The following is a 40,951-nucleotide window of genomic DNA, read 5'->3' as shown; positions in this document are numbered from 1 at the left end:
TACGGCTCACCAACTGGCCCGGTTGATCTACGCCATGCTGACCAAGGGACAGCCTTACGTGGCGCAGGATATGGATGAGTACGAGGCTAAAAGCCGTGATCGTCAGCTTAGAGCTTTGCAGCGCAAGACTACAAAGCTGGGTGTCCGATTGGTTGCGGCTTAAAAAAGCTTAAAGAACAAGGGGATGGATTTTGTTTGATGAGAGCTTGCTCCCGTTCGGCTGCGAAACAGTCGCAAACCATATGAGGAGGCTGCCGGGCCTGCGAGCGTCTCTTAATCACTATCGTAACTAGTATCGCTATGCCAATCGTCACCGTAGGCAGTTCTTAGACGTTCCTTTTGCTCCTGTCTAATCCGTTGCTGTTCGCGCTCAAGTCGCTTGAACTGCCTACGATCGAAGGCATCGGAATATTGTTTCTGAAGATAGCTTCGTCCCGGTTCCAGATCGTCTGTTGGAATTGAATGCGTTATTGAGAGGTGTTCTTTATTGTTGTTGATCTGAGAGGGGAGAAAACCCTGCTTTTTTCCTAAAGATATTGCTCGTAACGAACTCAGGTAGTCGGCTGTTGTTAGCTGGAGATTGTTTTCTATTACGGGTAAAGGTGTCACGTTTCTAGTTACTTTTGAACGCATCGTTTGGGATGACAATGTTAGCGCCACGAGATCGTCACCTTCCAGAAAACCAACTATTTTTCTGAGTGGAACGTCAGGCATTTTTTCTAAGGTGGCAGTTGTTGCTTGTTGCCATGTTTTTATAACGTTTATTTTAGTGATCAGGGTTTTAACCGCGGAGTAAAAAGAAAGATGGCCGTTTGGGTCATTTTTATTTACAGGATCACCGTCAAAAGCCGTATAAGCATTTATACCTCCCTTGCCGAAGGGGCTCCAACTATCGGGGCTGTTGAAACGCATCAATATAGGGTTGAACGCTCGATAGCCATTACCTAATAAATAATGCCCGGTCACTGGATCCGGCCGTTCACCCTTGAACCCGAGCATCTTCATCAGACGCCTTTCCAACGAAAGGTAGCCATAGGGCGTATAGGCAAGTGACTGAAACGAACCCGCATCGATAGTATTAAATAGTGATCGTTGCTCATCGGTGGTCAATAATCGGGTGTTGATGCTTTGGCCTTCGCGCTGAAGCATCGCCAGCAGGCGGTTGCCGTGCTGGAAAATGCTGGCGTGCCCGGTTGTTTTAGTTTCAGTAGTTAGTTTGTTTTTCTGATAAAAGCGTAGAGTGCCAGTGTCTTCATAAGACTCGCATTTCACTAACCTATCCAAAGGGTCGTAATGATATCGGCATAAAACGTTTGTATGAGGTGGGGTAGGCATTGGCCGTCTACTCAAGGATGAAATCAGTTCTAGCGTCTGCGTTTTTTAACGATTGGCTACTATCAGAACTGTTAGTGATTCAGACGAAGCCAAGCGGGCTACTCGATTTCGTTGTGTTCAGCGGGTATTCAGTAAACCCAAACCTCCACCCGCCGATTCTTGACTCGGCCTTCATCCTCGCTGTTGGCCGCCACCGGCATCAATGCACCGAACCCTCGTACCTCTCGCAGTGCCACACCGTATTTGACCAGTTCACGCCGCACCGCCATGGCCCGCAGTTTGGACAGAAGGTCGGCCCGCGCCGGGTCGTCCTTGGCGTCGCCAAACCCCACCAGCGTCACGCGTCGATCGGTTTTGCCATGCTGCTTTATATAGTCGAGCACGCGGCCCAGGTCTTGATGGGCCTTGTTGTCCAGGCTGGCGCTGCCTTCTTCGAAGCGGAAGTTCACGCTCAAGCGTTGGGCGTGGCGGCTCAGGGCCTGGTAACCCTCGGGCATCAAGGTATTCGGCGTGACGGCCATGGCCTGGACGGTCTGGGCGATGAACCCATTGGCCGCGACGATGGTCTGGCCCTGCTCGCTTTGGGTGAACGCCACCAGTGCCTCGGCCCACGGGTTGGTTGCCAGAGGGGGCAAATAAAAGAACAGGCGCCGGGACAAGGGGTAATCCTCGGTGGCGATCAGGTTGTTCAACGGCAACATGGGTTGCGAATCTCCGTCGACAATCGCCAGTGCCTTGGCTTGGCGCACATAGGGCAAACCGATGAAACCGATGCCCTGCGGGTCCTGGCTGACAGCGTCGGACAACTGTTCGCTGGATTCGAAGCGCCGGGCTGAAGGATTCAGCCGTTTTCCCTGTCGGCCGAGGACCAGTTCCTTGAAGGTATCGTAGGTGCCGGACTGTTCATCCCGGGCATACAGATGAATCGGCCCACCGACGCCGCCCACGGCTTCCCAGGTTTTCGCCTCGCCACTGAATATCCGCGCCAGTTGTACGGTATCGAGCTGACGCAGTGGGTTGTGTGGATGGAGGATGATCGCCAGGCCATCAATGGCGATGACCTGCTCGGCGGTGGGATTTTTCAGGTCGCCCAGGGACGACAGTTCCTTCAGCTCGCTGTCCTTGATCGGTCGCGAAGAGGCGGCCAGGTCGGCGTTGCTCAGCTTGAGGGCGGCGAAACCGGTGCTGGAGCCGTGAGCCGCGATGTCCACTTCTACCCGCCGGCCGTCGACGGTCTGGCCGACGATGCGCTGCTCGTTGTCGCGACCGGTGATTTCGCTGCTGACCCTGAGCAGCCCCTGATCCTCCATCAAGCCCCTGACCAGGGCCGGACCGAGCGCCGCACCGATGGTGTTGGAGCCTTGGAGGCGCAGGGCCGGGCCCTGTTCGGGAATGGGCAAATTACCGGCCGATGCCATGAACGGCAGCCAGAGGCCGATGAGAAAAACAACGCGCAGCCGCATGCCGGCACCTTCTGAACCCGAGGAAGTGCCGGAAGATTAAGTCAGTCAGGTTACTGAAAGGTGACAGGGTTGCTACCTGTCAGCCCGACTCACCGCAAATCTTCCGCTGGGGGTATGTGGATACCTAGGATTTAGCTCAACTGCAACCAGATCGGTGCATGGTCCGACGGTTTTTCCATGCCCCGCAGTTCGTAGTCCACGCCAGCGTCCTTGACCCGTGGCAGCAGGCCATGGGAGGTGAGGATCAGGTCGATGCGCAGGCCGCGCTTGGGTTCATCCTCGAAACCACGGCTGCGGTAGTCGAACCAGCTGAAGCGGTCGGTGACGTCCGGGTTCAGGTGACGGAAGCTGTCCACCAGGCCCCAGTTCTTCAGGCGCGCCATCCATTCGCGTTCTTCCGGCAGGAAGCTGCATTTGCCGGTTTTCAGCCAGCGCTTCATGTTGTCCGGGCCGATGCCGATGTCGCTGTCTTCCGGGGAGATATTCACGTCGCCCATCACCACCACCGGCTGGTCGTTGCTGAAGCGGCTTTCCAGCAGTTGCTGCAAATCGCTGTAGAAACGCTCCTTGGCCGGGAATTTGGTTGGATGGTCGCGGCTTTCACCTTGTGGGAAATAACCGTTCATGATGGTCACCGGCACGCCGTTGGCATCGGCGAAGGTGCCCCAGATGAAGCGCCGCTGGGCGTCCTCTTCGTCGCCCTCGAAACCTTTGTGCAGGCTCAGCGGTGCCTGGCGCGAGAGCAGGGCGACACCGTAGTGGCCTTTCTGTCCATGGTAGTGCACGTGATAACCCAGGGCCTGCACCTCGGCCAGGGGGAATTGTTCATCGTGGACCTTGGTTTCTTGCAACCCGATCACATCCGGCTGGTGCTTCTCGATCAGCGCCGCCAACTGATGGGGGCGAGCGCGCAGCCCGTTGATGTTGAAGGAGACGATCTTCATGGTCGGCTGTCCTGGCAAAACTGCGATGCTATCTGACATGTGGGAAGGGGGCCAGCGTGGCAGTAGGACAAATGCGCTGCTAATGTCCTGTGGCGAGGGGATTTCCCCGTTCGGCTTTGTAGGAGCTGGCGAAGCCTGCGATCTTTTGATCTTTCGCTGATTCAAGCGCCCGTGGAAAGATCGCAGCCTCGTTGCACTCGGCAGCTCCTACAGGGCTCATTGCCAAGCCTCGCCCCCAGGAGATCCAACGCCATGCCTGAAACCGCCACCGCTACCGTCATCGCCGATATCCATATGCTCGACAGTGGTTATTCCCGTGAAGCCCGTTCGTTGCTGTACCAGGCCTATCGCCACGAGTCGACTTTCAGCTACCTGTTCGAATCCGAGCGTCCCGGTTATGAACAGCGGGTACGAGCCACGGTGCGTGAGCTGGTCAAGCAGCATTTTCTCCAGGATTTGCCGGCCATCGGTTTGCTGGTCAATGATCGCCTGATCGGCATCGCCCTGATCGCCCCGCCGCAGCGGCGCCTGGGCATCACCGAAAGCTGGGCCTGGCGCCTGCGCATGGTCTTGAGCACTGGTTTTCGTTGCACCCGGCGCTACCTGGAGTACCACGCGGCGGTGCTGGCCTGCCTGCCGTCGGATGCTGTCCATGTATTGCCGCTGCTGGGAGTGCACCCACAGTTTCAGGGCAAGCATTTCGGCGAACAGTTGCTTGGGGCGGTGCATAACTGGTGTGCGGTGGACGAGCATTCCCAGGGCGTGGTACTGGACACTGGCAACCCGCGTTATCTTGAGTTTTATAAACGCCAGGGTTACGAGGAAATCGGTGAAGTGGCGGTAGGACCGATCCGCGAGCATGTGTTCTTCCACGCCAACCCGCAGGTTCTGCAAAGCACAACGGCATAGTCGGACGAACTTTTGCGAAATGCCCGGCTCTATCAAGCACCTACGCTCGTGATAGCATCCGCGCCATGAACCTCCCAGGAAGAATGACCAGTGGCGCGCTCCTGCTGTCCCTCAGCTGCGCGGCACTGGCAAACAGCGAATTGGAAGTACGGGTCAAGCCGTCCAACGATGAACTCAAGGCCAACGTAGAAGGTTATATCGGCGGCGTGGGTGATCGTGACGAGGATGCCTTGCTGCGTTTCAGCCGTGGCGCCGAGGAGCAGGCGCGCAAGGCCGCCCAGGCGCTGGGCTACTACCAGCCGCAGATCGACAGTGAGGTCAAGGGCGGCAAGGACCCACGCCTGGTGCTGACCATCGACCCCGGCGAACCTGTGCATTTGCGCAACGTCACCGTGCGCATCGATGGCGCGGCGGCGTCGCTCAAAGCCTTTCGCGTACCCAGCAACGCCGCCCTCAAGCCCGGCGCGGTGCTCAACCATGGCCGTTACGAAGACGCCAAGCGAATCATCCAGAACCAGGCCTCGCGCTATGGTTTTTTCAGCGGGCGCTTCACTCGACAGAAACTCTTGGTGGACCCCCAGGCGGGTATCGCCGATATCGAGCTGATTTACGACAGCGGTCCGCGCTATGCCTTGGGCCCGGTGAGTTTTGAGGGCGACACGCCGTTCGACGAAGAGTTGCTGCAGCGCATGGTGCCGTTCAAGGCCGGCACGGCGTACGACTCCGAGCTCATCGCAGAGCTCAACCAGGCCCTGCAATCGAGCGGTTATTTCGAAGGCGTGCGCGTGGATGCCGCGCCCACCGCTGCCACCGATAACGTGATCCCGGTGGCGGTCAAGCTCGACACGCGCAAGCCGCGCACCATGGGCCTGGGCCTGGGGTTTTCCACCGACGTCGGGCCCAGGGCCAAAGCCAACTGGACGCGCCACTGGGTCAACCCCCAGGGCCACAGCTATGGCTGGGAAGCAGAAGTGTCGGCGCCCCGGCAGAACGTCGGCCTGTGGTACGACGTGCCCCTGGACCCGCCGCTGACCGACAAGATGCGCTACGCCGGCGGTTATCAATATGAAGAACTGGCCGGCACTGACAGCCTCAGCAAACTGCTCACCCTAGGGCCGGAATGGCACAGCAAGTTGCCCAGCGGCTGGCAGCGGGTGGTGACGCTTAAATGGCAGCACGAGGAGTACCGTCTCGGCGACGATGCGGGCCTGAGCACGCTGCTGATGCCGGGCGTGAGTTATTCCTACCTGCGCAGCGACAACCGCATCGATCCGCACAACGGCTACCGTTTGCAGTTCGACACCAAGGTCGCCAAGGAGGGGCTGGGCTCGGACAACAATCTTTTATACGGCACCGCCATGGTCAAGGGCCTGACCACGGTGTTCGACAAGCATCGCTTGCTGGCGCGGGCGCAGATCGGCGGCAGCGCCACCAATGGCTACAAATCCATCCCGCCGTCCCTGCGCTTTTTTGCCGGTGGCGACCAGAGCGTGCGCGGTTACGACTACCAGAGCCTGTCGCCGGAAAACGCCGAGGGCGACCGTATCGGTGGTCGTTACATGGTCGCCGGCAGCCTCGAGTATCAATATTCAATCGCGGAAAAATGGCGGGTGGCGACGTTCATCGACCAGGGCAACTCGTTTAACAGCCTCGAACTGCCGAGCCTCAAGACTGGCGTGGGCCTCGGTGTGCGCTGGGTTTCGCCGGTGGGCCCGATCCGCCTCGACCTGGCCCATGCGATGGACGACGACGGCGGCATCCGATTGCACTTTTCCATGGGGCCTGAGCTGTGACGCGTGGTTTGAAGGTAACGCTGCTGGCGCTCGCCGGGGTGCTGGTGGCGCTCGTGCTGGCCTTGAGTGTCGTGCTGGGCAGCGCATTTGGCAGCCGCTGGGCCCTCGGCCTGGTGCCGGGGCTGACCGTGGAGAATTTCCAGGGCCGGCTGGGCGGGCAGTGGACCGCCGATCACGTACTGTGGCAGCAGGACGCCAGTCGGGTGGCGGTGGATCGGCTGATATTCGCCTGGTCGCCGCTGTGCCTGGCACGCATGACCCTGTGCATCGAACAGCTCAAGGCTGACCAGGTAGCCTTGCAATTGCCAGCCTCTGCCGATGAGCCGAGCAGCGGCCCGATCAGCTTGCCGGACCTGGATTTGCCACTCGCCATCGAACTGGGCGATGTGCAGGTCGGCAGCCTGTCGTTCAACGGCAGCGAGCAGCTCAAGGGCCTGCAATTGGTTGCCCATTGGACCGCCGAGGGCATGCAGATCGATTCGGTGCATTTGCAGCGCGACGAGCTGAGCCTGAAACTCTCCGGCCTGCTCAAGCCGGGCGGCGATTGGCCGTTGAACGCGCAGGGCCGGTTGACCTTGCCGGCACCGGGCGCCACGCCCTGGGCCCTGGACCTGAAAGTCGACGGCAACCTGCTCAAGACCCTCAACCTCAAGGCCGACAGCAGCGGTTACCTGCAAGGCCAGTTGAGCGGAGAACTGCAACCGTTGGCGGACAACCTGCCCGCCAAGGTGCGCATCACCGCCGACGGCTTCAAGGCCAGTGCCGATCTGCCAGACACGTTGTTGCTCAATCAACTGGAATTGACCGGCGAAGGCGATCTGAAAAACGGCTATCAACTGCTCGGCAGGGCGACGCTGCCCGCCGAAAAAGGGCCAGTGGCGTTGTTGCTGCAAGGCACGGTGGACGCCAATGGCGCGCAGATCGCTGGCCTGGATCTTGATGCCGGCGATCAGCAAAGCCTGAAGCTCAGCGGGCAAATGGACTGGCGCGAAGGCCTGCGCGCCGAGGCGAACGTCGCCTGGCTGGATTTCCCCTGGCATCGCCTCTATCCGCTGATCGACGAGCCACAGGTGACGCTGCGCAGCTTCGACGGCGAAGTCTCTTATACCGATGGCCAATACCTGGGCAACTTCCAGGCTGCGCTGGACGGACCCGCCGGAGCCTTCAGCCTGGGCAGCCCGTTCAGCGGCGACCTGACGCAAATCCATTTGCCGCAGCTCAAGCTCGTGGCGGGGCAGGGCAAGGCCGAAGGGCACTTGAACCTGCAATTTGCCGATGGCATTGCCTGGGACACGGCGCTGCACCTGTCGGCCATCAACCCGGCGTACTGGCTTGGCGAACTGCCCGGAACCCTGGCCGGGCCGTTGCGCAGCAAAGGAATGATGAAGAACGAGCGCCTCGATCTCGACGCGGAGCTGGACCTCAAGGGCAAACTGCGTGGCCAGCCAGCGGTGTTCCAGGCCAAGGCCAGCGGCGCAGGCGAGCAGTGGAGGCTCAGCGCGCTGGATATTCGCCTGGGGGATAACCGCATCAACGGCAGTGCCAGCCTGCAAGAGAAACTGACCGGCCAGATCGACATCAAGCTCTCACGCCTGGCTCAGCTCTGGCCGCAATTGCGCGGCCAAGTCGTCGGCCGTGTCGACGTGGCCGGTACGCTCAAGTCTCCCCAAGGCAAGCTCGGCCTGCAAGGCACGCAACTGGCCTTCCAGGACAACCGCCTGCAAAGTCTGAACCTGGACGCGACTCTCGACAGCGCCCAGCGCGGCAAGCTTGACCTCAAGGCCAGCGGCATCCGCGTCGGCGAAACGTCACTGGGTGTGCTGACGGTCAGCGGACAGGGCGATATCAAACAGCAGAAGCTCAACCTGGACCTGCAAGGGCCGCAGCTCGACGCAACCCTGGCCCTCGCTGGCGCGCTCGACCAGGGCAATTGGCGCGGGCGCCTGGCCAGCGGCAACGTGCAGGCCGGCGGTCTAGCCTGGCGCCTGCAAGCCCCGGCGAAGCTGGAGCGCCTGGCCGATGGCACGCTCAACGTCGGTGCTCATTGCTGGCGTTCCCTTGATGCCAGCCTGTGCGGTGAAGACCAGCGGCTGATGCCGGCGCCGAAGCTGCGCTATCACCTCAAGCAATTCCCTATCGAAAGCCTGGCCCAGTGGATGCCCAGGGATTTTGCCTGGCAGGGCCGACTCAACGCGGACCTGCAACTGGACCTGCCGGCCAGCGGCCCGAATGGCCGGATCCGGGTGGACGCCAGCGACGGTACTTTACGGATTCGGGACAAGGAGGGCGATAAGGCGCAATGGCTGGATTTCCCCTACCAGACCCTGACGCTCAACAGTCGCCTGACCCCCAAGCGCATCAATACCGACCTGAACTTCGTCGGCGACCGGCTCGGCGAACTGATGCTGCAGGCGCAGATCAACCCGCTGCTGGCCAGTAAACCCTTGAGCGGTTCATTCCGCCTGAGCGGCCTGGACCTGTCCGTGGCCCGACCCTTTGTGCCGATGGTGGAGACCCTCACCGGTCACCTGAACGGCAGCGGGACCTTGTCCGGTGGTTTGCTCGCGCCTCAGGTCAACGGCAACCTGGTGCTCAGCGACGGCGAAGTCTCCGGGCCGGAGCTGCCGGTCAGCCTTGAAGCCTTGCAGGTGCGGGCGATGATTGCCGGCGAAACGATACGGCTCGACGGCGACTGGAAAAGTGGCAAGAGCGGGCAGGGCCGCTTGAGTGGCACGGTCGGTTGGGGTGAGACCTTGACCCTGAACCTGGCGCTCAAGGGCTCCCAACTGCCGGTCACTGTCGAGCCTTACGCGGTGCTCGACGTGGCGCCGGACCTCAACATCACGATGCACGGTGAGCAGCTTTCCATTGCCGGCAAGGTCCTGGTGCCTAAAGGTGAAATCACCATCCGCGAACTGCCGCCGTCCACGGTCAAGGTCTCGGATGACGCGGTGATCGTCGGCCAGCAGACCGAAGAGGGTAAGGCGCCGCTGGCCATGGCAATGGACATCGACGTGATCGTCGGCCAGGAAAAACTCGCGTTCTCGGGTTTCGGCCTGACGGCCAACGTGCAGGGCCAGGTTCACATCGGCGACAACATGGACACCCGCGGCGAGCTCTGGCTCAACGACGGCCGTTATCGGGCCTACGGGCAACGGCTGACGGTGCGGCGGGCGCGGCTGCTGTTCGCCGGGCCCATCGACCAGCCCTACCTGGACATCGAGGCGATCCGCCGGACCGACGACGTGATCGCCGGTATCCGCCTGAGCGGCAGCGCCGAGCAGCCGACCACGAAAATTTTCTCGGAACCGGCCATGAGTCAGGAGCAGGCGTTGTCCTATCTGGTGCTGGGCCGGCCACTGAGCACTACCGGCGAGGACAACAACATGCTCGCCCAGGCGGCATTGGGCTTGGGTTTGATGGGCAGCTCGGGCGTGACCACCAGCCTGGCCAATAACCTGGGGATCGAGGATTTCCAGCTCGACACCCAGGGCAGCGGCAATGCCACCAGCGTGGTCGCCAGCGGCAACCTGTCGGAAAAACTCAGCCTGCGCTATGGCGTTGGCGTGTTCGAACCGGCCAACACCATCGCCCTGCGCTACAAGCTCAGCAAGAGGGTCTACCTCGAAGCCGCGAGCGGCGTCGCCAGCTCGTTGGATATCTTCTACAAGCGCGATTTTTAACCTTCCCCCAAATCCCCTGTGGGAGCGAGCAAGCTCGGCTCCCACAGGTTCTTCAGGTTGCCTATAAATCGCGGCGCAATGCAGATCCCATTGCGGGAGCGAGCTCCCACATTTGTCCCTCAGGTTTATCTGCGCTTCGGTTGCTTTTACATAGCAAGCTACCTATATGGTTGACATTTGCTGCCTAAGCAGTAATATCTCGACATACATTCACTGCCTAGGCAGCAAACGGTGGTCAGATGAAGCATTTCACCCCAGACAACTTTCACAATTGCCATCTCGGCATGCTGCTCGGTCGTACCGCGCTGCTCAAGGACCGGATCATCGACACCCACATGGAACCCGTTGGCATCACCGCCGCGCAGTTCAAGGTGTTGATCATCATGACCCACTACGGCATCGAGACGCCGGCCGAGCTGTGTCGTTACTTATCCCTGGACAGCGGCTCGATGACGCGGATGCTCGATCGCCTGGAGCAGAAAGGTTTCCTGGCCCGTGAACGCTCCGCCCAGGACCGCCGACAAGTGCGCCTGGTGCTGACCGAAGCCGGTCAGGCCCTCGCCGATCGCCTGCCGTTCATTGGTGCCGAGGCCATGAACCAGTTGGCCAGCGCCATCAGCCCCGAGGAGTTGCAAACCCTCGAACAGATCCTCAAGAAAATTCTGCTCGCCGCCGGTGACCCCATCACCGTGTCGCGAATGGGGGAAAAATGAAGCGTGACACCTTGCGGACCCGATTAAGCCTGGTGGTCTTGGCCATGAGTCTGACGGGCTGTGCCAGCTACAGCGGCCTGAAGACCGAAGGCGTCGGCCTGGAGGCTCAGAACCTCAAGGCCGGGCAATCCCTGAACGGCGTTACGCTGTCGCTGGCAGCGTGGCCGAAAAGCGATTGGTGGAAGAGCCTCGGTGACCCGCAACTCGATGGCCTGATCCGTGAAGCCTTGCGCGATAGCCCGGACATGCAGATCGCCAGCGCCCGGGTGCATCAGGCCAGTGCCGCCGCCTATGCCGCCAACGCGACGCGTCTGCCGACCCTGAATGCCAGCGGCGGCGCCAGCCGTTCGCGCCTGTCCCGTGACCAGGATCCGCAAGGGCAGGGCGGGGCGTACAGTACCCTGCGCACGTTAGGTGTGGACTTCAATTACAACTTCGACCTCTGGGGCGGCCAGCGTGCAGCTTGGGAAGCAGCCCTGGGCCAGGCCCGCGCCGCCGAGATCGATCGCCAGGCCGCGCAACTCACCCTGGCCGCCGACGTGGCCCGGGCCTACAGCGACCTGGGCCAGGCCCACATTATTTATGACCTGGCCTCCGAGGACCTCAAGCGCACCCGGCAGATGCTCGACCTGGGCAAGCGCCGCCTCACCGCCGGGATCGACAGCGAATATCAGTTCCAGCAGACCGAAAGCCTGGAAGCCAGCGCCGATGCAACCCTGATCGACGCAGAGAAACGCCTGCAAAGCGCCAAGATCGCCCTGGCGGTGCTGCTGGGTAAAGGCCCGGACCGCGGCAATGAAATCGCCCGACCCAACGTGCTGCAAGCCAGTGCGGTCGCCTTGCCGTCGAACTTGCCGGCCGAGTTGCTGGGGCGGCGTCCGGATCTGGTCGCGGCACGCTGGCGGGTCGAGGCGGCGAGCAAGAACATCGAGGCCGGCAAGACCAACTTCTACCCCAATCTCAACTTGAGCGCAGCCGCCGGAACCCGGTCATTGCTGGGCGATGCGATGTTCGGTTCGGCCAGCCGTTTCTTCAATGTGGGGCCGACGGTGTCGCTGCCAATCTTCGATGGCGGGCGCTTGCGGGCGGACCTGGATGCCCGGGACGCCGGTTACGACCTGGCGGTGGCGCAATACAACAAGCGCCTGGTCTCGGCCCTTGGGGATGTCAGCGACACCATTAACCAATTGCGTGACATCGCTCGCCAGATCGGCGCCCAGCAACATGCCACTGATATCGCACAGAGCTCCTACGACACGGTGGTCCAGCGCTACGGCTCGGGCATCGGTAATTACCTGGACGTGCTGAGCATCGAGCAGCAATTGCTACAGGCCCAGCGCCAACTGGCGAACCTGAATGCCGACCAGATCGATTTGTCGATCCAACTGATGCAGGCCCTGGGCGGTGGTTTCGAAGCCCAGACCCTGGCGACGGCCACCCCGGCCTCTACCACGCCAAATAACTGATTCGAGGTACTTGTCATGGCGACTGCCGAAACGACTCAATCCAAACATGCGCAAGACAGCAACCCACGCAAGCGCAAGGTCATGCTGCTGACACTGACGCTGCTGGTCATTCTTTCGGGCCTGGGCGTCTGGGCCTGGCACGAACTGTATGGTCGCTGGAGCGAAAGCACCGACGATGCCTATGTGAGCGGCAACGTGGTGGAAATCACGCCGCTGGTCACCGGCACCGTGGTGAGCATCGGGGCCGACGACGGCGACCTGGTGCGTGAAGGCCAGATGCTGGTGCAGTTCGACCCGAACGACGCCGAAGTCGGGCTGCAAAGTGCCCAGGCCAACCTGGCCCGGACCGTTCGCCAGGTGCGTGGTTTGTACAGCAACGTCGATGGCATGCGGGCGCAGGTCAATGCGCAAGAGGCCGAGGTGCAGAAGGCCCAGGAGAACTACAGTCGGCGCAAGAGCCTGGCGGCCGGCGGGGCGATTTCCAAGGAGGAACTGTCTCACGCTCGGGATGACCTGGCTTCGGCGCAGAACGCCTTGGCCAATGCCCGGCAACAGCTCAAGACCACCAGCGCCTTGGTGGACGATACCGTGGTGTCATCCCATCCCGACGTGCAATCCGCCGCTGCGCAACTGCGCCAGGCCTTCCTGGCCAACGCCCGCAGTACCTTGATCGCACCAGTCACCGGCTATGTCGCCAAGCGCACCGTGCAACTGGGCCAACGGGTGCAGCCGGGCACGGCGTTGATGGCGGTGATCCCGCTGGATCAGCTGTGGATCGACGCCAACTTCAAGGAAACCCAGCTGCGCGACATGCGCATCGGTCAGCCGGTGGACATCGAAGCCGACCTGTACGGCAGCGAGGTGAAGTACAACGGCACCATCGACAGCCTCGGCGCTGGGACCGGCAGCGCCTTTGCCTTGCTCCCGGCGCAGAACGCCACCGGTAACTGGATCAAAATCGTCCAGCGGGTGCCGGTGCGTATTCACATCAATGCCCAAGAGCTGGCCAAGCATCCGCTGCGGATCGGCCTGTCGACCCTGGTCAGCGTCGACCTGCACGATCAGAGCGGCCCGGTACTGGCCCAGCAGCCACCGCAGAAAGCCTCGTTCAGCACCCAGGTCTACGATCGGCAGTTGGCCGATGCCGACGCGATGATCGCTCGTCTGATCCATGACAACAGTGCCGTGGCGAGCAAGACCGCGCAGCGCTGATCGCAATTGCAGGCCAACCTCTGAAGTCTGTGCGAGCACGGCTGTCGGCTGTGTGGAAGTAAAGCTTGCTCGCGACACAAACGATGCGGACTTTCAGAAATCGAGTTGGCTGTTTCGCGAGCAAGCTTTGCTCCCACACAACCTTGCTCCCACAGGAGTTGGGTCTTGTCCCAAGGGATTTCGCTACCTTCGCTTCATAGGATTTCGCAATGAGCAATAACGCGTCTTTCACGCCGCCCAGCCTGTTGCTCAGCACCATCGGGCTGTCGCTGGCGACGTTCATGCAAGTGCTCGATACCACCATTGCCAATGTCGCCTTGCCGACCATCTCCGGCAACCTGGGCGTCAGCTCGGAGCAGGGCACTTGGGTGATCACCTCGTTCGCGGTGAGCAACGCCATCGCCTTGCCGCTCACCGGCTGGCTGAGCCGGCGGTTTGGCGAGGTGAAGCTGTTTTTGTGGGCAACGATGCTGTTCGTGCTTGCGTCGTTCTTGTGTGGTATTTCCACCTCAATGCCGGAGCTGATTGGCTTTCGCATACTCCAGGGGCTGGTGGCCGGGCCGTTGTACCCGATGACCCAGACCTTGCTGATTGCCGTATACCCGCCGGCCAGGCGCGGCATGGCCCTGGCGTTGCTGGCGATGGTCACGGTGGTGGCGCCGATTGCCGGGCCGATCCTGGGCGGCTGGATCACCGACAGCTACAGTTGGCCGTGGATCTTCTTCATCAACGTGCCCATCGGCGTCTTCGCGGCGCTCGTGGTGCAACAACAGCTCAAGGCGCGGCCGGTGGTCACCAGCCATCAACCGATGGATTACGTGGGGTTGATCACGCTGATCATCGGCGTCGGCGCGCTCCAGGTGATCCTCGACAAAGGCAACGACCTGGACTGGTTCGAATCGAATTTCATCATCATCGGTGCGCTGATTTCGATCATTGCTCTGGCGGTGTTCGTGATCTGGGAAATGACCGACCGTCACCCGGTGGTCAATCTCCGCCTGTTCGCCTATCGCAACTTTCGCATCGGTACCATTGTGCTGGTGGGGGGCTACGCCGGGTTTTTCGGCATCAACCTGATCCTGCCACAGTGGTTGCAGACCCAGATGGGCTACACCGCCACCTGGGCCGGGCTGGCGGTGGCGCCCATCGGCATCCTGCCGGTGCTGATGTCGCCCTTCGTCGGCAAGTACGCCCACCGGTTCGACCTGCGTGTGTTGGCCGGGCTGGCGTTCCTGGCCATGGGCCTGAGCTGCTTCATGCGCGCCGGGTTCACCCACGAAGTGGATTTCCAGCACATTGCGATGGTGCAGTTGTTCATGGGCATTGGCGTGGCGCTGTTCTTCATGCCGACCCTGAGCATCCTGATGTCAGATCTGCCGCCGCATCAGATTGCCGACGGCGCGGGGCTGGCGACATTCCTGCGGACCTTGGGCGGCAGCTTTGCCGCGTCCCTGACCACCTGGATCTGGATCCGCCGGGCCGACCAGCATCATGCCTACTTGAGCGAAAGCATCAGCACCTTCGAACCGGCCACCCGCGAAGCGCTCAACCAACTCGGTGGCGCGAGTGCCCCGGGCTATGCCCGGCTTGAGCAGGTCCTCAACAGCCAGGCGTACATGCTCTCCACCGTGGATTACTTCACGCTGCTGGGGTGGGCGTTCGTGGGGTTGATCGTGCTGGTGTGGCTGGCGAAGCCGCCGTTTGCGGCGAAGGCTGGGCCGGCATCGGCGGGGCATTGATTCAGAAGTGGAAGGCAGTCCACTGTGGGAGCGAGCTTTTGTGGGAGCCGAGCTTGGCTCCCACAAAAGCCCGCTTCCACCGCGGCTGTGGGGTCTCTAAGTGCTTGGCAACGCCAACTGCGCATTACCAAACCCAAACGGCGCCAACGCAAACCCCTGTTCGTCCACCTGCAACGCCCAGCCCTGTTTGTCCCAATCCCCCAACACAATGCGCCGGGCGGCGTGTTCGTCCAGTTGCAACTTGTGGATGGCGGGACGATGGGTGTGGCCGTGGATCAAGGTCTTCACGCCGTATTGCTGCATGATCCGCGGGATCTCTTCGGGCGTGACGTCGACGATGTCATTGGCTTTCATGCGTGTCTGCGTGCGGCTTTCGCTGCGCAGTTTGCGCGCCAGTTTCTGGCGACTGCCCAGCGGCAGGTGCCGCAGGACGAACAGCGTGACCGGGTTGCGCAGCCAGCGCCGCAGCTTCATGTAGCCTTCGTCGCGGGTGCAGAGGCTGTCGCCGTGCATCAGCAGCACCGGCTCACCGTTGAACTGCACGACACTCGGGTCTTTGAGCAGGGTGCAGCCGGCCGCTTTGCAAAAGGCCTGCCCCAGCATGAAGTCGCGATTGCCGTGCATCAGGAAGATGGCCGTGCCGCTGTCGCTCAATTCGCGCAGGGCCTGGCAGATGGAACGCTGGAACGGCGTCATGGCATCGTCGCCGATCCAGGCTTCGAAAAAGTCGCCCAGAATGTACAACGCTTGCGCCGAGCGGGCGCGTGTGGCGAGTAAATCCAGAAACGCCCGGGTGATGTCCGGGCGCTCCTCTTCCAGATGCAAGTCTGAAATCAGCAATATCACTCAATGATCTCGGCTTTCTCGATGATCACGTCTTCTGCCGGGACGTCCTGGTGGCCGGCTTTGGACGTGGTGGAAACGCCTTTGATCTTGTCGACCACGTCGGTGCCTTCGATCACTTCACCGAACACGGCATAGCCCCAGCCCTGGGTGGTCTTGCCGCTGTGGTTCAGGAAGCTGTTGTCCGCCACGTTGATGAAGAACTGTGCGGAGGCCGAATGCGGCTCCATGGTACGGGCCATGGCAACGCTGTACTTTTTGTTCGACAGGCCGTTGTCGGCCTCGTTCTGGATGCTTGGGCGCTTGTCTTTCTTTTCCTTCATGCCTGGCTCGAAACCGCCGCCCTGGATCATGAAGTTGCCGATGACGCGGTGGAACACGGTGTTTTCGTAGTGGCCGGCGTTGACGTATTCGATGAAGTTGGCCACGGTCAGCGGCGCTTTCTCGGCGTTCAGCTCCAGAACGATGTCACCGTGGTTGGTGGTCAGTTTGACTTTGCTCATGTATGGGTACTCTTTCAAGGAATTCGTGGGTTTCGGGGGCTTCACTGCCCGCAACCGGTCTGGCTGTAATCGACCAGGCTGGGCAGTTTAGCGTGCCGGGCACGAATTTCGAGGCTGTTTTTCATCTGGCCGTCGATTAAATTCAATCGTTTGCCGGCCTGGCCTGTCAGCGGCTTGACAGCATCGGCTATGATACGGGCTTTGATTTATCAGGCCGCACCTGGCCGCGCACTTGTATGTCCAAGGATCCTATGAGCAAGCCCACTGTCGACCCTACCTCGAATTCCAAGACCGGCCCGGCCGTGCCGGTCAATTTCCTGCGCCCGATCATCCAGGCGGACCTGGACTCGGGTAAGCACACACAGATCGTCACTCGCTTCCCGCCAGAGCCCAACGGCTACCTGCACATCGGCCACGCCAAGTCGATCTGCGTGAATTTCGGCCTGGCCCAGGCGTTCGGCGGCGTCACGCACCTGCGTTTCGACGACACCAACCCGGCCAAGGAAGACCAGGAATACATCGACGCGATCGAAAGCGACATCAAGTGGCTGGGTTTCCAATGGTCCGGTGAAGTGCGCTACGCCTCGCAATATTTCGACCAATTGCACGACTGGGCAGTGGAACTGATCAAGGCGGGCAACGCCTACGTGTGCGACCTGACCCCCGAGCAGGCCAAGGAATACCGTGGCAGCCTGACCGAGCCGGGCAAGAACAGCCCATTCCGTGACCGCAGCGTGGAAGAGAACCTGGACCTGTTCGCCCGCATGCGCGCCGGTGAGTTTCCGGATGGTGCTCGGGTGCTGCGCGCCAAGATCGACATGGCGTCGCCGAACATGAACCTGCGCGACCCGATCATGTACCGCATCCGCCACGCCCATCACCACCAGACTGGCGACAAATGGTGCATCTACCCCAACTATGACTTCACCCACGGCCAGTCGGACGCCATCGAAGGCATCACACATTCGATCTGCACCCTGGAGTTCGAAAGCCATCGTCCGTTGTACGAGTGGTTTCTCGAGCACCTGCCGGTGCCGGCCACTCCGCGCCAGTACGAATTCAGCCGCCTGAACCTGAACTACACCATCACCAGCAAGCGCAAGCTCAAGCAACTGGTGGACGAGAAGCACGTCCACGGCTGGGATGACCCGCGCATGTCGACGCTGTCGGGCTTCCGTCGTCGCGGCTACACACCCAAGTCGATCCGCAATTTCTGCGAAATGGTCGGCACCAACCGTTCCGACGGCGTGGTGGACTTCGGCATGCTGGAATTCAGCATTCGTGACGATCTCGACCACAGCGCCCCGCGCGCCATGTGCGTGCTGCGTCCGCTGAAAGTGGTCATCACCAATTATCCGGAAGGTCAGGTCGAGAACCTCGAGTTGGCGCGCCACCCGAAAGAAGACATGGGCGTGCGCGTCCTGCCGTTCGCCCGGGAACTCTACATCGACCGTGAAGACTTCATGGAAGAGCCGCCAAAAGGCTACAAGCGCCTGGAGCCTGCCGGCGAAGTGCGTCTGCGTGGCAGCTACGTGATCCGCGCCGACGAAGCCATCAAGGACGCCGACGGAAACATCGTTGAACTGCGTTGCTCGTACGATCCCGACACCCTGGGCAAGAACCCGGAAGGTCGCAAGGTCAAGGGCGTGATCCACTGGGTGCCAGCGGCCGCCAGCGTCGAGTGCGAAGTGCGCCTGTACGATCGCCTGTTCCGTTCGCCGAACCCGGAAAAGGCCGAGGACGGCGCCAGTTTCCTGGACAACATCAACCCTGACTCCCTGCAAGTACTCACGGGTTGTCGTGCCGAGCCTTCGCTGGGCAACGCACAGCCGGAAGACCGTTTCCAGTTCGAGCGCGAAGGCTACTTCTGCGCGGATATCAAGGACTCGAAACCCGGTGCTCCGGTATTCAACCGTACCGTGACCTTGCGCGATTCCTGGGGTCAGTGATCAAGTCTTAAGGGAAACCCTGTGCTTACGATCTACAACACGCTCACCAAGAGCAAGGAAGTCTTCAAGCCGTTGGATGGCAACAAGGTCCGCATGTACGTCTGCGGCATGACCGTGTACGACTACTGCCACATCGGTCATGGTCGCAGCATGGTCGCCTTCGACCTGGTGACCCGCTGGCTGCGGTTCAGCGGTTATGACCTGACCTACGTGCGCAACATCACCGACATCGAAGACAAAATCATCAACCGTGCCCGCGAAAACGGCGAGCCTTACGATGCGCTGACCGAGCGCATGATCAAGGCCATGCACGAGGACGAGGCGCGTCTCAATATCCTCAAGCCGGACCTGGAACCCCGTGCCACGGACCACATCCCGGGCATGCTGGCGATGATCCAGACCTTGATCGACAAGGGCTACGCCTACGCCCCGGGCAATGGCGACGTGTACTACCGCGTCGCCAAGTTCCTGGGTTACGGCAAGCTGTCGCGCAAAAAGATCGAAGACCTGCGCATCGGCGCGCGTATCGAAGTCGACGAGTCGAAAGAAGACCCGCTGGACTTCGTGCTATGGAAGGGCGCCAAGCCGGGCGAGCCGAGCTGGGCATCGCCATGGGGCGCCGGACGTCCGGGCTGGCACATCGAGTGCTCGGTGATGTCCACCTGCTGCCTCGGCGAGACTTTCGACATTCATGGCGGCGGCAGCGACCTGGAATTTCCGCACCACGAAAACGAAATCGCCCAGAGCGAAGCGGCCAGCGGCAAGACCTACGCCAACACGTGGATGCATTGCGGCATGATCCGGATCAATGGCGAGAAGATGTCCAAGTCCTTGAACAACTTCTTCACCATCCGCGACGTGCTCGACAAGTACCACCCGGAAGTCGTGCGTTACCTGCTGGTGTCGAGCCACTACCGCAGCGCCATCAACTACTCGGAAGACAACCTCAAGGACGCCAAGGGTGCCCTGGAGCGTTTCTATCACGCGTTGAAGGGCCTGCCGAGCGTGCCGCCTGCCGGTGGCGAAGCGTTCGTGGCACGTTTCACCGAAGTGATGAACGACGACTTCGGCACGCCGGAAGCGTGCGCGGTGCTGTTCGAGATGGTGCGTGAGATCAACCGCCTGCGTGAGAGCGATCTCAATGCCGCAGCCGGCCTGGCGGCCCGCCTGAAAGAACTGGCCAGCGTGCTGGGTGTGTTGCAGCTTGAAGCCGATGACTTCCTGCAGGCCGGTGCCGAAGGTCGCGTGGACGCCGCCGAGGTCGAGGCGTTGATCCAGGCGCGCTTGGCTGCGCGCGCCAACAAGGATTGGGCCGAATCCGACCGGATCCGCGATCAGCTCACCGCCATGGGCGTGGTGCTGGAAGATGGGAAGGGCGGCACGACCTGGCGTCTGGCGGACTAAGTCCTTACGCAGTACCCACTGTGGGAGCGAGCCTGCTCGCGATAGCGGAGTGTCAGACAACATTTTTGTCGACTGATGCACCGCTATCACGAGCAGGCTCACTCCCACATTTTTTTGTGGCCAGCCTGGCAATCATTGTTTTATGAGCTAGTACTGTCAGGTCGATTCGACGTTCTCTCTGACAGGGGTTCTTCCATGTTGGCTCATTGGTCGCTTGCGGCAATTCATCTGCTGGCCTTCGCCCTCGGGTTCTGGGCGGTGCTGACGCGCGGCACGGCGTTGCGACGCCTGGCGAGCGGTGTGGATGCGGTTCGGGGTGTCTTGATTGCTGACAGCCTATGGGGGATGTCGGCGCTGGTGTTATTGGTGACCGGTGGGATGCGGGCGTTTGGCGGGTACGAAAAAGGCACGGAGTATTACCTGCACCAACCGCTGTTCCACCTGAAGATGACTTTGCTTCTGCTGATCCTGTTGCTTGAGATCGCGCCAATGATCGCCCTGATCAAATGGCGGATGTTGCTGGGCAAAGGGGCTGTGATCGATTCTTCGAAAGCCGGCCGGTTTGCACGGATCAGCCACATCGAAGCCTTGCTGCTGATCTTGATGATGGTCGCCGCCACAGGCATGGCGCGCGGTGTGAGCCTGGCTTGACCGGCCGCGAACGTCCGCTTCGTCATCATTAAAACGAAACGTCTGACAGCCATGCTAAGCGCCATGTCATTAGTATCGGTTCGACGGGCTGGACGAAAAAAGTGGGAGGCAGGGAGAGGTGCGGTCGACCAGAATCTTTAGCCAGCCATTGCGGTGATGCAAACGGGCTGGCTACGGACCGTAGCAAGGCTCAGGGAGTTTGCGGCTTGTCGGGGGCAGTGAGGCCCGCCTGAATACGCTGGTAAATCTCTTCGCGATGCACCGCAACGTTTTTCGGGGCGTTGATGCCGATCCGGACCTGTTGGCCGCTAACGCCCAGAATGGTGATCGTGATGTCGTCACCAATGTTTATGCTTTCACCGATTTTGCGGGTGAGTATCAGCATGGTGTTCTCCTTGATTGCTTTATAGGGCACCTGATTCAGACAGTGCAGATGTCGGTACTGCTTATAGATTAGTGCTAAGTGTCACAATGTGGGTGCCTCTTTCTGACGTGCAGATGCAGCATTAATTCCCAGGGTGCGACTATACAGAGACGTTGGGCAGGATTCTCGTGTTTTGAGCACTGTTTGCGGCGATCTTGAGGGGCGCGGGTGCTAAAATCCGTGCCTCATGTCTTCCGGGGGAAACGTTGTGCGCAAATTGGCTTGGGTTATTGCGGTATTGGTGCTGGCAGGATGCGGTGAGGGACGTGACATTGAAGCACCGAAGCCCAAGCCTGTAGCGACCTCCGCACCGGCTGCCGCTGCCGCACCGCAGTGGGCCGTCGAGGTTCGCGGCGAGACGCCGCAGGCGGTCAGCGACCTGACCGGGTGGCTCATCGAGCACAGCTTCATGTCGAACGTGGTGCGGGAAAACGGCAAGGCGCGCGTCCTGGTCGGTCCTTTCAGTTCCAAGGCTGAGGCCGACGCCAAGCAGGAACAGGTGACGGCTGCCCTGGTCCGGGCGAAAAAACGCAACATCGAGACGTTGGTGGTGGATTACCCGACGGCCCAGTAATCGGGCAGAACAAAAACTGTGGGAGCGAGCCTGCTCGCGATAGCGGTGTATCAGTCAATGCAAATATTGATTGCAAGTTCGCTGTCGCGAGCGGGCTCGCTCCCACAATTGATTTGTGCTGTTCGCAAATGCCTCGTCAGCCGCAGGCCTTCAAATTTACCGGCCCCACGAACTCGTTCCCACGGCCCATGACGCACGCCACGCGCTGGTTGCGCTGACGCTCCCAGCTTTTGACCGGGTAGGTCTTGTCCCAGGCATCATACAAGCGCCGGTCCTGTTTCGAGAGGCGCAGGCCATACTGCTTGCTCATGTAGAAATAGGTCCGGGCGATCATGCCCCGGATAGAAGGACGGGGCATGACCTTCTTGGCCTTGAAGTCCACTTGGGTCAGGCATGAGCCGTACTGGCCCTTCTGCACCGGCAACCAGCCGAAACTGAAATTGCTGCGATCACCGTTCACTTCCCCGATGCTCGGCACCAGGTTGTGCAGGTCGGCCTCGGCCCGTTGATAGACCGGGTCATGGCGGGTGCAGTTCTTGCGACCCCCTTGTTGCCAGCATTGACGCTGATGGCCGATCTGCCACGCCGGAACAATATGCTCCCACTCGATGCGAGCGGCGCGCCTGGCATTCTTGCGCGGTACATACCCGCAGGCGGCCAGGTTCACGCGATTGCCGGTGTATTTGCAGCCGCAGTAGAACTCGGTGGATTGCGGCGCGTAGAGTTTCCAGGCGACCTTCTTGGCTTCGTTGAAGGTGCGCGGCGCACCGGCCTGTGCGCCCATGGCGATAAACACAAGCAAAAAAGCTAAACAGCGAACACTCATCAGGCTCAATCTTCCTTCGGCACAACCCAGAAAACCTGCACGCCACCATCGTCGCGATAGGCGAGGGTTACGTTGTCGTTCTCGTCGATTTCTTCCAGCAGGCGCTCCCATTCATCCACCGGCTCGTCGGGAAGACGGAAGATCAGGGCTGCCTTGGCTTTTTGCGCGGTGGGGGCGTTGATGATTTTCGAGACCCGCAGGCCGAGTCGTGTATAGGAATCTAAGGGGGTAGTTGCAGCGGAGGGCGTGGCCACAGGATTATCCTTATTAAGCTGTACGTGCATACAGTATTTAACCGTAGGCGTTTACGCAACTACTTAAAATTCAAGAAAATCGTCTGACAGCACTTTTTTCGTTTTGGTGTAGAAGAAAGGAATTTTTTATTGGCTGGTATAAACAGGTGGATCAATCGCTCCGGCCTGTGGCGGATTTGCGCGAGCGCTAAAGAAATGGCCTCGGCGGGCGATGTCCTGCGTAGGAGTCCCATCTATGGAGTTTTGTCATGTCGTTTTCTGTCGGTTTCCCCAATGCGGCGGTCTTGACCATCGGCGGTCAGTCCACAGCTACCCTGAAGGCCTTGAACGAGGCGACTGCCGAGGCCGCCGATGAGGCCTTGGGCGAGACACAAACGCCCGGCAAGGTCCGTACGGGCGCGAACGCGATCGATCAGGCGCAAGAGAGCGGCAGCACTCAGAGCATTGCCGTCCAGGTATTGCTCAAGCGGATGCAGGAGCTTCAGCAACAGCTCAGGGAGCAGCAACAACAACTGGCCGCTGCGCAGGCGGGGGCTTATCCAACCCCGGAAGCCAAGACCTCGGCGGTCATGGCGATCCAGGGACAGGTCGCCGACACCAGTGGCGCGTTGCTGGAGGTCACCGGCCATTTGGTCACGGAGCTGGCAAAGGGCGCCAGTTCGGGTACGGTGGTCAATACAACGGCCTGAGCGGCGAGGTTGCGGATGAAACCGCAACGTTGACAAATCCCCGAAGCCTTACCATAGTTCACTTCACGCAAACGTTTGCGCGGCGTTCCGTGCATTGATTTGCTGACAATAATCATAAGATCGGAGTGAACCCATGAAGTTGCCATTCGCTGGACGCCTTCTCGCTGTTGCTATGCTCGCGGCCGCATCCGCTGCGCTGCCTATCTCCTCGGCATTCGCCCAAGTCGCAGAAAAAACCAAGGTCGCGCTGGTCATGAAATCCCTGGCCAACGAGTTCTTCCTGACCATGGAAGACGGCGCCAAGACGTATCAGAAGGAACACTCCGCCGATTTCGATCTGATCTCCAACGGGATCAAGGATGAAACCGACACCGCCAGCCAGATCCGCATCGTCGAGCAGATGATCGTGTCCAAAGTCGATGCGCTGATCATCGCGCCAGCGGATTCCAAGGCCATGGTGCCGGTGATCAAAAAAGCCGTCGACGCTGGCATCACGGTGATCAACATCGATAACCAGCTCGATCCAGCCGTCGTCAAAAGCAAGAGCATCAACGTGCCGTTCGTAGGCCCGGACAACCGTAAAGGGGCGCGCCTGGTGGGCGAGTACCTGGCCAGGCAGCTCAAGGCCGGTGACGAAGTCGGCATCATCGAAGGCGTGTCCACCACCACCAATGCCCAGGCACGCACCGCAGGCTTCAAGGATGCGATGGAAGCGGCGCAGATCAAGGTCGTTTCCCTGCAATCGGGCGACTGGGAGATCAACAAGGGCAACCAGGTTGCCGCGTCGATGCTCAGCGAGTACCCGAACATCAAGGCCCTGCTGGCCGGTAACGACAACATGGCGCTCGGCGCTGTATCGGCCGTGCGCGCGGCGGGCAAGGCGGGCAAGGTGCAGGTGGTCGGCTACGACAACATCAATGCCATCAAGCCGATGCTCAAGGACGGTCGTATCCTGGCGACGGCCGATCAGTTCGCCGCCAAGCAGGCCGTGTTCGGCATCGAGACAGCGCTGAAAATGCTCAAGGGTGACAGTGTCGACAGCGGTACCAACGGCGTTATCGAAACTCCGGTCGAGCTGGTGACCAAGTAGTTATCCTGGCGACACAACGGTGCTCGCCCATCCGGGCGAGCGCATGGAGAGTTTTTTATGTCCGTTTGCGACCCGAACGCTGTCCTTTCTGTCAGCGGCATCGGCAAGACCTATGCCCAGCCGGTACTGACCGGCATCGACCTGACGTTGCTGCGCGGCGAGGTGCTGGCGCTGACCGGTGAAAATGGCGCTGGCAAAAGCACCTTGTCCAAGATCATCGGTGGGTTGGTGACGCCGACGACCGGGAAGATGCAATTTCAAGGTCAGGATTATCGCCCTGGCAGCCGGACCCAAGCTGAAGAGCTGGGTGTGCGCATGGTGATGCAGGAACTCAACCTGCTGCCGACCCTTTCCGTGGCCGAAAACCTGTTTCTCGATAACCTGCCCAGCCACGGCGGCTGGATCAGCCGCAAGCAATTGCGCAAGGCGGCCATCGAGGCCATGGCCCAGGTGGGGCTCGATGCAATCGATCCCGACACGTTGGTCGGTGAGCTGGGGATCGGTCACCAGCAAATGGTCGAGATCGCCCGCAACCTGATCGGCGATTGCCATGTGCTGATTCTCGATGAGCCGACGGCCATGCTGACGGCCCGCGAAGTCGAGATGCTCTTTGAACAGATCACTCGCTTGCAGGCTCGCGGTGTGTCGATCATCTACATTTCCCATCGCCTCGAAGAACTGGCGCGGGTCGCCCAGCGCATTGCCGTGCTGCGTGATGGCAACCTGGTCTGCGTCGAGCCGATGGCCAACTACAACAGCGAGCAACTGGTGACCCTGATGGTGGGTCGGGAGCTGGGCGAGCATATCGACCTTGGTCCACGCCAGATCGGCGCGCCGGCGTTGACCGTTAAAGGCCTGACGCGCTCTGACAAGGTCCGCGACGTGTCCTTCGAAGTGCGCAGTGGCGAGATCTTCGGTATCTCCGGCCTGATCGGGGCAGGGCGGACCGAGTTGTTGCGACTGATCTTCGGTGCCGATACCGCTGACAGTGGCACGGTGGCGCTGGGTTCGCCGGCCCAGGTCGTGAGCATTCGCTCCCCGTCGGATGCGGTGACCCATGGTATTGCGTTGATCACCGAAGACCGTAAGGGCGAAGGCCTGCTGCTGACCCAGTCCATCGCCGCCAACATTGCCCTGGGCAACATGCCGGAGATTTCCAGTGCTGGCCTGGTCGATGGCGATGCTGAACTGGCCTTGGCACGGCGGCAGGTCGATGCCATGCGCATCCGCAGTTCCAGCCCGACCCAGTTGGTGTCCGAGCTGTCGGGCGGCAACCAGCAGAAAGTCGTGATCGGTCGTTGGCTCGAACGTGATTGCGCGGTCATGTTGTTCGACGAGCCGACCCGTGGTATCGACGTCGGCGCCAAATTCGACATTTATGCGCTGCTCGGCGAGCTGACTCGCCAGGGCAAGGCGCTGGTCGTGGTGTCCAGTGACCTGCGGGAGCTGATGCTGATTTGTGACCGGATCGGCGTGCTGTCTGCCGGACGCCTGATCGACACCTTCGAGCGCGACAGCTGGACCCAGGATGACTTGCTTGCCGCCGCATTCGCCGGCTACCAGAAACGTGATGCGTTGCTCAATGAAGCAGCGCCTAGGGATCTTTCATGAAAACCGCATCTGCCGTCGGCAAATCGAGTGGCAACTTCTATGGTCTCGGGACCTACCTGGGCCTGGCCGGCGCGCTACTGGCCATGGTCGCGCTGTTCTCGGCCCTGAGCAGCCATTTCCTGTCCTATAACACGTTCAGCACCTTGGCCAACCAGATTCCAGACCTCATGGTGCTGGCGGTCGGCATGACGTTCATCCTGATCATCGGCGGTATCGACCTGTCGGTGGGATCGGTGCTGGCGCTTGCCGCATCGACGGTCAGCGTGGCCGTGCTCGGCTGGGGCTGGAGCGTCTGGCCATCGGCCTTGCTCGGCATGGCCGTGGCGGCGCTGGCGGGTACGGTCACCGGTTCGATCACCGTGGCGTGGCGGATTCCATCGTTCATCGTCTCCCTCGGCGTGCTGGAGATGGCTCGGGGCCTGGCGTACCAAATGACCGGCTCCCGGACGGCTTACATCGGCGATTCGTTCGCCTGGCTGTCCAACCCCATCGCCTTTGGTATCTCACCTTCGTTCATCATCGCCTTGCTGGTGATCTTCATTGCCCAGGCGGTGCTGACCCGTACCGTGTTCGGTCGTTACCTGATCGGCATCGGTACCAATGAAGAAGCCGTGCGTCTGGCCGGTATCAATCCAAAGCCCTACAAGATCCTCGTGTTCAGCCTGATGGGCTTGCTGGCCGGTGTGGCCGCGCTGTTCCAGATTTCGCGCCTGGAGGCGGCGGATCCGAACGCTGGTTCAGGGCTCGAACTGCAGGTCATCGCTGCCGTGGTCATCGGCGGCACCAGCCTGATGGGTGGGCGCGGTTCAGTCATCAGCACCTTCTTTGGCGTATTGATCATCTCCGTGCTGGCGGCGGGCCTGGCGCAAATCGGCGCCACTGAGCCGACCAAGCGCATTATTACCGGTGCGGTGATTGTGGTGGCGGTCGTGCTCGATACCTATCGCAGCCAGCGCGCCAGTCGGCGGGCTTGAACCATGGCGACGATCAAGGATGTAGCAGCGCTCGCCGGAATTTCCTACACCACCGTGTCCCACGTGGTGAACAAGACGCGGCCGGTCAGCGACGAAGTGCGGCTCAAGGTCGAGGCGGCCATCGAGCGCCTGGACTACGTGCCCAGCGCCGTGGCCCGCTCGCTCAAGGCCAAGACCACGGCGACCATCGGTCTGCTAGTGCCCAACAGCCTCAACCCGTACTTTGCCGAATTGGCCCGGGGCATCGAGGATTACTGTGAGCGCAACGGCTATTGCGTGATTTTGTGCAACTCCGACGACAACCCGGACAAGCAACGCAGCTACCTGCGGGTGCTGCTGGAAAAACGCATCGACGGCCTGATTTTCGCGTCCGCCGGCGGTGATGTCGGCCTGGCCGAGGGGCTGTCCAACGTACGCACGCCCATGGTGATCGTCGACCGTGGGCTCGATGGTGTCGACGCAGACCTGGTGCGCATCGATCATGAATACGGCGCGTACCTGGCGACCCGGCACTTGCTGGAACTGGGGCACCGCGATATTGCCTTCATCGGTGGCCCGGCCGATACCAGCGTGGCGCAAATGCGTCTGGCCGGTTACTGCCGTGCGCTGAAAGAGGCGGGGATCGAGCTGCCCGTCGAGCGCATGCTCGAGAGCGATTTCACCAGTACCGGCGGCTACCGCGCTGCCGCGCAACTGCTTGAACGGCAGCCGCCGAGTGCGATTTTTGCAGCCAACGACATGATCGGCATCGGTGTGCTGCGCGCCGCCGCTGAACGCAACGTGCGCGTGCCCAGCGAACTGTCGGTCATCGGTTTCGATGACATCCAGATGAGCCGCTATGTCTACCCGGCGTTGACCACGGTAGGGCAGTCGATCCTGCAGCTCGGTGAGAGGGCGGCCGAAGTGCTGCTGCGACGAATTGCCATGCCGGGGCTTGCCACCGAGCAGCGGATCGTGACGCCGAGTATTGTCCTGCGGGAGTCGACTGCGCCGCTGTCCGGTACATTCGCCCAATACCGCTGAACCGAATTGATGAGTAGTGATGTATGCCAGCAAAAGTAGTGGTAATAGGCAGCCTGAACATGGACCTGGTGACCCGGGCGCCGCGTCTGCCGCGCGGTGGTGAAACGCTGATCGGCGAGTCGTTCTCCACCATCCCGGGCGGCAAGGGCGCCAACCAGGCGGTGGCCGCCGCGCGCCTGGGGGCGCAGGTATCGATGGTCGGTTGCGTGGGCAATGATGCCTACGGCGAACAATTGCGCGGCGGGCTGTTGGCCGAGGGCATCGACTGCCAGGCGGTCAGCGTGGTAGAGGGGGCCAGTGGTGTGGCACTGATCGTCGTCGACGACAACAGCCAGAATGCGATCGTTATCGTCGCCGGTGCCAACGGTGCGCTCACCGCCGAGGTCCTGGACAGTGTCGATGCAGTGCTGCAAAGCGCCGATGTCATCATCTGCCAGCTCGAAGTGCCGGATGCCACCGTCGGTCACGCCCTCAAGCGCGCTCGTGAGTTGGGCAAAATCGTCATCCTCAACCCGGCGCCAGCCTCCCGGACATTGCCGGCCGACTGGTACGCCTGCATCGACTACCTGATTCCCAATGAAAGCGAAGCCGCGGTCTTGAGCGAACTGGCGGTGGACTCCCTGGAAGCCGCCGAAGCCGCCGCTGCGCATCTGATCGCCGCCGGTGCCGGCAAGGTGATCGTCACCCTGGGCGCCGAGGGGTTGATGTTCGCCAACGGTGTCAGCTTTGAACACTTTCCGGCCCTGCGGGTCAAGGCGGTGGACACTACGGCAGCCGGAGACACCTTTGTCGGCGGCTTCGCGGCAGCCCTGGCCAGCGGCAAAAGCGAGGTTGACGCGATTCGTTTTGGCCAGGCCGCCGCCGCGCTGTCGGTCACCCGCGCGGGCGCCCAGCCTTCAATCCCCACGTTGTTGGAAGTACAGGCTTTTAAATCATGAAAAAGACGCCGTTGTTGAATGTGGCACTGTCTCGACTGATCGCTTCCCTGGGCCATGGCGACAAGGTGGTCATCGGTGACGCCGGCCTGCCCGTGCCGCCCGAGGTCGAATTGATCGACCTGGCCCTGACCCATGGCATTCCTGACTTTGTCAGTACCTTGAAGGTGGTGCTCAGCGAAATGCAGGTGGAAAGCCATGTCCTGGCCGAGGAGATCCTCGATAAACAACCGTCGGCCCTGACGACCCTGGAGGCGCTGCATGCCGAGGGTGCGCTGGGCGAGCGGGAGCTGGTCAGCCATGAACAATTCAAGGTCATCAGCCGACAGGCGCGGGCGATCATTCGCACAGGCGAGTGCTCTGCGTACTGCAATATCGTGCTGGTCGCTGGAGTGACGTTCTAACCCTGTTCAACCCTGCACAAGGAGTGCGCCATGCACCGTTATGCTCAGAAAATGCATCAACTGATCCGGAGTCTGCTGCTTTTGTCATTGATCACCGCTACGAGCGCCCAGGCGGCGGAAAAAATCGACCTGATCATCGACACCGATCCAGGGGCTGACGACGTGGTGGCGCTGTTGTTCGCCTTGGCGTCGCCCGAAGAGCTGCATATCCGTGCGCTGACCACCGTCGCTGGCAATGTGCGCCTGGACAAGACCTCTCGCAACGCTCGCCTGGCCCGGGAATGGGCGAGGCGCGAAGACGTGCCCGTGTATGCCGGTGCGCCGAAACCGTTGCTGCGCACGCCGATCTACGCGGAAAACATCCATGGCAAGGAAGGCCTGTCGGGTGTCACCGTTCACGAGCCGAAGAAGGGGTTGGCCGAAGGCAATGCCGTCAACTACCTGATCGACACCCTCAAGGCGGCCAAACCTCACAGTATCACCATTGCCATGCTGGGCCCCCAGACCAACCTGGCCCTGGCGCTGGTGCAGGAGCCCGACATCGTCCAGGGCATCAAGGAAGTGGTGATCATGGGCGGTGCGCATTTCAATGGCGGCAATATCACGCCGGTGGCTGAATTCAATCTGTTCGCCGACCCACAGGCGGCCGAGGTGGTGGCCAAGAGCGGCGTGAAGCTGACGTACCTGCCGCTGGACGTGACCCACAAGATCCTCACCAGCGAAGCGCGCCTGAAGCAGATCGCGGCGCTGAACAACAATGCCAGCAAGCTGGTGGGCGATATCCTCAACGAATACGTCAAGGGCGACATGGAGCACTACGGCATGACGGGTGGGCCGGTGCATGACGCGACGGTGATTGCCTACCTGCTCAAGCCGCAGTTATTCACCGGTCGTTCGGTCAATGTCGTGGTGGACAGTCGCGAGGGCCCGACGTTCGGGCAGACGATCGTCGACTGGTACGATGGCCTGAAAGCGCCGAAGAACGCGTTCTGGGTGGAAAACGGTGATGCCCAGGGCTTCTTTGACCTGCTGACCGAGCGCCTGGCGCGCCTCAAGTAACCTGCCTGGCTACGCGCCCGCAGGCAAGGCCTGCGGGCGCGTGAGCATCAGTCCACGGCGTCGACGACACTTGGGTAGCGTTCGAATGCCTGCTGGATGAAATTGCGGGCGACCTCCGTCCCCAGTTCCCTCACCAGCAATTCTATGCCGATGATTGCCAGTTCCTCGGGGCTGCTCGGGCTATAGGAACTATGGCCCTGCGACCATTTGGCATTGATGGTGGCTTCGATGCTGACGGTGCTCATGGTAGGGCTCGCGAGTTGGAGGGCTGTAAGAGGAGTTAAGCATTTTTGCCCTCGGTTTGGCACTGCGACTTAGGCATTGGAGGAGGGCTGTGCGACACTCTTTTTTTTGTTTTTAAAGGAGCCCTCGCTGTGCAGATCGATTTGAACGCTCCGGATGGGCTGACCCTCGAGACGGTTCGTCAATTGCTGGCCTCGGCCAGTGATGATGAGCATACCCAGCTGCGCGTGACCAAGGGCGGTATCGCCTATTTGTCCTCGGGTGTGGTCGGTGGCGCTAACATCGATGGTTTGCTGTTTCGGCTCGAGACTTGGGCGAAGGGCTCGGGATACGTCGGGCGGGTCGCTGCCAGCGATGAGGTCTGGGTCATGCAGATCTACAATGCGCTGAAGGACAACTGGCCGAATCCCCCCTTTGATTACATCGACGTTTATTGAGCTGTGTTCATATCCAGTCACGATTCATGTCTGAATAGCGGTGGCGGCTCAGGCAAACTGCCGGTTTTCCGGATGAGTCAGGCCGGCGGCCGTGGTGTTGAAACCAGGCGCTGTTTGGGTTGTCGCACGCTCTCTGTTTATTTCTCGAAAAAAGGAGGCTTCATGCCTTGGAAGCTCGCGTCATTGAGTACTCTGTTGGCCGTCGTGGTCTTGAGCGGTTGCAGCAGCACCTCGGAATCGACCCCCGAAGCCGTGGCGACCGAGACCGGTCACAGCCGCTGCGAAGCAAAGGCCGCCGAGTTCGCCATTGGCAAACAGGCCTCGCCGCAGTTGCTGGAGCAGGCCCGTACCCGCGCCGGTGCGCAGATTGCCCGGATCCTCAAGCCCAACGACATGGTGACGCTTGAGTACCGCTCCGATCGCCTGAACCTCAATACCGACGCCAACCTGATGATCAAGCAGGTGAACTGCGGCTGATAAGCGGTTTTCAATCGCCCATAAAAAACCCCGTCACATGGACGGGGTTTTTTAGTACGCGGAGAAATTACTCAGCGCGAACCTGTGCAGCTTGCATACCCTTTTGGCCTTTCTCAGCCACGAAGGAAACGGTCTGGCCTTCTTTCAGGCTTTTGAAACCGTCGCTTTCGATAGCTTTGAAGTGTACGAACAGGTCGTCACCGCCACCTTGAGGAGTGATGAAGCCGAAGCCTTTTTCATCGTTGAACCATTTAACGGTGCCGGTTTGGCGATTAGACATGGTGTATCTCCAAGAAACATATATTTTCAGTGTACTGTGCTGCTCAGGCCAACTGGGCACACCCGGGTATCATAGTCGAAATGTTCGATTTGGGACCCCCCCAGACGCTCTGTTTGCCAGTCAGTCGTGTTTACTTTACCGCCTTTACCCGCTGAAGCGCCCGGTTTTAAAGGCTTTCAGCCGAAAGTAAAGACGATAAAAAAACCTGTGAAACCTGAATAAATCGTTCAAAAAAGCCTGAAATCAGTGTTTTTCAACCCTTCCGGGCCTGTTCGGAAACCCTGCTTTCTCACTTTTTCGCCTTGTTGTCGGCCTTGCATTTTGCGATCTGCTCAAGTGCCTTTTGCTGCATGTCCGGGGTGGCCTTGTTGTCCATCAAGGCCTGGATGTCCGAGGCCTGATAGGACTTGATCGCATCGGCGCCACAGGCGCAATGGGCCTTGGCAGCAGCCGGGCCGATCTGGGGCGTCGCCGCCTCGGTGCATTGGGCCATGTATTTTTCGCGCTCGCCTTTGGGCCAGTCGGCGTGGGCGGTCAGTGGAAGCAGCAGGGCGAGGGGGGCGACAACTGCAAACAATGTATTGAGACGCATGCGAAGATGCTCCTTTCGGGTCGATGTCTTGATATCTGAGGCGTTGCGCTCGGTTCAGTTCAGCGCTCTGGCATAAAAACCCTGGATTTACGTCTGCTTCAATTCCGGCACGGCGATGACCGTTCATCTGTGCTAGCATGCCGGGCTCGGGTATTTTCAGGCTGCGGATGACAACTCGTCCCGGCGGCAAATGTTCGAAATAACCCTGATTTGAATCCCAGTCACTCTGGTTCGGTTTTCCCGGTTGGCCGCAAGGCTCCTGCCGCTGTAAGGCAGGCGTTCGTCATTGAATGGCCTGGACTGGATCTTGTACTGGCTCATCCCAACCCACGTGACCTTTGGTAGGGGTCACCACTAGGAGAGGAGGCGCCATGCCAACTATTACTCTTCCCGACGGCAGTCAACGTTCATTCGATCACCCGGTTTCCGTAGCCGAGGTCGCCGCATCCATCGGTGCAGGCCTGGCCAAGGCGACCCTGGCCGGCAAGGTCAATGGCAAGCTGGTCGACGCCAGTGACGTCATCGACAGCGACGCCACGCTGCAAATCATCACGCCAAAGGATGAAGAAGGGCTGGAGATCATTCGCCACTCTTGCGCGCACCTGGTCGGCCATGCGGTCAAGCAGCTGTACCCGAGCGCGAAGATGGTCATCGGGCCAGTCATCGATGAAGGCTTCTATTACGACATCGCCTTCGAGCGTCCTTTCACGCCGGAAGACATGGCGGCCATCGAGCAGCGCATGCAGCAGCTGATCGAGAAAGATTACGACGTCATCAAGAAGGTCACCCCACGCGCCGACGTCATCGAAGTCTTCAAGGCTCGTGGCGAGGACTACAAACTGCGTCTGGTGGAAGACATGCCGGACGAGCAGGCCATGGGTCTGTACTACCACGAAGAATATGTCGACATGTGCCGTGGCCCGCACGTGCCGAACACGCGTTTCCTGAAATCCTTCAAGCTGACCAAGCTGTCCGGCGCCTACTGGCGTGGTGATGCGAAGAACGAACAGTTGCAGCGCGTCTATGGCACCGCCTGGGCGGACAAGAAGCAACTGGCGGCCTACATCCAGCGTATTGAAGAAGCCGAGAAGCGCGATCACCGCAAGATCGGCAAGCGCCTGGGCCTGTTCCATACCCAGGAAGAATCCCCGGGCATGGTGTTCTGGCACCCGAACGGCTGGACCCTGTACCAGGTGCTCGAGCAGTACATGCGTCAGGTCCAGCGTGAGAACGGCTATCTGGAAATCAAGACGCCGCAAGTGGTGGACCGCAGCCTGTGGGAGAAATCCGGGCACTGGGCCAACTACGCCGACAACATGTTCACCACCCAGTCGGAAAACCGCGACTACGCCATCAAGCCGATGAACTGCCCATGCCACGTGCAGGTGTTCAACCAAGGCTTGAAGAGCTACCGTGAGCTGCCGATGCGCCTGGCCGAGTTCGGCGCCTGCCACCGCAATGAGCCGTCGGGTGCGCTGCACGGCATCATGCGCGTGCGTGCATTTACCCAGGACGATGCACACATCTTCTGCACCGAAGAGCAGATGCAGGCCGAATCCGCCGCCTTCATCAAGCTGACCATGGACGTCTATCGTGACTTCGGCTTCACCGAAGTCGAAATGAAGCTGTCCACTCGTCCGGAAAAACGCGTCGGCTCCGATGAGCTGTGGGATCGCGCCGAAGCGGCCCTGGCCGCAGCCCTCGACAGTGCGGGCCTTGCGTACGATCTGCAACCGGGCGAAGGGGCTTTCTACGGCCCGAAGATCGAGTTCTCGCTGAAAGATTGCCTCGGTCGTGTCTGGCAGTGTGGTACCCTGCAGCTCGATTTTAACCTGCCGATCCGTCTGGGCGCTGAATATGTGTCCGAAGACAATAGTCGCAAGCATCCGGTCATGCTTCACCGCGCGATCCTCGGTTCGTTCGAGCGTTTCGTCGGGATTCTGATCGAACACTACGAGGGTGCATTCCCTGCGTGGCTAGCGCCGACCCAGGCAGTGATCATGAATATCACTGATAAACAGGCAGATTTTGCCGCCGAAGTCGAAAAAACTCTCAATCAAAGCGGATTTCGTGCCAAGTCCGACTTGAGAAATGAAAAGATCGGCTTTAAAATCCGCGAGCATACTTTGCTCAAGGTTCCCTTTCTCTTGGTTATCGGAGATCGGGAGGTCGAGATGCAGACTGTCGCTGTGCGTACTCGTGAAGGTGCTGACCTGGGCTCGATGCCCGTCGCCGAATTCGCTGAGTTTCTCGCGCAAGCGGTTTCCCGGCGTGGTCGCCCAGATTTGGAGTAATTATTATTAAGCGTGAAATGAGACAAGATAAACGAGCTGCACCGAAAGCCCCGATCAACGAGAATATCTCGGCACGCGAGGTTCGGTTAATTGGTGCTGAAGGTGAACAGCTTGGGATTGTGTCAATTGAAGACGCGCTTCTTAAGGCTGAAGAGGCCAAACTGGATTTGGTGGAGATTTCCGCCGATGCAGTACCCCCTGTTTGCAAACTGATGGACTACGGCAAGTCGATCTTCGAAAAGAAGAAGCAGATTGCCGCGGCGAAGAAAAACCAGAAGCAAATTCAGGTAAAAGAAATCAAGTTTCGTCCAGGGACGGAGGAAGGGGATTACCAGGTAAAACTGCGCAACCTGGTACGTTTCCTGAGTGATGGGGACAGGGCCAAGGTATCCTTGCGATTCCGCGGCCGTGAGATGGCCCACCAGGAGCTGGGGATGGAACTCCTCAAGCGGGTTGAACAAGACCTGCTCGAGTACGGTTCGGTCGAACAGCATCCTAAGATGGAAGGACGCCAGCTGATCATGGTCATCGCCCCGAAAAAGAAGAAGTAATCACCAGGGCACGGCAGGCCTTGCGATTATGTTTATCAACTGAATGCGGAGTATCCGAACATGCCAAAGATGAAAACTAAAAGTGGTGCTGCTAAGCGGTTTCTGAAAACTGCTAACGGTATCAAGCACAAGCACGCTTTCAAGAGCCACATCCTGACCAAAATGTCGACCAAGCGTAAGCGTCAACTGCGCGGTAGCAGCTTGCTGCATCCGTCTGACGTGGCAAAAGTCGAGCGCATGCTGCGCCTTCGTTAATTTTTGGATCAAGAATAGAGGAAGTAACTCATGGCTCGTGTAAAGCGTGGCGTCATTGCCCGTAAGCGTCACAAAAAAATTCTGAAACTTGCTAAAGGCTACTACGGCGCGCGTTCCCGCGTATTCCGTGTTGCCAAGCAAGCGGTAATCAAGGCAGGCCAATACGCCTACCGTGACCGTCGTCAGAAAAAACGTCAGTTCCGCGCTCTGTGGATCGCTCGTATCAATGCTGGTGCTCGTGTTAACGGTCTGTCCTACAGCCGTTTCATCGCTGGCCTGAAAAAAGCGTCCATCGAGATCGACCGTAAGGTTCTGGCTGATCTGGCAGTGAACGAAAAAGCGGCGTTTGCTGCGATTGTCGAGAAAGCTAAAGCCACCTTGGCTTAAGTACCCCCGGCAGTCACCAGGGCCCGCATCTGTGGGGCCTGGTGTCAAACGTCATAAATAGGGGAAGAGCCTTAAAGCTCTTCCCCTATTTCGTATCTGGAGTCTGTACATGGAAAACCTGGACGCGCTGGTCGCTCAAGCACTAGAGGCTGTGCAAAGCGCTGAAGATATCAATGCCCTGGAGCAAATCCGGGTTCACTACCTTGGCAAGAAGGGCGAGTTGACTCAGGTGATGAAGACCCTGGGGAACCTGCCAGCCGAAGAGCGTCCGCAGGTCGGTGCGCTGATCAACGTTGCCAAGGAGCGTGTCACAGAGGTCCTCAATGCGCGCAAGGCGTTGTTCGAGGAGGCGGATCTGGCTGCCAGACTCGCCGCCGAGTCCATCGACGTGACCCTGCCTGGCCGTGGCCAGACTTCCGGCGGGCTGCATCCGGTGACCCGGACCCTGGAGCGCATCGAGCAGTTCTTCACTCACATCGGCTATGGCATTGCTGAAGGCCCTGAGGTCGAAGACGACTACCACAACTTCGAAGCGCTCAACATCCCAGGCCATCACCCGGCCCGGTCGATGCATGACACCTTCTATTTCAATGCGAACATGCTGTTGCGCACCCATACCTCGCCGGTACAGGTCCGCACCATGGAATCGCAACAGCCGCCGATCCGCATCGTCTGCCCAGGCCGTGTGTACCGCAGCGACTCCGATATCACCCACTCGCCGATGTTCCACCAGGTTGAAGGCCTGCTGGTTGATCGCGACATCAATTTCGCCGACCTGAAAGGAACGATCGAAGAGTTTCTGCGGGTGTTCTTCGAAAAAGAACTGGCTGTGCGTTTCCGCCCTTCGTACTTCCCGTTCACCGAGCCATCGGCTGAAGTCGACATGGAATGCGTGATGTGTAGCGGTAAAGGCTGCCGCGTCTGCAAACAGACTGGCTGGCTGGAAGTCATGGGCTGCGGCATGGTTCACCCGAACGTGCTGCGTATGTCCGGGATCGATCCGGAAGAGTTCTCGGGCTTTGCTTTCGGCATGGGCGTCGAACGCCTAGCCATGCTGCGTTACGGTGTGAATGACTTGCGCCTGTTCTTCGACAACGACTTGCGGTTCCTTGCGCAATTTCGCTAAGCCGCAGACCCGTAACGAATCTAATAGGAGAGCAGGATGAAATTCAGTGAACAATGGCTGCGCGGCTGGGTAAGCCCGCAGGTAAGCCGGGACGAGCTGGTTGCTCGCCTGTCGATGGCCGGCCTTGAGGTCGATAGCGTCACGCTGGCCGCCGGTGATTTCAGTGGTGTGGTGGTGGGTGAGGTGCTGGCCACCGAGCAGCATCCAGACGCTGACAAGCTGCGGGTTTGCCAGGTCAGCAATGGTGCGGAGACCTTTCAGGTGGTCTGCGGTGCGCCCAATGTGCGCCCGGGCCTGAAGATCCCATTCGCCATGATCGGTGCCGAACTGCCGGGCGACTTCAAGATCAAGAAAGCCAAGCTGCGCGGCGTTGAGTCCAACGGCATGTTGTGCTCCCAGGCCGAGCTGCAGATTGGCGAAGGCAACGATGGCCTGATGGAACTCCCGGCGGATGCGCCGGTTGGCCAGGACATCCGTGAATACCTGGGGCTGGACGATGCGAGCATCGAGGTCGACCTGACACCGAACCGTGGCGATTGCCTGTCCCTGGCCGGCCTGGCCCGTGAAGTCGGCGCGTTGTATGCCGCTCCCGTGACGCGTCCTGTGGTCGCGAGCGTGCCGGTCGTGCACGACGAAGTACGTTCGATTGAAGTCCTCGCGCCATCCGCGTGCCCGCGTTACCTGGGTCGTGTGATCCGTAACGTCGACCTGTCCAAGCCGACGCCGCTGTGGATGGTCGAGCGCCTGCGTCGCGCCGATGTGCGCAGCATCGACGCCGCCGTTGACATCACCAACTATGTGATGCTGGAGCTGGGTCAGCCGCTGCATGCGTTCGATCTCGCCGAAATCAACGGTGGTATCCGCGTGCGCATGGCCGAAGAGGGTGAGAAGCTGGTGCTGCTCGACGGTCAGGAAGTGACCCTGCGCAGCGATACCCTGGTAATTGCTGACCACGCCCGAGCCCTGGCAATTGCCGGCGTAATGGGCGGCGAGCACAGCGGGGTCTCCACGACGACCCGTGATGTGTTTCTGGAAAGCGCGTTCTTCGATCAGATCGCCGTCGCCGGCAAGGCCCGCTCCTATGGCCTGCACACCGATGCCTCGCACCGTTACGAGCGTGGAGTGGACTGGCAACTGGCCCGTGAAGCCATGGAGCGCGCCACAGGCCTGTTGCTGGACATCACGGGTGGTGAAGCTGGCCCGATCATCGAGACGGTCAGCGAACAGCACCTGCCCAAGATTTCCCCGGTCACCCTGCGTGCCCAGCGCATCACCCAGATGCTGGGCATGGAACTGGACTCGGCCGAAGTCGAGCGTCTGCTCAGCGCCCTGGGCCTGAACATCAGCGCCGATGGGGCAGGGCAGTGGCGTGTCGAGGTGCCAAGCCATCGCTTCGATATCAGCCTGGAAGTCGACCTGATCGAAGAACTGGCCCGCCTGTACGGCTACAACCGTCTGCCGGTTCGCTACCCGCAAGCACGCCTGGCCCCAAAGGCCAAGGCTGAAGCCCGCAGCGACCTGCCGGAACTGCGCCGCCTGCTGGTGGCCCGTGGGTATCAGGAAGCGATCACCTACAGTTTCATCGATCCACGCCAGTTCGAGCTGTTCAATCCAGGGGGCGAGCCGTTGCTGTTGGCCAACCCGATCTCCAACGACATGGCAGCCATGCGTTCGTCCCTGTGGCCGGGCCTGGTCAAGTCGCTCCAGCACAACCTCAATCGCCAGCAAGATCGCGTGCGTCTGTTCGAAAGCGGCCTGCGTTTTGTCGGTCAGTTGGATGGCTTGAAGCAAGAACCGATGCTGGCCGGAGTCGTCTGTGGCAGCCGTTTGCCGGAAGGCTGGGCGCAAGGTCGCGATGTCGTCGATTTCTTCGACGTCAAGGCTGACGTGGAGGCGGTGTTGGGCTTCGCCGGCGCGCTCGACGCATTCACTTTCGTCCCGGGCAAGCACCCGGCGCTGCACCCGGGGCAGACCGCACGCATCGAGCGAGACGGGCGTGAAGTCGGCTACGTTGGTGCCATTCACCCTGAACTGTCGAAAACCCTGGCTCTTGATCGTCCCGTTTTCGTTTTCGAGCTGGTTCTGGCCGAAGTGGCGCTGGGGAAAATGCCGAAATTCCAGGAGTTATCGCGCTTTCCTGAAGTGCGTCGTGACCTCGCGTTGCTGGCTGACCGTGACGTTGCGGCCAGCGCTGTACTGGACGTAATCCGTGAAAATGCAGGCGAATGGCTCACGGACCTCAGGCTATTTGACGTGTATCAGGGTAAAGGCATTGATCCACATAGAAAAAGCCTTGCAGTCGGCTTGACCTGGCAGCATCCATCGCGCACTCTTAATGACGATGAGGTGAATACCGCAACGCAGAATATCCTCACCTCGCTCGAAACCAGGTTGAACGCCACGTTAAGGAAGTGACGTATGGGGGCTCTGACGAAAGCTGAGATGGCGGAACGTCTGTATGAGGAGCTGGGCCTGAATAAACGGGAGGCCAAAGAATTGGTCGAACTGTTTTTCGAAGAAATCAGGCACGCTCTGGAAGACAACGAACAGGTCAAGTTGTCCGGTTTCGGCAATTTCGACCTTCGGGACAAACGCCAGCGGCCTGGCCGCAATCCGAAAACGGGAGAAGAAATCCCGATCACGGCTCGCCGTGTGGTCACCTTTCGTCCAGGGCAGAAGTTGAAGGCCCGAGTTGAGGCTTATGCTGGAACCAAGTCATAACGACGAACTCCCCGTCATCCCGGGCAAACGCTACTTCACCATTGGTGAAGTCAGCGAGCTGTGTGCGGTAAAACCACACGTGCTGCGCTATTGGGAGCAGGAGTTTCCTCAGCTCAACCCGGTCAAGCGCCGCGGAAACCGTCGGTATTATCAGCGCCAAGACGTGCTGATGATCCGACAGATCCGCGCGCTGCTCTATGACCAAGGGTTCACCATCGGTGGCGCGCGTCTGCGCCTCTCCGGTGATGAGGCCAAAGACGATACAACCCAGTACAAACAGATGATCCGCCAGATGATCGCCGAGCTCGAAGATGTACTGGTGGTGCTCAAGAAATAAATTTCTGCTTTTAAATACTTCCAGTTTTCAAAAGCTTGCGATATATTCCTGAGCGTTCCGTTGAGAAGCGGAACAAGATTCACGCCTAGTCGGGGCGTAGCGCAGTCCGGTAGCGCACTAGCATGGGGTGCTAGGGGTCGAGTGTTCGAATCACTCCGTCCCGACCATATAATTCAAGGGGTTGCGAGATTTTATCTCGCGACCCCTTTTTATTTTAAAGCGTTTTTACCCCTACAAAACGACTGGCTCTGGGTGGAATCTTCAACTGGTACGAAGGCCAGAGTTCGTTCCACATCCCAAGCCGTATCAGGCAGTCCAAAACATTTCGCAGTCATAGAATTCTTTTCCTCGGATGCCATAGGCTCTTCAACATCTCAGCGCGAGACAGGCTGCTGTTGGTTCTCCCTAATTTCGTATAAAGCCTAAAAGTAGGACTTAAGGCGGCCGTGTTGTCATGCCTAGCTGTCGGCGGCCATCTGGGAATGAGCCGGTAGCAGATCAATAACGTCACAGAAGAGTTTCCGCTGCTTCCAGTCATTGCGATCGCAATCACGTACAAGCGACGCTTGGCCCGGGGTGGCCGGCGTTTTGCAAGGTAGTTGTCGCGTCAGCCGTGTTTTTAAGCTGCTATTTTCAGTGTCGGTTGCTCCCGCTCTGGGTTGAGCGTGACGGCTCCGATAGGTTGCCAATTTCGCGTTGCACCTGACCAGCGATGCGGGTGTTGATTACGAGCTTGCTGATACAGCGCATGACGCTTGGCCAGCACCTCTTGATCCTCTCC

Annotated in this window: 40 protein-coding genes, 1 tRNA gene and 1 pseudogene; 31 read left to right on the top strand and 11 right to left on the bottom strand. The window is 60.0% G+C overall.

The features are described 5' to 3' along the window. Positions 1 to 163: pseudogene (locus tag AACY42_RS25935) on the top strand (IS110 family transposase); the annotation flags it as partial. A gap of 110 nt (positions 164 to 273) precedes the next feature. On the opposite strand, the gene AACY42_RS25930 reads toward AACY42_RS25935, so the two are convergent. The 3 genes from AACY42_RS25930 to xthA form a co-directional block, all read right to left on the bottom strand. Next, a complete protein-coding gene (locus AACY42_RS25930; protein WP_339483257.1) occupies positions 274 to 1,272 on the bottom strand; it encodes an RHS repeat-associated core domain-containing protein in 999 nt (332 codons plus the stop codon). Between the two features lie 191 nt (positions 1,273 to 1,463). Next, entirely contained in the window at positions 1,464 to 2,798 is a 1,335-nt protein-coding gene (locus tag AACY42_RS25925; RefSeq protein ID WP_339483256.1) for a phosphate ABC transporter substrate-binding/OmpA family protein, read from the bottom strand. 131 nt (positions 2,799 to 2,929) lie between these two features. After that, entirely contained in the window at positions 2,930 to 3,742 is an 813-nt protein-coding gene (gene xthA, locus AACY42_RS25920; RefSeq protein ID WP_339483255.1) for an exodeoxyribonuclease III, read from the bottom strand. Positions 3,743 to 3,994: 252 nt separating this feature from the next. On the opposite strand from xthA, the gene AACY42_RS25915 reads away from it, so the two are divergent. The 7 genes from AACY42_RS25915 (at position 3,995) to AACY42_RS25885 (ending at position 15,257) form a co-directional block, all read left to right on the top strand. Next, positions 3,995 to 4,651 carry a GNAT family N-acetyltransferase gene (locus AACY42_RS25915; protein WP_339483254.1) on the top strand — a complete coding sequence of 219 codons (657 nt, stop codon included), beginning with the start codon at positions 3,995 to 3,997 and terminating at the stop codon, positions 4,649 to 4,651. A 65-nt stretch (positions 4,652 to 4,716) separates the two neighbouring features. Beyond that, a complete protein-coding gene (locus AACY42_RS25910; RefSeq protein ID WP_339483253.1) occupies positions 4,717 to 6,444 on the top strand; it encodes an autotransporter assembly complex protein TamA in 1,728 nt (575 codons plus the stop codon). Continuing rightward, positions 6,441 to 10,127, top strand: coding sequence for a translocation/assembly module TamB domain-containing protein (locus tag AACY42_RS25905; protein WP_339483252.1), 3,687 nt, complete (start codon positions 6,441 to 6,443; stop codon positions 10,125 to 10,127). Before AACY42_RS25910 ends, AACY42_RS25905 begins: the two co-directional genes overlap by 4 nt. Before the next feature lie 239 nt (positions 10,128 to 10,366). Continuing rightward, a complete protein-coding gene (locus AACY42_RS25900) occupies positions 10,367 to 10,840 on the top strand; it encodes a MarR family winged helix-turn-helix transcriptional regulator (RefSeq protein WP_339483251.1) in 474 nt (157 codons plus the stop codon). Continuing rightward, entirely contained in the window at positions 10,837 to 12,306 is a 1,470-nt protein-coding gene (locus AACY42_RS25895) for an efflux transporter outer membrane subunit (RefSeq protein ID WP_339483250.1), read from the top strand. Before AACY42_RS25900 ends, AACY42_RS25895 begins: the two co-directional genes overlap by 4 nt. A 15-nt stretch (positions 12,307 to 12,321) precedes the next feature. After that, a complete protein-coding gene (locus AACY42_RS25890; protein ID WP_339483248.1) occupies positions 12,322 to 13,518 on the top strand; it encodes an HlyD family efflux transporter periplasmic adaptor subunit in 1,197 nt (398 codons plus the stop codon). 209 nt (positions 13,519 to 13,727) lie between these two features. After that, positions 13,728 to 15,257 carry a DHA2 family efflux MFS transporter permease subunit gene (locus tag AACY42_RS25885; RefSeq protein WP_339483247.1) on the top strand — a complete coding sequence of 510 codons (1,530 nt, stop codon included), beginning with the start codon at positions 13,728 to 13,730 and terminating at the stop codon, positions 15,255 to 15,257. A gap of 96 nt (positions 15,258 to 15,353) precedes the next feature. On the opposite strand, the gene lpxH is transcribed toward AACY42_RS25885, so the two are convergent. Both lpxH and AACY42_RS25875 read right to left on the bottom strand, forming a co-directional pair. After that, the gene (gene lpxH, locus AACY42_RS25880) at positions 15,354 to 16,103 is read right to left on the bottom strand and encodes a UDP-2,3-diacylglucosamine diphosphatase (RefSeq protein ID WP_339483245.1); all 750 of its coding nucleotides are present in this window, start codon (positions 16,101 to 16,103) and stop codon (positions 15,354 to 15,356) included. Beyond that, complete coding sequence (locus AACY42_RS25875) at positions 16,100 to 16,603, bottom strand: peptidylprolyl isomerase (RefSeq protein WP_339483244.1); 504 nt, start codon at positions 16,601 to 16,603, stop codon at positions 16,100 to 16,102. Before AACY42_RS25875 ends, lpxH begins: the two co-directional genes overlap by 4 nt. 251 nt (positions 16,604 to 16,854) lie before the next feature. On the opposite strand from AACY42_RS25875, the gene AACY42_RS25870 reads away from it, so the two are divergent. From AACY42_RS25870 to AACY42_RS25860, 3 genes are all read left to right on the top strand, one after another. Then, the gene (locus AACY42_RS25870; protein WP_339483243.1) at positions 16,855 to 18,552 is read left to right on the top strand and encodes a glutamine--tRNA ligase/YqeY domain fusion protein; all 1,698 of its coding nucleotides are present in this window, start codon (positions 16,855 to 16,857) and stop codon (positions 18,550 to 18,552) included. A 21-nt stretch (positions 18,553 to 18,573) separates the two neighbouring features. Beyond that, positions 18,574 to 19,956, top strand: coding sequence for a cysteine--tRNA ligase (gene cysS, locus AACY42_RS25865; RefSeq protein WP_058546834.1), 1,383 nt, complete (start codon positions 18,574 to 18,576; stop codon positions 19,954 to 19,956). Positions 19,957 to 20,151: 195 nt separating this feature from the next. Beyond that, positions 20,152 to 20,607 (top strand): DUF2214 family protein, encoded by a 456-nt coding sequence (locus AACY42_RS25860; protein WP_339483240.1) that lies wholly within the window; start codon positions 20,152 to 20,154, stop codon positions 20,605 to 20,607. Between the two features lie 190 nt (positions 20,608 to 20,797). Here the strand turns inward: AACY42_RS25860 and csrA are convergent, their stop codons facing one another. After that, positions 20,798 to 20,992, bottom strand: coding sequence for a carbon storage regulator CsrA (gene csrA / locus AACY42_RS25855; protein ID WP_339483238.1), 195 nt, complete (start codon positions 20,990 to 20,992; stop codon positions 20,798 to 20,800). Between the two features lie 247 nt (positions 20,993 to 21,239). Between csrA and AACY42_RS25850 the strand changes: the two genes are divergently transcribed. Then, the gene (locus AACY42_RS25850) at positions 21,240 to 21,605 is read left to right on the top strand and encodes an SPOR domain-containing protein (protein ID WP_339483237.1); all 366 of its coding nucleotides are present in this window, start codon (positions 21,240 to 21,242) and stop codon (positions 21,603 to 21,605) included. Positions 21,606 to 21,741: 136 nt separating this feature from the next. Here the strand turns inward: AACY42_RS25850 and AACY42_RS25845 are convergent, their stop codons facing one another. Both AACY42_RS25845 and AACY42_RS25840 read right to left on the bottom strand, forming a co-directional pair. Beyond that, positions 21,742 to 22,431, bottom strand: a complete 690-nt coding sequence (locus tag AACY42_RS25845) for an endonuclease I family protein (protein ID WP_339483236.1) — start codon at positions 22,429 to 22,431, stop codon at positions 21,742 to 21,744. 5 nt (positions 22,432 to 22,436) lie between these two features. After that, on the bottom strand, positions 22,437 to 22,715 hold the full coding sequence (locus tag AACY42_RS25840) for a DUF1654 domain-containing protein (protein WP_079304573.1): 279 nt from the start codon (positions 22,713 to 22,715) through the stop codon (positions 22,437 to 22,439). A 218-nt stretch (positions 22,716 to 22,933) separates the two neighbouring features. Between AACY42_RS25840 and AACY42_RS25835 the strand changes: the two genes are divergently transcribed. The 8 genes from AACY42_RS25835 to AACY42_RS25800 all read left to right on the top strand — a co-directional run bounded on the left by AACY42_RS25835 (position 22,934) and on the right by AACY42_RS25800 (position 30,470). Beyond that, positions 22,934 to 23,374: a hypothetical protein gene (locus AACY42_RS25835; RefSeq protein WP_339483233.1), complete on the top strand. Its 441-nt coding sequence runs from the start codon at positions 22,934 to 22,936 to the stop codon at positions 23,372 to 23,374. Positions 23,375 to 23,507: 133 nt separating this feature from the next. Beyond that, positions 23,508 to 24,464, top strand: coding sequence for a sugar ABC transporter substrate-binding protein (locus AACY42_RS25830; protein WP_339483231.1), 957 nt, complete (start codon positions 23,508 to 23,510; stop codon positions 24,462 to 24,464). Between the two features lie 57 nt (positions 24,465 to 24,521). Beyond that, positions 24,522 to 26,075 carry a sugar ABC transporter ATP-binding protein gene (locus AACY42_RS25825; RefSeq protein ID WP_339483229.1) on the top strand — a complete coding sequence of 518 codons (1,554 nt, stop codon included), beginning with the start codon at positions 24,522 to 24,524 and terminating at the stop codon, positions 26,073 to 26,075. Next, entirely contained in the window at positions 26,072 to 27,049 is a 978-nt protein-coding gene (locus AACY42_RS25820) for an ABC transporter permease (protein ID WP_339483227.1), read from the top strand. Before AACY42_RS25825 ends, AACY42_RS25820 begins: the two co-directional genes overlap by 4 nt. A 3-nt stretch (positions 27,050 to 27,052) precedes the next feature. Next, positions 27,053 to 28,072 (top strand): LacI family DNA-binding transcriptional regulator, encoded by a 1,020-nt coding sequence (locus tag AACY42_RS25815; protein WP_339483225.1) that lies wholly within the window; start codon positions 27,053 to 27,055, stop codon positions 28,070 to 28,072. A 23-nt stretch (positions 28,073 to 28,095) separates the two neighbouring features. Beyond that, on the top strand, positions 28,096 to 29,010 hold the full coding sequence (rbsK, locus tag AACY42_RS25810; RefSeq protein ID WP_339483223.1) for a ribokinase: 915 nt from the start codon (positions 28,096 to 28,098) through the stop codon (positions 29,008 to 29,010). After that, positions 29,007 to 29,411 carry a D-ribose pyranase gene (gene rbsD / locus AACY42_RS25805; RefSeq protein ID WP_339483221.1) on the top strand — a complete coding sequence of 135 codons (405 nt, stop codon included), beginning with the start codon at positions 29,007 to 29,009 and terminating at the stop codon, positions 29,409 to 29,411. Before rbsK ends, rbsD begins: the two co-directional genes overlap by 4 nt. 30 nt (positions 29,412 to 29,441) lie before the next feature. Beyond that, positions 29,442 to 30,470 (top strand): nucleoside hydrolase, encoded by a 1,029-nt coding sequence (locus AACY42_RS25800; protein ID WP_339483220.1) that lies wholly within the window; start codon positions 29,442 to 29,444, stop codon positions 30,468 to 30,470. 47 nt (positions 30,471 to 30,517) lie between these two features. Here the strand turns inward: AACY42_RS25800 and AACY42_RS25795 are convergent, their stop codons facing one another. Further along, complete coding sequence (locus AACY42_RS25795) at positions 30,518 to 30,715, bottom strand: hypothetical protein (RefSeq protein ID WP_339483219.1); 198 nt, start codon at positions 30,713 to 30,715, stop codon at positions 30,518 to 30,520. Between the two features lie 129 nt (positions 30,716 to 30,844). On the opposite strand from AACY42_RS25795, the gene AACY42_RS25790 reads away from it, so the two are divergent. Beyond that, entirely contained in the window at positions 30,845 to 31,150 is a 306-nt protein-coding gene (locus AACY42_RS25790) for a hypothetical protein (protein ID WP_339483217.1), read from the top strand. Between the two features lie 162 nt (positions 31,151 to 31,312). Then, the gene (locus tag AACY42_RS25785; protein ID WP_339483215.1) at positions 31,313 to 31,627 is read left to right on the top strand and encodes an I78 family peptidase inhibitor; all 315 of its coding nucleotides are present in this window, start codon (positions 31,313 to 31,315) and stop codon (positions 31,625 to 31,627) included. Between the two features lie 67 nt (positions 31,628 to 31,694). Here the strand turns inward: AACY42_RS25785 and AACY42_RS25780 are convergent, their stop codons facing one another. Both AACY42_RS25780 and AACY42_RS25775 read right to left on the bottom strand, forming a co-directional pair. Continuing rightward, positions 31,695 to 31,907 (bottom strand): cold-shock protein, encoded by a 213-nt coding sequence (locus AACY42_RS25780; protein WP_007905882.1) that lies wholly within the window; start codon positions 31,905 to 31,907, stop codon positions 31,695 to 31,697. A 289-nt stretch (positions 31,908 to 32,196) separates the two neighbouring features. Next, the gene (locus AACY42_RS25775; protein WP_339483213.1) at positions 32,197 to 32,499 is read right to left on the bottom strand and encodes a hypothetical protein; all 303 of its coding nucleotides are present in this window, start codon (positions 32,497 to 32,499) and stop codon (positions 32,197 to 32,199) included. A gap of 371 nt (positions 32,500 to 32,870) precedes the next feature. Here AACY42_RS25775 and thrS point away from each other — a divergent pair, with 371 nt between their 5' ends. From thrS to AACY42_RS25730, 9 genes are all read left to right on the top strand, one after another. Beyond that, the gene (gene thrS / locus AACY42_RS25770; protein WP_339483211.1) at positions 32,871 to 34,793 is read left to right on the top strand and encodes a threonine--tRNA ligase; all 1,923 of its coding nucleotides are present in this window, start codon (positions 32,871 to 32,873) and stop codon (positions 34,791 to 34,793) included. Next, complete coding sequence (infC, locus tag AACY42_RS25765) at positions 34,793 to 35,344, top strand: translation initiation factor IF-3 (protein ID WP_214913249.1); 552 nt, start codon at positions 34,793 to 34,795, stop codon at positions 35,342 to 35,344. Before thrS ends, infC begins: the two co-directional genes overlap by 1 nt. A gap of 60 nt (positions 35,345 to 35,404) precedes the next feature. Beyond that, on the top strand, positions 35,405 to 35,599 hold the full coding sequence (gene rpmI, locus AACY42_RS25760; RefSeq protein ID WP_002553160.1) for a 50S ribosomal protein L35: 195 nt from the start codon (positions 35,405 to 35,407) through the stop codon (positions 35,597 to 35,599). Between the two features lie 30 nt (positions 35,600 to 35,629). Beyond that, positions 35,630 to 35,986: a 50S ribosomal protein L20 gene (gene rplT, locus AACY42_RS25755; RefSeq protein ID WP_002553161.1), complete on the top strand. Its 357-nt coding sequence runs from the start codon at positions 35,630 to 35,632 to the stop codon at positions 35,984 to 35,986. A 109-nt stretch (positions 35,987 to 36,095) separates the two neighbouring features. Continuing rightward, positions 36,096 to 37,112 (top strand): phenylalanine--tRNA ligase subunit alpha, encoded by a 1,017-nt coding sequence (pheS, locus tag AACY42_RS25750; protein ID WP_339483209.1) that lies wholly within the window; start codon positions 36,096 to 36,098, stop codon positions 37,110 to 37,112. Between the two features lie 36 nt (positions 37,113 to 37,148). After that, a complete protein-coding gene (gene pheT, locus AACY42_RS25745; protein WP_339483207.1) occupies positions 37,149 to 39,527 on the top strand; it encodes a phenylalanine--tRNA ligase subunit beta in 2,379 nt (792 codons plus the stop codon). Between the two features lie 3 nt (positions 39,528 to 39,530). Continuing rightward, positions 39,531 to 39,833 carry an integration host factor subunit alpha gene (gene ihfA, locus AACY42_RS25740; protein WP_002553164.1) on the top strand — a complete coding sequence of 101 codons (303 nt, stop codon included), beginning with the start codon at positions 39,531 to 39,533 and terminating at the stop codon, positions 39,831 to 39,833. Beyond that, positions 39,814 to 40,170 (top strand): MerR family transcriptional regulator, encoded by a 357-nt coding sequence (locus AACY42_RS25735; protein ID WP_003179985.1) that lies wholly within the window; start codon positions 39,814 to 39,816, stop codon positions 40,168 to 40,170. The genes ihfA and AACY42_RS25735 overlap by 20 nt, the downstream gene beginning before the upstream one ends. 90 nt (positions 40,171 to 40,260) lie before the next feature. Next, positions 40,261 to 40,337, top strand: a tRNA-Pro gene (locus AACY42_RS25730). Positions 40,338 to 40,951 lie beyond the last annotated feature (614 nt).

The organism is Pseudomonas sp. RL_5y_Pfl2_73 (assembly GCF_963970515.1).
GTDB lineage: Bacteria > Pseudomonadota > Gammaproteobacteria > Pseudomonadales > Pseudomonadaceae > Aquipseudomonas.
The sequence above is the reverse complement of the archived record's forward strand: the minus strand, read 5'-3'. Positions and strand labels throughout refer to the sequence as shown.

Bases quoted from the DNA above. Each gene is read 5' to 3' on its own strand.
- AACY42_RS25925 (WP_339483256.1), bottom strand. From the start codon at position 2,798: ATGCGGCTGCGCGTTGTTTTTCTCATCGGCCTCTGGCTGCCGTTCATG.
- xthA (WP_339483255.1), bottom strand. From the start codon at position 3,742: ATGAAGATCGTCTCCTTCAACATCAACGGGCTGCGCGCTCGCCCCCAT.
- AACY42_RS25915 (WP_339483254.1), top strand. From the start codon at position 3,995: ATGCCTGAAACCGCCACCGCTACCGTCATCGCCGATATCCATATGCTC.
- AACY42_RS25910 (WP_339483253.1), top strand. From the start codon at position 4,717: ATGAACCTCCCAGGAAGAATGACCAGTGGCGCGCTCCTGCTGTCCCTC.
- AACY42_RS25900 (WP_339483251.1), top strand. From the start codon at position 10,367: ATGAAGCATTTCACCCCAGACAACTTTCACAATTGCCATCTCGGCATG.
- AACY42_RS25895 (WP_339483250.1), top strand. From the start codon at position 10,837: ATGAAGCGTGACACCTTGCGGACCCGATTAAGCCTGGTGGTCTTGGCC.
- AACY42_RS25890 (WP_339483248.1), top strand. From the start codon at position 12,322: ATGGCGACTGCCGAAACGACTCAATCCAAACATGCGCAAGACAGCAAC.
- AACY42_RS25885 (WP_339483247.1), top strand. From the start codon at position 13,728: ATGAGCAATAACGCGTCTTTCACGCCGCCCAGCCTGTTGCTCAGCACC.
- AACY42_RS25875 (WP_339483244.1), bottom strand. From the start codon at position 16,603: ATGAGCAAAGTCAAACTGACCACCAACCACGGTGACATCGTTCTGGAG.
- AACY42_RS25870 (WP_339483243.1), top strand. From the start codon at position 16,855: ATGAGCAAGCCCACTGTCGACCCTACCTCGAATTCCAAGACCGGCCCG.
- AACY42_RS25860 (WP_339483240.1), top strand. From the start codon at position 20,152: ATGTTGGCTCATTGGTCGCTTGCGGCAATTCATCTGCTGGCCTTCGCC.
- csrA (WP_339483238.1), bottom strand. From the start codon at position 20,992: ATGCTGATACTCACCCGCAAAATCGGTGAAAGCATAAACATTGGTGAC.
- AACY42_RS25845 (WP_339483236.1), bottom strand. From the start codon at position 22,431: ATGAGTGTTCGCTGTTTAGCTTTTTTGCTTGTGTTTATCGCCATGGGC.
- AACY42_RS25840 (WP_079304573.1), bottom strand. From the start codon at position 22,715: ATGCACGTACAGCTTAATAAGGATAATCCTGTGGCCACGCCCTCCGCT.
- AACY42_RS25835 (WP_339483233.1), top strand. From the start codon at position 22,934: ATGTCGTTTTCTGTCGGTTTCCCCAATGCGGCGGTCTTGACCATCGGC.
- AACY42_RS25830 (WP_339483231.1), top strand. From the start codon at position 23,508: ATGAAGTTGCCATTCGCTGGACGCCTTCTCGCTGTTGCTATGCTCGCG.
- AACY42_RS25825 (WP_339483229.1), top strand. From the start codon at position 24,522: ATGTCCGTTTGCGACCCGAACGCTGTCCTTTCTGTCAGCGGCATCGGC.
- AACY42_RS25820 (WP_339483227.1), top strand. From the start codon at position 26,072: ATGAAAACCGCATCTGCCGTCGGCAAATCGAGTGGCAACTTCTATGGT.
- AACY42_RS25815 (WP_339483225.1), top strand. From the start codon at position 27,053: ATGGCGACGATCAAGGATGTAGCAGCGCTCGCCGGAATTTCCTACACC.
- rbsK (WP_339483223.1), top strand. From the start codon at position 28,096: ATGCCAGCAAAAGTAGTGGTAATAGGCAGCCTGAACATGGACCTGGTG.
- rbsD (WP_339483221.1), top strand. From the start codon at position 29,007: ATGAAAAAGACGCCGTTGTTGAATGTGGCACTGTCTCGACTGATCGCT.
- AACY42_RS25800 (WP_339483220.1), top strand. From the start codon at position 29,442: ATGCACCGTTATGCTCAGAAAATGCATCAACTGATCCGGAGTCTGCTG.
- AACY42_RS25795 (WP_339483219.1), bottom strand. From the start codon at position 30,715: ATGAGCACCGTCAGCATCGAAGCCACCATCAATGCCAAATGGTCGCAG.
- AACY42_RS25785 (WP_339483215.1), top strand. From the start codon at position 31,313: ATGCCTTGGAAGCTCGCGTCATTGAGTACTCTGTTGGCCGTCGTGGTC.
- AACY42_RS25780 (WP_007905882.1), bottom strand. From the start codon at position 31,907: ATGTCTAATCGCCAAACCGGCACCGTTAAATGGTTCAACGATGAAAAA.
- AACY42_RS25775 (WP_339483213.1), bottom strand. From the start codon at position 32,499: ATGCGTCTCAATACATTGTTTGCAGTTGTCGCCCCCCTCGCCCTGCTG.
- thrS (WP_339483211.1), top strand. From the start codon at position 32,871: ATGCCAACTATTACTCTTCCCGACGGCAGTCAACGTTCATTCGATCAC.
- rpmI (WP_002553160.1), top strand. From the start codon at position 35,405: ATGCCAAAGATGAAAACTAAAAGTGGTGCTGCTAAGCGGTTTCTGAAA.
- rplT (WP_002553161.1), top strand. From the start codon at position 35,630: ATGGCTCGTGTAAAGCGTGGCGTCATTGCCCGTAAGCGTCACAAAAAA.
- pheS (WP_339483209.1), top strand. From the start codon at position 36,096: ATGGAAAACCTGGACGCGCTGGTCGCTCAAGCACTAGAGGCTGTGCAA.
- pheT (WP_339483207.1), top strand. From the start codon at position 37,149: ATGAAATTCAGTGAACAATGGCTGCGCGGCTGGGTAAGCCCGCAGGTA.
- ihfA (WP_002553164.1), top strand. From the start codon at position 39,531: ATGGGGGCTCTGACGAAAGCTGAGATGGCGGAACGTCTGTATGAGGAG.
- AACY42_RS25735 (WP_003179985.1), top strand. From the start codon at position 39,814: ATGCTGGAACCAAGTCATAACGACGAACTCCCCGTCATCCCGGGCAAA.